Annotated in this window: 26 protein-coding genes; 12 read left to right on the top strand and 14 right to left on the bottom strand. The window is 45.8% G+C overall.

What is annotated here, in order from left to right; all coding sequences use genetic code 11:
- Nucleotides 1–480: 480 nt before the first annotated feature.
- Nucleotides 481–1323, bottom strand: coding sequence for a CPBP family intramembrane glutamic endopeptidase (locus QT992_RS24620; protein ID WP_333342338.1), 843 nt, complete (start codon nt 1321–1323; stop codon nt 481–483).
- Between the two features lie 528 nt (nt 1324–1851).
- Here QT992_RS24620 and QT992_RS24615 point away from each other — a divergent pair.
- The 3 genes from QT992_RS24615 to QT992_RS24605 all read left to right on the top strand — a co-directional run bounded on the left by QT992_RS24615 (nt 1852) and on the right by QT992_RS24605 (nt 7610).
- The gene (locus tag QT992_RS24615; protein ID WP_333342336.1) at nt 1852–3303 is read left to right on the top strand and encodes a GTP-binding protein; all 1452 of its coding nucleotides are present in this window, start codon (nt 1852–1854) and stop codon (nt 3301–3303) included.
- A 173-nt stretch (nt 3304–3476) separates the two neighbouring features.
- Nucleotides 3477–4955: a 3' terminal RNA ribose 2'-O-methyltransferase Hen1 gene (locus QT992_RS24610; protein ID WP_333342334.1), complete on the top strand. Its 1479-nt coding sequence runs from the start codon at nt 3477–3479 to the stop codon at nt 4953–4955.
- Between the two features lie 12 nt (nt 4956–4967).
- Complete coding sequence (locus QT992_RS24605) at nt 4968–7610, top strand: polynucleotide kinase-phosphatase (RefSeq protein ID WP_333377900.1); 2643 nt, start codon at nt 4968–4970, stop codon at nt 7608–7610.
- A 378-nt stretch (nt 7611–7988) separates the two neighbouring features.
- Here QT992_RS24605 and QT992_RS24600 read toward each other — a convergent pair whose 3' ends face one another.
- Complete coding sequence (locus tag QT992_RS24600) at nt 7989–9197, bottom strand: argininosuccinate synthase (protein WP_333320677.1); 1209 nt, start codon at nt 9195–9197, stop codon at nt 7989–7991.
- 308 nt (nt 9198–9505) lie between these two features.
- Here QT992_RS24600 and QT992_RS24595 point away from each other — a divergent pair, with 308 nt between their 5' ends.
- From QT992_RS24595 to argZ, 3 genes are all read left to right on the top strand, one after another.
- Nucleotides 9506–10444 carry a glycosyltransferase gene (locus QT992_RS24595; RefSeq protein WP_333320676.1) on the top strand — a complete coding sequence of 313 codons (939 nt, stop codon included), beginning with the start codon at nt 9506–9508 and terminating at the stop codon, nt 10442–10444.
- A gap of 766 nt (nt 10445–11210) precedes the next feature.
- Nucleotides 11211–14363: a PAS domain-containing protein gene (locus tag QT992_RS24590; protein WP_333342326.1), complete on the top strand. Its 3153-nt coding sequence runs from the start codon at nt 11211–11213 to the stop codon at nt 14361–14363.
- A gap of 505 nt (nt 14364–14868) precedes the next feature.
- A complete protein-coding gene (argZ, locus tag QT992_RS24585) occupies nt 14869–16983 on the top strand; it encodes a bifunctional arginine dihydrolase/ornithine cyclodeaminase (protein ID WP_333320672.1) in 2115 nt (704 codons plus the stop codon).
- Between the two features lie 121 nt (nt 16984–17104).
- On the opposite strand, the gene QT992_RS24580 is transcribed toward argZ, so the two are convergent.
- The 8 genes from QT992_RS24580 to QT992_RS24545 form a co-directional block, all read right to left on the bottom strand.
- Complete coding sequence (locus tag QT992_RS24580; protein WP_333320670.1) at nt 17105–18277, bottom strand: hypothetical protein; 1173 nt, start codon at nt 18275–18277, stop codon at nt 17105–17107.
- Nucleotides 18267–21776: a sacsin N-terminal ATP-binding-like domain-containing protein gene (locus QT992_RS24575; protein ID WP_333340842.1), complete on the bottom strand. Its 3510-nt coding sequence runs from the start codon at nt 21774–21776 to the stop codon at nt 18267–18269. The genes QT992_RS24580 and QT992_RS24575 overlap by 11 nt, the downstream gene beginning before the upstream one ends.
- Before the next feature lie 376 nt (nt 21777–22152).
- Entirely contained in the window at nt 22153–23298 is a 1146-nt protein-coding gene (locus tag QT992_RS24570) for a citrate synthase (protein WP_333340839.1), read from the bottom strand.
- Nucleotides 23299–23531: 233 nt separating this feature from the next.
- Nucleotides 23532–24026: a phosphohistidine phosphatase SixA gene (gene sixA, locus QT992_RS24565; RefSeq protein ID WP_333320687.1), complete on the bottom strand. Its 495-nt coding sequence runs from the start codon at nt 24024–24026 to the stop codon at nt 23532–23534.
- A gap of 70 nt (nt 24027–24096) precedes the next feature.
- Complete coding sequence (locus QT992_RS24560) at nt 24097–27738, bottom strand: diguanylate cyclase domain-containing protein (RefSeq protein ID WP_333340836.1); 3642 nt, start codon at nt 27736–27738, stop codon at nt 24097–24099.
- A 1077-nt stretch (nt 27739–28815) separates the two neighbouring features.
- Nucleotides 28816–30066 carry a transposase gene (locus tag QT992_RS24555; protein ID WP_333144932.1) on the bottom strand — a complete coding sequence of 417 codons (1251 nt, stop codon included), beginning with the start codon at nt 30064–30066 and terminating at the stop codon, nt 28816–28818.
- A gap of 437 nt (nt 30067–30503) precedes the next feature.
- On the bottom strand, nt 30504–31778 hold the full coding sequence (locus QT992_RS24550; protein WP_333340833.1) for a bifunctional oligoribonuclease/PAP phosphatase NrnA: 1275 nt from the start codon (nt 31776–31778) through the stop codon (nt 30504–30506).
- A gap of 238 nt (nt 31779–32016) precedes the next feature.
- Nucleotides 32017–32514: an HNH endonuclease gene (locus tag QT992_RS24545; RefSeq protein WP_190659271.1), complete on the bottom strand. Its 498-nt coding sequence runs from the start codon at nt 32512–32514 to the stop codon at nt 32017–32019.
- 345 nt (nt 32515–32859) lie between these two features.
- Between QT992_RS24545 and QT992_RS24540 the strand changes: the two genes are divergently transcribed.
- Nucleotides 32860–33324, top strand: coding sequence for a COP23 domain-containing protein (locus tag QT992_RS24540; RefSeq protein ID WP_333322015.1), 465 nt, complete (start codon nt 32860–32862; stop codon nt 33322–33324).
- Between the two features lie 265 nt (nt 33325–33589).
- Here the strand turns inward: QT992_RS24540 and QT992_RS24535 are convergent, their stop codons facing one another.
- Entirely contained in the window at nt 33590–36340 is a 2751-nt protein-coding gene (locus tag QT992_RS24535) for an AAA-like domain-containing protein (RefSeq protein WP_333340830.1), read from the bottom strand.
- A 213-nt stretch (nt 36341–36553) separates the two neighbouring features.
- Between QT992_RS24535 and QT992_RS24530 the strand changes: the two genes are divergently transcribed.
- Both QT992_RS24530 and QT992_RS24525 read left to right on the top strand, forming a co-directional pair.
- Nucleotides 36554–37300: a 5-formyltetrahydrofolate cyclo-ligase gene (locus QT992_RS24530; protein ID WP_333340827.1), complete on the top strand. Its 747-nt coding sequence runs from the start codon at nt 36554–36556 to the stop codon at nt 37298–37300.
- A gap of 48 nt (nt 37301–37348) precedes the next feature.
- Nucleotides 37349–37867 (top strand): O-acetyl-ADP-ribose deacetylase, encoded by a 519-nt coding sequence (locus tag QT992_RS24525; protein ID WP_333340824.1) that lies wholly within the window; start codon nt 37349–37351, stop codon nt 37865–37867.
- A 550-nt stretch (nt 37868–38417) separates the two neighbouring features.
- Here QT992_RS24525 and QT992_RS24520 read toward each other — a convergent pair.
- Nucleotides 38418–39368 (bottom strand): phytanoyl-CoA dioxygenase family protein, encoded by a 951-nt coding sequence (locus QT992_RS24520; protein ID WP_333340821.1) that lies wholly within the window; start codon nt 39366–39368, stop codon nt 38418–38420.
- Between the two features lie 121 nt (nt 39369–39489).
- Nucleotides 39490–41355, bottom strand: a complete 1866-nt coding sequence (locus tag QT992_RS24515; RefSeq protein WP_333377896.1) for an AAA-like domain-containing protein — start codon at nt 41353–41355, stop codon at nt 39490–39492.
- 276 nt (nt 41356–41631) lie between these two features.
- On the opposite strand from QT992_RS24515, the gene QT992_RS24510 reads away from it, so the two are divergent.
- The 3 genes from QT992_RS24510 (at nt 41632) to QT992_RS24500 (ending at nt 43801) form a co-directional block, all read left to right on the top strand.
- Complete coding sequence (locus tag QT992_RS24510; RefSeq protein ID WP_333141939.1) at nt 41632–41805, top strand: hypothetical protein; 174 nt, start codon at nt 41632–41634, stop codon at nt 41803–41805.
- Nucleotides 41806–41845: 40 nt separating this feature from the next.
- Nucleotides 41846–42178 carry a hypothetical protein gene (locus tag QT992_RS24505; protein ID WP_006633666.1) on the top strand — a complete coding sequence of 111 codons (333 nt, stop codon included), beginning with the start codon at nt 41846–41848 and terminating at the stop codon, nt 42176–42178.
- Nucleotides 42179–42421: 243 nt separating this feature from the next.
- On the top strand, nt 42422–43801 hold the full coding sequence (locus QT992_RS24500; RefSeq protein WP_333322005.1) for a serine hydrolase: 1380 nt from the start codon (nt 42422–42424) through the stop codon (nt 43799–43801).
- Between the two features lie 210 nt (nt 43802–44011).
- Here the strand turns inward: QT992_RS24500 and QT992_RS24495 are convergent, their stop codons facing one another.
- Complete coding sequence (locus tag QT992_RS24495) at nt 44012–44200, bottom strand: DUF4342 domain-containing protein (protein WP_333322019.1); 189 nt, start codon at nt 44198–44200, stop codon at nt 44012–44014.
- Between the last annotated feature and the right edge of the window lie 78 nt (nt 44201–44278).

Genomic DNA, 44278 nt, shown 5'->3' with positions numbered 1-44278 from the left:
GCCCGTCCAAAAAGGACGGGCGGGACGCCCATCCCACAATAATAATTAAAATTGTAAGTTATTTAATTCGCGATCCTAAGTAAGGCAATGTACTTAAGGCACCCAGTAGCGGAGCGATTTCAGTAAACGTAAATCTGACTTTATCAACCATAATTTACTGCTTTTTCATCTAATCAAGCCTTTGCTAAAACAGCAGCAGCTTCAAAACAGTTGTAGGAGTTTGTGCTAGATAGTTTGCTTTAATTTTCTAGGAAAATTATGTCTGATTATTGGAGTAATTTCGATTGGATAAAATGCAGTAGTAAAAGTTTGTCAGCGTGAGGCAAATGCTTCAGGTGTGGTAGAAGTTCAGCAAGCTGCATAAAAATTTCCCAAGGTTGGTTGTAGAGTAGAGGAATCGGCGGTTGAAACCGCGTCTAGACAAACGATGTCCCTCTCTAAGAGACTAAAGAATAAAGGGTAAAAATTTGGGAAGAAGGACTAAAGTCCTGACTGCGAACCTTTTGAACGTTCGGACATCTGCCGCATTCCCAAAGCCAAGACACTCAAAAACAACAGCCCGATCGCCCCAGCTAGCGGATTGCCGTTAACTCCTGTCACCCAGTCGGGTACAGAACCCGAATATCGCACTAACTGCCCGATGTTAATCATGTAATATCCCCAGACTAAACCTGCATGAAGCCCGATCGACAAACCGAGGCGATTTTGGCGCGATCTTTTTCCCCAAACCAGAATCAAACCCAGCAACAACAACCCCGGAAACTGCGGCCAACTCTGCAGCATGGCCGCGACAGGTTTGATAAAATGAGATAGGGCAAACACCAGGCTATTCGCCCACAGAGATATTTTATAATTGTAATCCCGCTGCAACTCCTCCAGCAACCAACCACGGAATACCAACTCCTCCGCAAAACCGACTCCAAGGGCGCTTAACAGCCCTTCGGCGATGATTCTCGGCAAATTATCAGAATTTTGCCACGCGACTAAGCCGAACAGTCCTTGCACCGCAAATAAGCTGAAAGTGAGCAAAAGCCCGATCGCCAATCCGATTAAAAGCTCAAAACCGTTTTTTCGCGTATTGATTAAACCGTAACTTTTGAGTAATTGGGTTTGTCCGTAAACCTGTTTTCCCCAGCGCGGCACTAGGAACAGAAACTCAGTAAACAACAATCCCATTGTCAGAATAGTTGCTAGGTTACTATCTTTAACCAAGAGATAAATTGGTGCTGCTAGCGGCAGCCAAATTGCTAGCAAGATTAATAGGAAAATTATCACACGTAAAGGAAATGGATAACTGGCTATTATTTGGAGGCGGTTAATCATTGTTGTAAATGAGTGGAAATTGGGTAAATCGGCTTATTGGTCGGTCGCACTGTCCGACAGGGGTTAAAAACCCCTGTCTCATAGCGAAAGTCCTCTCAAAGAGGACTGAAATTTATCACAATCTAATTTAGGTTGGCAGTCGGTTTTAACTCACATCTTGCACCATTCTCAATTACTTGTTTAGGAACAGGCAAGATGCCTGTTCCACAAAGAATAGATTTTCTTGTGGAACGGGCATCTTGCCCGTTCTTGACAATGGTGCAAGATATCAGTTTTAACCGACTTTTGCTATAAGACGGGGATTTAAATCCCCGGCGGACTTGCGGGTGAATGCGAGAACTTTTGGCTGAGTCAGGCTTGAGTAAATCCGAGAGTTAGAATTTGGTAAATCCGAGAGTCAGGCTTGAGTAAATCCGAGAGTTAGAGTTGGATAAATCCGAGAGAATGTACAAAGCAGACAGAGAAAGCTAGAATAGCATTGTATTGGCTGAAACTTTAAACAAAACAGAACTATAAAATAAGGGAACAATGACTGAAGCCTCGGATTTTTCAAATGTCGATCGCGAATTAGATGACACAATTTTAAGCTTCGCAGACATTCAGGCAGAACTCAACCTGCGCCACGCTAAAGATGCTCTGCGAGATATAGTAGAAAATCTCGACTTGACAGTTCAAGAGCGAACTGGACTGGAACCGGAAATTGGCGGGTTGGAGAAAATGCTCGACAAGCTAGAGCGCGCTTGCGTGCAAATAGCTGTGTTTGGGATGGTGGGAAGGGGAAAATCTTCGGTTTTGAACGCGCTGCTAGGTCAAAATGTCTTTGAAACTGGCCCGACTCACGGGGTGACTCGCACCACGACTATTGGCCAGTGGGATGTCGGAGAGGGAATTGATGAGAATTTGCCCGATAGACTTTCCCCAGTTATTTACCGTTTGTCGCAAGTTGAATTAATCGACACTCCGGGAATAGATGAAGTTGACGGCGAAACTCGCGAACTTTTAGCCCGCCGCGTTGCTCAACAAGCAGATTTGATTTTGTTTGTGGTGGCTGGCGACATTACAAAGGTGGAATACGCAGCACTTTCGCAGTTGCGGGAAGCCGGAAAACCGATGTTATTAGTGTTTAATAAAATTGACCAGTATCCTGATGCAGACAGGCTGGCAATTTATCATAAAATTCGAGACGAGCGCGTCAGAGAATTGTTGTCTCCCGATGAAATTGTGATGGCGGCGGCTTCGCCTTTGACGGCGAGGGCGGTGCGCCGTCCCGACGGCAGTATGGGCGTGCAAATGACTCGCAGTTTGCCACAAGTGCAAGATTTAAAATTAAAGATTTTGGAGATTTTAGACCGGGAAGGCAAATCTTTGGTCGCGCTGAATACGATGCTCTGTGCGGGGGATATTAACGAGCAGTTGGTGCAGCGAAAAATGGAGATTCGAGATGACGCGGCTAATCGAATTATCTGGAACGGGGTAATGACTAAAGCTGTGGCGATCGCACTTAATCCAATTACTGTAGTTGATATTCTTAGCGGTGCGGTAATTGATGTGGTGATGATATTAACTTTATCTAAAGTTTACGGCATTGCGATGACGGAAGCGGGCGCGGTGGAATTGCTGCAAAAGATTGCGATTAGTATGGGGGGAATTACGGCGGGCGAATTGTTGGCTAATTTTGGTTTGAGTTCTTTGAAAGGATTGTTGGGTTTGGCGACGCCGGCGACGGGGGGTTTGGCTTTAGGGCCTTATTTGTCTGTGGCGGTGACGCAAGCTGCGATCGCGGGGGTTTCTTCCTACGGTATCGGTCAAGTTACTAAGGCTTATTTGGCTAATGGTGCTTCTTGGGGAGATGATGGGCCAAAGGCTGTGGTGAGCAAGATTTTGTCTTCTTTGGATGAGGATTCTATTTTAAATCGGATTAAGGAGGAGCTGCGGGCTAAGTTGGATTTGGCAAGTGTGGAAAAACAGAAAATTCAGTGATAAGAAGGAAGGCACGACACGGATTTTGACACGGATACACGGATTAATTATCGACAGTGAGTAGTTATTTGTTATTTGTGAGGAACTACCAATAACCAATGCCCGATGTCCAATGCCCGATGCCCAATGCCCGATGTCCAATGCCCGATGTCCAATGCCCAATTTCTAATATTATGTTATTAACCATCTCTACAACTCGCGTACCTGCTACAGATTTAGGTTATTTGCTGCACAAACATCCCGATCGCCATCAATCCTTTCCGATGACTTTCGGGCAAGCCAGCGTGTTTTATCCAGAGGCAAATGCAGAAAGGTGCACGGCAGCTTTACTCTTAGATGTCGATCCGGTTGCTTTGGTGCGGGGCAAGTCGAAATCGGGCGATCGCCCTCTCGAACAATACGTGAACGATCGCCCCTACGTTGCCTCTTCGTTTCTGTCTGTCGCCCTCGCCAAAGTCTTTAGTACAGCTCTATCCGGTCGCTGCAAAGACCGCCCAGAACTCGCAGAAACAGCTATTCCTTTGACAGTTAATCTGGCGGTTTTGCCCTGTCGCGGTGGCGAGAAATTCCTGCGGCAAATGTTTGAGCCGCTGGGCTATCAAGTCGCAGCAAAACCCCTGATTCTTGACGAGCAATTTCCCGACTGGGGCGCGAGTCCTTACTTTTCTGTGGAACTGCAAAATACAGTTCGTTTGGCGGATTTGTTAAGCCATCTTTACGTGCTAATTCCCGTCTTGGATGACGACAAACATTATTGGGTGGGCGATGATGAAATCGAGAAGTTATTGCATCACGGCGAAGGTTGGTTGAACGCGCATCCCGCCCGCGAACAAATTGCCAACCGCTATCTGAAACGCCAGCGCCGTCTGACGCGAATTGCTGTGGCACAGTTAGCAGAAGAAGATAATATTGACCCTGAGTATCTCGAAGTTTCTCATCAGCAAGAAGAGGAAGTTTTAGAACAGCGAATTAGCTTGAATCAAGAGCGTTTGGAAGCTGTGACGGAGGTTTTAAAGCAAAGTGGTGCTAAGCGAGTGGTAGATTTGGGCTGCGGTGAGGGAAAACTGCTGAAATTGCTTTTGAAAGAAAGCTCGATCGAACAAATTACAGGCGTCGATGTGTCCTTTCGGGCTTTGGAAATTGCCAGGGAACGTTTGCAAATCGATCGATTGTCTCTCGCACAGCAATCTCGCATTCAACTAATTCAAAGTTCGCTGATTTATCGGGACAGCCGCTTGAGTGGTTTTGATGCGGCGGCGGTAATTGAAGTGATCGAACATCTGGATTTAGAACGGTTAGCTGCTTTTGAGCGGGTTTTGTTTGAATTTATCCGACCCAAAAGTGCGATCGTCACAACTCCAAATATTGAATATAATGTTAGGTTTGAAAACTTGCCTGCGGGCAAATTTCGCCACCGGGATCACCGCTTTGAATGGACAAGGGCCGAATTTCAAACTTGGGCGAATGGGGTTGCGGAACGGTTCGGCTGTGGGGTAGAGTTTCGTTGTGTGGGAACCGAAGATTTAGAAGTAGGTTCGCCTACGCAAATGGCAATATTTACCATTCCTGCAGCCCTAAAACCGCGTGCCGGCTGGGAGGAAGCGTTTGCAAAAATGGCAGAGCAAAATGATGATGTCCTGCTTGATGAATAATATTATTAAACTATGAAAATCACGATTCCAGAACTATCCCTAGTCGTTCTCATCGGTGCATCCGGTTCCGGCAAATCCACCTTTGCGCGGCAGCATTTCCTACCTACAGAAATCATTTCATCGGATTACTGCCGCGGTCTGGTTTCCGACGACGAAAACAATCAAGCGGCCACCGCTGATGCTTTTGAAGTATTGCATTTAATCGCTGCTAAACGTCTGGCCGCAGGTAAGCTAACTGTGATTGATGCCACCAACCTTCAGCCGGAAAGCCGCAAACCTTTGTTGGAATTAGCCCAAAAATATCATTGCTTTTTGGTTGCTATTGTGCTAGATTTACCAGAAAAATTGTGTGGCGATCGCAACCAACAGCGTCCCGATCGCAATTTCGGAAATCATGTAATTCGCCGCCACATTCAGAATTTAAAGCGATCGCTCAAATCTCTAGATAGGGAAGGATTTCGGTACGTTTACGTCCTCCGTTCCCCAGAGGAAATAGAGGCGGTGGAAGTCGAGAGACAACCTTTGTGGAACAATCGCAAAGGCGACTGCGGCCCTTTTGACATCATCGGCGACGTTCACGGATGCTGCGACGAATTGGAACAATTGCTGCAACAGTTGGGCTATCAAATTATCGAAAAATCCAGCGAATCCGATTTGGGGAATTTTCCCACCTACGCGCACCCGGAGGGCCGTAAAGCCGTGTTTTTGGGCGATTTGGTCGATCGGGGCCCGCGCATTCTCGACACCCTCAAACTTGTGCGAAACATGGTACTCGCAGAAACAGCTTTGTGCGTACCTGGAAATCACGACATCAAACTGCTGCGAAAACTCAACGGCAAAAATGTCAAAATTAACCACGGACTAGAACAAACCTTAGCAGAAATTGCCGCTTTACCGGATGAATTGCGCGAATCAGCAGTACGAGAAATTCGCCAATTTTTAGATAGTTTGATTGGGCATTACGTCCTCGATGGCGGAAAATTAGTCGTCGCCCACGCGGGGATGAAAGCTGAATTTCAGGGACGCGCATCGCGCCGCATTCGAGATTTCGCCTTGTACGGAGAAACAACTGGCGAAATCGATGAATTCGGCTTGCCCGTCCGCTACAATTGGGCCGCCGAATATCGAGGTCAGGCAGCGGTTGTTTACGGACACACCCCCGTTCCCGAAACAGAATGGTTCAACAATACTGTTGATATTGACACCGGCTGCGTTTTCGGTGGCAAACTAACAGCTTTGCGGTATCCCGAAAGAGAATTTGTCAGGGTTTCTGCTGCTAGAATTTACTGCGAACCTGCCAAACCCATCCTCTTTCAAGACAGCCCAACTCCACTTAACAATAGAGACATTAATTCACCCGTTATCAATACCGCTTTGGCAGCAGTGAATATCACCGCCCAACAGCAGTTTGATGACGTACTGGACATTAGCGACGTACTCGGAAAACGCATTATTTCAACTCGCCTGCAAAGTAACATTACGATTAAAGAAGAAAATGCGATCGCAGCCCTAGAAGTAATGAGTCGGTTTGCCGCCAATCCCAAATGGCTGATTTATTTGCCGCCCACAATGTCTCCCGCTGCTACCTCCAAAGAACCAGGACTTTTAGAACATCCAGCCGAAGCATTTAGCTACTACCAACAGCAGGGCATATCGACAGTTGTGTGCGAAGAAAAGCACATGGGTTCCCGTGCAGTTGTTATTGTTTGCCGCGACGCACCGGCAGCTTTACGCCGCTTTGGCATTCTCAGCGAGAGTATTGGCATTTGCTACACCCGCACGGGACGGCATTTTTTCGATAATTCTACCTTAGAAAGAGAATTTTTAGCGCGGGTAGATGTCGCTCTCACTGCGAGCAATTTTTGGGAGAAATTTCAAACCGATTGGGTGTGTTTGGACTGCGAATTAATGCCTTGGTCAGCCAAAGCTCAAGGTTTATTGAAAGAGCAATACGCCGCCGTGGGAACAGCATCTCGTCACGGGTTTGCGGAGGCGATTAAGAACTTAGAACAGGCAAAGCAGCGGGGAGTTGAAATTAATTCTTTGCTAACCAGCTACCAAGAGCGAGCCGAACTAGCCGATCGCTATGTTAATGCCTATCAGCGCTACTGCTGGCCAGTTAAATCGCTCTCAGACCTCAAATTAGCACCTTTCCACATCTTGGCAACCGAGGGAACTGTTCACACTGACAAAAATCACTGTTGGCACATGGAACAGATTTCACAAATTTGTAAATCTGACCCGGAATTCCTGTTAGCTACTGAATACAAAATAGTTGAAATTGCCGATTTTGACAGCAGATATGCAGGGATTCAATGGTGGGAAAAACTGACGGCGGCGGGAGGCGAAGGAATGGTTGTTAAACCAATGGATTTTATTGTTAAAAATAGCAAAGGACTCGTACAGCCTGCGGTGAAATGTCGCGGTAAAGAGTATTTGCGAATTATTTACGGTCTGGAATATTCTTTGCCGGAACATTTAGAAAAATTGCGATCGCGCGGACTTTCCGGCAAGCGTTCTTTGGCGTTGCGAGAGTTTGCTCTCGGTGTAGAAGCATTGGAGAGATTTGTTGCGGGTGCTCCTTTGAGACAAGTTCACGAGTGCGTTTTCGGAGTTTTAGCGATGGAGAGCGAACCTGTCGATCCCAGGCTGTAATCGGAAGGTAGAAATCAGGCAAAAATCTCGATTTGACAGTAATATGGCAGGGGTTTAAACCCCTGCCTCAAAGCTAAGTTTGCCTGAAGATAGTTTAACAAATTATTAGGAAAACAACCAATTACCAATTACCAATTATTACTGTAAGCTAATACGCATTTAAATTGCATGGGAAAATAAATTTTCCTTCTTGTGGGGTGGGCCGAAGAGCCCGCCCTCAACATACAATTTAAATGCACAACAGCTTATCTTACTAACTCATAACTTAGGTAATTGGCACAGGTTGGGCGACTGCGGCAAATAAGGTGTGCCATGTACACCCTACTTTAATTCCACGAATCGGCGGCTGAACATCAGGTTTTTAACCCTAATTGCTTCCTATTTGTAACCTCTATTTTTTTCCGACCAAATGCGGGTTGGTAGTCCCCAAACATAGACAAATCCTTCGGCAGCTTTGTGATCGAATTCGTCCTCTGCGCCGTAGGTTGCTAAGTCGAAACTGTACAGAGAATTGTCGGATTTGCGGCCGACAATAGTCGCATTTCCTTTGAACAGTTTGAGCCGCACGGTTCCAGTTACTCGCTTTTGCGTGTCCTGAATAAATGCGTCTAAAGCGGTTTTCAAAGGATTGTACCAAAGACCGTTGTAAATCATTTGGCTGTAGGTTTCTTCGATGCCTCGCTTGTACCGCGTTACATCTGCTGTCAGCGTCAAACTTTCTAAGTCTCGGTGCGCGTGCATCAAAACTAAAATCGCTGGTGTTTCGTAAATTTCCCGCGATTTAATCCCGACGAGGCGGTTTTCAATCATGTCAATCCGGCCGACTCCGTGGTTTCCAACTATTTCGTTGAGTTGGGTAATTAAGGCGACTGGTGATAAATTTGTGCCGTTTAAACTGACAGGATTTCCGCAATCGAAACCGATTTCTAGGTATTCGGGTGTGTCGGGAGTTTGTTCGATCGCCTTTGTCATCAAATAAACTTCCTCTGGCGGTTCCGCCCAAGGATCTTCGAGGATTCCGGCTTCTATTGCCATTCCTAATAAGTTGCGATCGATACTGTAAGGCGAAGACTTTTTCACTGGCGACGGAATACCGCATCTTTCGCCGTATGCGATCGTTTCCTCGCGGCTCATTTTCCACTCCCGCGCTGGTGCTAAGATTTTAATCTTGGGGTTGAGGGCGCCGATCGACACATCGAACCGCACCTGATCGTTTCCTTTACCGGTGCAACCGTGGGCGATCGCATCTGCACCGTATTTTTCCGCCGCTTCTACTAACAATTTAGCAATCAGCGGGCGAGCGAGGGCAGTCGAAAGGGGATAACGGTTTTCGTAAAGTGCGTTAGCTTGAATCGCTGGAAACGCATAGTCTTTGACAAATTCTTCGGTAGCATCAATAACTAAAGATTCCGAAGCACCGGATGCTAAAGCTTTTTTGCGGATCGGTTCTAATTCGTCTCCCTGTCCCAAATCCGCGGCCAGAGTAATTACTTCTTCAACACCCCACTCGTTTTTGAGGTAAGGAATGCAGACGGAGGTATCGACTCCGCCGGAATATGCTAGGACAACTTTTTTAGCGCGACTCATTGCTCTTTACATCCTGAATTTAACTGACATCTTGCACCCTTGTCACTAAGCTTTTCAGGGCGGGCAAGATGCCCACCCCACAAAAAAATATCATTTTTGTGGAACAGGCATCTTGCCTGTTCTGGAGAATGGTGCAAGAGGTGATATTTAACCGACTTTTCATTATGCACCTAATTGAGATCGATTCTTGTCAGAAATAGTACAGATTTATATATTCTTTTTTTGCTAAACTTTGCTATTTACCGGGGGAGTTGCTGCGGAAAATCTGCTACCGTGGGATACGGTAACTGTGGCGATGGGGAAAAGCCGTGTTTTTTAGTGTTGTGATTCCGACGTATAATCGTAAACCGATTTTGGCAAAATGTCTACTGGCTTTGGAAAATCAGCACTTCGGTGAGATTGTCAGAGAGTATGAAGTAATTGTCGTGGACGACGGATCGACGGACGGGACGCTGGAGTGGTTGGCCGCAAATGCTGACTTGTTGCCTCATGTGCGATCGATCTGTCAATCTCACCAGGGCCCGGCGGCGGCCCGGAATTTGGGTGTTGAAGATGCTAAGGGCGATACGATTATTTTTATTGACAGCGATTTGGTGGTAACAGAGCATTTTTTGCAAGCACACGCCGATGCTTTACTACAGGGTTACAAAGATACTGATGCTGTTTTTACTTACGGCAGCGTGATTAATACTTGCAATTTCGACAATCCTACCTCAGAACCTTACAAAATCACCGATTTTTCGGCGGCTTATTTTGCTACGGGAAATGTGGCGATCGCCCGCCACTGGCTGCTGGCTGCTGGACTTTTTGACAATCGCTTTCAACTGTACGGATGGGAAGATTTAGAGTTGGGAGTTAGGTTGAAAAAATTAGGTTTGAAACTGATCAAATGTCCGGCTGCTGTCGGCTATCACTGGCATCCACCTTTTAGTTTAGAGCAAATTCCGGGCATGATTGACCGCGAAATTCAGCGCGGGAGAATGGGAGTTTTGTTTTATCAAAAGCACCCAAGTTGGGAAGTAAGGATGATGATTCAAATGACTTTTTTGCACCAAATACTGTGGGGAGTTTTATCATTAGGTGGGATGCTAAACGAGAGAACGATGACTCCTTTTTTGCAGTGGTTGATTGACCAAGGCAAGCCCCAGCTAGCTTTAGAAATTGCTCGGATTTTTCTGAATTGGTATAACGTGAAAGCCGTGTACGCCGCTTGCGGGGAATTGCAGGCAGAGACAAAGATACCATAAATCAGCCGGACAGCGCAAATAAAGTATAAGATATTGTAGGAGTTTTTCAGGGCCCATTGGTGTCAACTTAAGCTCCTAATTAGTAACGGTATACTGTTTGACAATTATGCCTACACTGCCCTAGCGCTGCTTAAGAAGGAGGATTTAGGGAACAGGGCTGTTTCGGGGCAACCACGGGGAGTAGGGGTCGGATTGCCCCTACGAAAAACCAGGCTTTTGTAGGGGTGATGCCAAGAATGCCCGCCCCCACCCAGAGATGATTTCATGGGCTTTTCAGGCATCGGGGCTCTTCACGAGGGTTTGCCCCTACAAGAAAATGAAACCGCCCTGGATTTAGGGAATTCAAGACTTGGATACAAACCAGAAAAATAAAGAATTTTAGTCTTAAGTTGACACCCATGTTCAAGCCTGTTTTAATTAACCTTTGGAGTGTGGATATCTACTGACAAAACACAATACACAGCCACCCGCTAAAGGGAGGCAAAACCGGGTTATAAAAATTGTAAAACTTTTAGTTTTACCTTTAGTCAAAATTGCTTGCTTAGCCTGTGATTTGAGCAATATAGGCGGTTTTCTCACTCGGCTCCGATAATTTGAGCTACCAACATTTTCCAACGAGCATTACTTTTGATATAATGACCAATAATTGAGGAGTGTGCTAGAGAACCAAGAGTTGTGCTGGTTTACCTGAGAGTGTTAGCTACAAGCGGTTAAGGACTTTAAAAATATTCCCACATATACAACTTGAATAGTTTGAGGGTTTGCTGTGAATACAACTGACGATAAAAATCCAAGACTAGAAACAGTTAGACTTCAAAACACTGTCTTACAAGAAAATATTTTAATGGTGGACGACCATCCAGAAAGCTTGCGACTTTTATCCCGGATTTTGTCTAAGCGGGGATATAAAGTGCGACCGACACGAGATGGCAAATTGGCTCTTAAATTTGCTCTGTCGAGTCCACCAGATTTGATTTTGCTGGACATTATGATGCCCGGTATGGATGGCTATCAAGTCTGCGAACAGCTAAAAGCTTGTCCGCAAACCAAACACATTCCTGTGATTTTTATTAGCTCTTTAAATGAAGTTTTTGATAAAGTCAAAGCTTTTTCGGTGGGGGGGGCAGACTACATTAGTAAACCATTTCAAACAGAAGAAGTGGTGAGCCGTGTCGAAAATCAACTGCTTCTGAACCGTCTTTATAAACAAATTTTAGCACAAAATGCGCTGCTGCAAGCAGAAATAGAAGAACGCAAGCGGATCGAAGCAGAACTCCGAGACAGCCAACGCTGGCTGTCGGCCGTAATTCAAACACATCCTAATCTTTTGTACGTTTCCGATTTGATTGAACAGCGAACTCTGTATATCAACCGCGAAATCTATAGCGATATTGGCTACACCCTGGAAGAAATCCAGCAGATGGCAGGAGGATTTCTTCCTAACTTAATACATCCTGACGATTTCCCAGGATTCTCAGAACACAGGAGGAGGATTGAGGCCGCCAAAGACGGTGAAAGCTTTGAGTTTGAGTACCGAATTCAGCACAAAAATGGTGAATATCGCTGGTTTGTTAGCGTGGATACAGTGTTTGCCAGAACACCCGACGACAAACCGTGGAAAATTTTGGGAACGGCTACTGAAATTAGCGATCGCAAACAAGCAGAACTCGAACTTAAAACAGCTTTATCTGCTTTGGAACGGCAAATCAAGCAAAGATTTCTTCTAGAAACGATTACTCTCGAAATCCGATACAGCTTAAATCCCGATCAAGTTTTTCAAACAGCGGCAGCCCAAATTGGTCGCATTTTTAATGCGGATTGCTGCTTGGTTCACACCTACACAGAAAACCCTATTCCCAGAATTTCTAATGTCGCTGAGTACAGAAAATCCGCATCCAAATCCATTTTAGATTTAGAAATTCCCATAGATGGCAATCCTCACGTTCAGTTTTTATTGTCCCAAGATCAAGCTGTAGTTTCTGACGATGTTTTTTCCGAACCGCTGCTAGAAAACGTCCGAGATTTGTGCAGTCAAATAGGTTTGAAGTCGATGATATCCATCCGCACTTCCTACCAGGGAAAAGCGAACGGAATGATATGCTTGCACCAGTACGATCGCCCGCGCCACTGGACACCAGATGAGATCGGATTATTGAGCGCTGTGGCGGCACAGATGGGAATTGCGATCGCTCAAGCCAACCTTCTCGAACAAGATAAACAACAGCGACTTAAACTTCAACAAAGCGAAGCTAGTCTAGCAGCAGCCCAGAAAATTGCCCATATCGGCAGTTGGGAATTTGATTTAGTCACAAATAAAATTACTTGGTCAGAAGAAGTATTCCGCATTTTTGGTCTTGACTCAAGTGCAACTGAACCGACATCTGCCAAACTTTTAAAGATGTGTCATCCCGACGACAGAGAATTATTTCAACAAACAGTCAGCCTGACTATCTCACAAGGAATTTCCTACAAAAGAGAGTTCCGATTTTTGCATCCTAGCGGTCAAATTATCTACGTGGAAGGAAGGGGAGAAGCTGTTTTTAGCGAAACTGGGGAAGTAATCAAACTGTTGGGAACAGTGATGGATATTAGCGATCGCAAACAAGCCGAAGCAGCTTTGCAAATTAGCGAAGAACGTTTTTATCTGGCATTTGAAGGCAGTGCGATGGGATTGTGGGATTGGAATCTGGCCACGGGAGAAGTCTATTTTAATCCACGGTGGAAAATGATGCTGGGATATGAAGTAGAGGAGGTAGAAAATAGTTTTGCATCCTGGGAGCAACTGGTACATCCAGAGGATTTGTCTCCGGCTAAAGCAGCGCTAACTGCTCACCTGGAAGGCAAAAATCCTACTTACGAAGTGGAATTTAGGATGCTGACAAAATCCGGCGAGTGGAAGTGGATTTTAGCTCAAGCGAAGGTGATGGAACACGACGCTTCGGGAAATCCTTTGCGGATGACGGGCACGCATATTGATATTAGCGATCGCAAACAAGCCGAAGTAGAGTTGCAATTTAGCGAACAGCGAGAACGAGAAAAAGCGCAACAGTTAGAACAAACTCTGGCAGACTTAAAAAAGGCTCAATCTCAGCTTATTCAAGCCGAAAAAATGTCAAGTATCGGGCAAATGGTAGCGGGAGTAGCCCATGAAATTAATAACCCCATCAGCTTCATCTACGGCAATATTATTCCCGCCGCACAGTACGCTCGCGATTTGGTAAAATTGATCGATCTCTACCAGCAATACTATCCCGAACCAGTTCCAGAAATAGCCCAAGAATTGGCAGAAGTTGAGGTGGATTTTATGGCTGGCGATTTCCCGAAAATCCTGGATTCAATGCAAGAAGGTGCTAACCGAATTAAGCAGATAGTGCTGTCTTTGAGAAACTTTTCGAGACTTGACGAAACCGATCGCAAAGTAATAGATATTCATGAAGGGATTGAGAGCACTTTGGTGATTTTGCAGCACCGATTCCAGTCACAGCCAAAACGTCGGGAGATTCAAGTTATTAAAAATTACGGGAATCTGCCCAAAGTCGAGTGTTATCCGGCTCAATTAAACCAGGTATTTATGAATTTGCTGGTGAATGCGATCGACGCTGTGGAAGAGTCATCAGCAAACTGTACTGGCAAAGTTAACCAGATTCGCATTACTACGGAAGTCAGCAGAGAAAATCAAGTGTGTGTGCGGATTTCTGACAGCGGGCCCGGTATCTGTCCCGAAGTTCAGTCAAGGATGTTTGACCCGTTTTTTACTACAAAACCTGTGGGAAGGGGCACTGGTTTGGGGTTGTCGATTAGTTACCAAATTGTGAAAGATACCCACGGCGGTAAGTTGGAGTGTCATTCAGAAGTTGGCCGGGGAACAGAATTTGCGATCGAACTGCCGATTTCGCAAAAGTTAAAAGTTAAAAGTTAGGATAAGCTGTTAAATCACGTGCGGTAAATTAACCATAATTTTTGTAGGGGCCGGTTCACCACAAATCTATAATATTACTCACAGATGAGCGTAAACCCCCTCGACCGTCAGATGGGGGGCAATTGCAACGGATATCATATTAATTGTGTATCAGAACCTATTTTAGGGTGCGTGATAACCTGACATTTTCTCCCGTATTTCCTGCGAACGGTCTGTCATTTAGGATCGCGAATTAAATAACTTACAATTTTAATTGTTATTGTGGGATGGGCGTCCCGCCCGTCCTTTTTGGACGGGCGGGACGCCCATCCCACTTTCAAGAGTGGAAGTTATTTAATTCTCATTCCTTAGTGTAATCTCATCTTAAACATGATATAATAAAAAGTTAGCCTTTTGAGGCTCCAGACGTGGCGCTGCTAAAATTAGTAGTCAATATTACAGTTGCTTTTATACAAACTCTGTCAACATACGTCTGCTGTAGCGTCTACCACATTTTAACTGAATTATGACTGACTCAATTCGCTTCCTCATGTGTGCTCCCGACCACTACGATGTAGATTACGTGATTAATCCGTGGATGGAGGGAAATGTCCACAAATCATCGCGCGATCGCGCCGTCGAACAGTGGGAAAAACTTTACCACGTCCTCAAAGACAACGCCGTTGTAGACCTCGTACCGCCCGAAAAAGGCTGGCCGGATATGGTTTTCACCGCCAACGCAGGCTTACTTTTAGGCAATACCTTCGTCCTCAGCCGTTTCTATCACAAAGAACGCCAAGGCGAAGAACCCTATTTCAAAGCATGGTTTGAAAGCAAAGGTTTCACCGTGCACGAACTCCCGAAAGACTTGCCGTTTGAGGGCGCTGGCGATGCTTTACTCGATCGCGAAGGACGCTGGTTGTGGGCAGGATACGGCTTCCGTTCCGAACTTGACTCGCACCCGTTACTAGCAAAATGGCTCAACATAGAAGTGCTTTCGCTGCGTTTAGTTGACGAACGTTTCTATCACCTAGACACCTGTTTTTGTCCTCTGACAGGCGGCTATTTGCTCTACTATCCAGCAGCATTTGATTCCTACTCAAACCGCTTAATTGAAATGCGGGTCCCACCAGAAAAACGCATTGCTATTGAAGAAGCAGATGCCGCAAACTTTGCCTGCAATGCGGTAAATATTGACAAAGTTGTGGTAATGAACAAGGTTAGCGAAGCCTTGAAATCGCGCATCACTGAGGCGGGTTTTCAAGTAATCGAAACGCCGATGAGCGAATTTCTGAAAGCGGGCGGCGCCTGTAAGTGTTTGACGCTGCGGGTAACGGAACCGGTGCAAGAAGATCGATCGGCAAACGTGATGGTAGAAAGCCGCACAATTCGCATGGAAGGTCACTTGCTCGATGCAGGTTTAATCAGCCGCGCTTTAGACTTAATTGTCGATCTCGGTGGCAGTTTCCAAGTGCTCAATTTCAATCTGGGAGAGCAGCGGCAAAGCACATCATCTGCAGACGTTAAAGTTTCGGCTCCTTCCCACGATGTGATGGAAGAAATGATGGGAATGCTGATTGACTTGGGTGCAGTGCCGCCACCACAAGAGATTTGCGACGCTATTTTAGAACCGGTAGTGCAAGATGGCGTTGGCCCAGACGACTTTTATGTGAGTACAATTTATCCCACAGAAGTGCGGGTAAATGGTCAGTGGGTGAAAGCGCAAAATCAGCGGATGGATGGTGCTGTTGCTATTACTGAAACCGCTGATGGCCCAGTGGCTAAATGCAAATTATTGCGCGATTTAAAAGTAGGAGAAAAAGTAGTTGTTGATGTGGTCGGCATCCGCACCATCCGCAAAACAGAATCGCGGGAACAGCGCAATTCTCAAGAATTCAGCTTTATGTCGGGCAGCGTTTCTAGCGAACGCCGCGTAGAATTGGTCGTGGAACAAGTAGCGTGGGAATTGCGCCAAATTCGCGATCGCGGTGGCAAAGTTGTAGTTACGGCGGGGCCTGTTGTTATCCACACTGGCGGTGGCGAACATTTAGCGCACTTAATTCGTGAAGGTTACGTGCAAGCGCTGTTAGGTGGAAATGCGATCGCGGTTCACGACATGGAACAATCGAATATGGGAACCTCTTTAGGGGTTGACATGAAACGCGGTGTTGCTGTGCGCGGCGGACACCGGCACCACTTGAAAATAATTAACACTGTGCGGCGTTACGGGAGTATTGCAAAAGCTGTTGAAGCAGGGTTGGTTACTAACGGTGTGATGTACGAGTGTGTCAAGAACAATATACCGTTTTCTCTTGCCGGTTCGATCCGCGATGACGGGCCACTTCCCGACACGCAAATGGATTTAGTTAAGGCTCAAGAAGAATATACTGAGCTGTTACGCGGTGCGGATATGGTGTTAATGCTGTCGTCTATGCTGCACTCAATTGGTGTGGGAAATATGACGCCGGCTGGTGTGAAGATGGTCTGTGTGGACATTAATCCGGCGGTGGTGACGAAATTGAGCGATCGGGGTTCGATCGAATCTACTGGAGTTGTTACCGATGTGGGACTGTTCCTCAGTTTGTTGGTGAATCAATTGGATAAGTTGACCAGTCGCCATCATGTAGCTCAATCTGTTTAGATTCGGCGGTTGAAACCGCGTCTATACAAACGAAGTCCGCCTGCGCGGACTGAAGAATAGAGGCTGGTAGGGTGCACAATGTGCACCTTACAGAGCCGATAATAATGCTCATTATAATCGCTCAAAATGCGCCCCAATAAATTGAGCGATCGCCCTGTCGAGCGCCGTTTTCTCCTGCAGAGGATGTAATTTCTAAATTAGGGGCGGTGACTGGAGACAAATCCCCCGGTAAAGACCTAATTCGCAACTCATTTAGCAAAGCATTAATATTGCTCGGCTCAGCATCCAGAATGCTCGCTAGCGGCAGCAGATTTTGCACTGCATATTCGCCGAGTCGAGCATTAATACTCTCTGCTAAATAGCAGAGCATAATGTATCTGCTACTGCTACTGATAATATGAAATATTTTATTCAACTCATCAAAGTATTGAGTCCCCGGTATAGATGCCGCGATTTGGGTTTCACCCTTCCAGAATAAATCTACATGAATTTGACTAGCTGGCGAAACTTTAGCCTTTGCAATCCAGATGATATCGAGGATTGGTTCAGAGTCGCGCTCGTGGAAAATCAGCCGCTTTAAACCCGATATAAATTCTGGGGAATTTAGCGTATTTTGCCATTCTCGACACCAATCATTACTTTTAGAATTTAGGGCATTTTTGACCGTCGTCGGACGTTCAATCACATCTTTTAATAAAGAAAGACTTCCCGCAGCTTTGGCAAAGTTTGGGGAGATTTGCTGGTGCAGTATCTGGTTGGGATCAATGTAATCTTTGCGCCAAGGTGCGTCCGGGATGAGAACTTCAGAGGCGGGAGCAAGTGTGATGTTAGCAGTAAGTATTGGTGGGTTTTTAACTGTGCAGCCTTCTAATGACTGTTGAGATTCTAGACGGCCGATGACCTCGATCGCAGAGTTTTTATCTGCTGCGTTTAAAGGTGTGTTGCTGTACTCTGCTGCTAATTCTTCGAGAAAATCTAGGTAATCTTGTACAACAGGCGATCGCCCTTGTCCCAAAAGCTGATAGACTTCGGAAAATGGATGAGAAACCGCTATAGTTGTGCGGCGGTTGCCGAAAAAAGGCACGTCATCCAAAAAAGCGTATTTTGGCCGCCAAAACTTACCCCTAGACTCATCCCACAGACATTGACGCCCAGCAAAGCGCTTTTGAATTTGCTGGCGTTGTTCGCTGGAAATACTGCCTTTGATGAAAGTATCATCGAGATACTTGTAAATTGCCTTTACTGATTGTAAATGTGCGTTTAGAGCGTCGGATGTCGTGATTTCAACTGTCATTTTCCCAAATTTTGATTAGTGTATCAAAGTGGTCGATAACTGTAGTGGTATCTACAGGCTGAAAACCAAGTGCAGTTCTGATTTCGGGCTTCAGCAAGTCGCGCTGAGGGCGTGCAAATAAAAATTTTTGGCTAGCAACTAAGCGAACATCTTGAATGAAACAGACATCTTTAGCGCGATACAGCCTCGGTTCAGGTATCGCCGCGCCGGGATATTGGCTTAACTTTTGAGGATTTTGCTCGACAGGAAGCCAAGGTTTATCTGCGAGTGTTTCAGCCAGTGTTTTGTTGGTATTCCCAATTTTGGTATATTTTAGTGCCTCCCAATTATCAACTATGTAGTTAAAAACGGCAATACAAGCATCGGTTACTGTGCCTGCACCTGAACGATTGGCGGTTTGAATTAGATTGTCAACACAAACTGAAATGTCATCTGCACTCAAGGTTTTTCGCATACCCAAAGTATCGAAAAAATCGAGCCATAGTGCATAATCCTGCGAGTAAAATTCCATGTCTGGAATAGCTGCTAAATTTCCGAGAATGTGGCGGATTACTTGACTTTCGGGATTGTAAATTAGTTCGACAGAGCGTAATCTGCGATCGCTACAGCGTACCAAACGCGCCTTTTTCAGCTCTTCCTGGAATGAAAAAGCATTCTCTCCTGCTTTTTCTAGTTCTTTGCAAGCATCATTCAGATGCTCTCGAATCCACGCCAGCGCGATTAGTTGTTCTTCAGGAGCAAATGAGGCATACTCAGGTAACAAACACTCGCGAATTAGTCTAGCGCGATTCAGTACCGGAACTTGCAAAAATTGGAACAGCCGCAGCCATTGCCTATTTTTTTCTATGCGTAAAAGCCTCAACGTACCTGCAATTTCCGGCGGTTCGTATCCACCGCCCGGAAGGTAGACATTTTCATCGTTGAGGGAAACAATTTCGTGGGAAGTTGTGGGGTAAATTGGTAGTTGACGCAGCTTGTTGAGGCTATCTTGGTCGTAATTTGTTGGTTCTGAAGCTGCCAGGAAATTGAGAAGAGAGGTATAATGCTGTTGGTGGTAGGGCGGCAAACCTCGATCGCACCGCGAAGATACTGTGTCTAGGACATCTGGGCCTGTCAGAAAATAGACTAACAGATTTTTGTGTCTTTGAGCAAATTGGGCGATCGCACTTTCAAGTTTAGCCGGTGCTTTGACAAGCGTCACCCCAAAATACTGTACAGCCTCGATCGTTTCCGCTGCAATATTATCAGCGCACAACAAAGGAGTTTCCGCAGTTCCTCCTTTGTGAAGCTTACCATCATTTCCCGGAACCAGTGGAACTTTCTTTAATTCCTCGACTGTTTCTGGCGACAGATATCTGGGGGAGATATTAAAAAAATAATTGTATACGAGAGTCAACCACTCTGCATTTGGTGGATTTAGTGCATCAGATTGCCAATCGCATTGTGACTGCGTTGAACTAATGACATAAACCAATTTTCTCGCTACTTCTGTAGCCTTCATTTCTGACACGCCAATCATGTTATGTGTAGGCACTACCTGGCTTAAATCTTGATGCAAAAACCATTCTAGATGATCGGCAAATATCTGCCTTGATGTCTCTTCGGAAAAGTAAATAGTGCCTATCGGGTTGTAACCAAATACTTGCAGAGTATTATTAGCGAGAAAAGCTAGCGGTAAACCGCGCAAATCCCGGTGATTGTCGCTGATGCAATAGCGCAGCATATTCGCAATCCACTGTCTATTTTGCAAGCTGGGTTTCGGTGCATCTTGCAAGGGGACGCCTAGTTGTTTGTTTTCGGTTAAGTGTTGTCGCAAGTTAGCTGCCGTGAATGTTTGCAACAGCAAACCTGCATCTTTAAAAGCTGCCAAAATTGACTCCGGTAATGGCGGTTCGGGAATGTCGATATTGTCGGCGCGCATTGCTGCTAATAATTCGTCCCACAACTTTTTAGAAGGTAGATTTTTGACTGTCGGAGGCGTCACCCATCTTGTTTTTGACACCACTGCCCCGCTGAATAGATGTTGAGTTACAGCGTGTTCTACAGCCGATCGCACAACTGCTCTCGGATACAATAACTGTATGACAAAACGGTGCAGTTCTTCGAGAGCTTTGCTGACAGTAATTTTGCTAACAGGCCAAAGTTTGTAAAATTCCTCTGGCTGATACCTGCCAATATCTTGCACTAAATCAACAATTAAGTTAGCATAAGCGTGGGACAAAACGTGCTGTGCGAGTAGCTGGTTCCAAATAGCTCTCGGTCGGTCTTTTCCAGTTTGTCCGCTGTCGCTGCTGAGGTTATCCCGCGAACTATTTAAGTTAAAAAAACCGTTGATGTGAACGGGTAGCCCAGTTTCCAGGGGAAGTGGCAAAAAACAGTATACTTTCCCGCCCACAGGTTGAGGATTTCCCTCGGTACTAACAGCATTAATCCTAGCAGCAGCGCCCGCCCAAGGCAATACTTTTTCTTGGCTTTCGTACATTGCTTTTATGACTTTTGCCAACTCGTCGCCTTCATCTGTGCGAATTAAACTTACTGTTCTCCAAGTTGATTTGGTATTCCGATTCCCGCTAATCGTTTCTATCTCGTGGCGGTAAGAAACTGATATTAAACCGGCTGGATTATTGTGGCACAATTCCAGCAATTTGTCTGGTGTCTGGGGAATTGCATCGAGGAGTTGTTGCCGCGATTCTCGTACTTCTTGCTGGTTCTGGGTAACAATCGCCAGAATCTCTTGCCTAGTTTCTTGACTGTTGGCGGGGATTTCGTAAACTCTAATTTCCTGAACCGATTTCAGGAATAGCAGCAGTTCTTCACCTGAATTAATCAGTGCGTCTAGTAGTTCATTGACGTTGGATTCGGTAAAAGCTTGTTTGCGAATTTCGCTATTTTTAGCGTGTTCTGCGGTTCTCAAGGGCAAGCGAAACAAAGTGCCTTGAAAATTTGTATCTCCTAATGGCAATCCTCCCGCTGCGTAGACTTGCATAAAATCGGGATATTTTTCGTACCATTTAGCGTCTGCCAAATTCCATTCGCGTCCCGGTTCTTGTCGGGAAGTGCCGGGAATCGCCGCGCCGTGAGGGTCAAAAAAGATGATGCGATCGCGCGATACGAAACTAGGATAATCTGTAACATGATATATTGCATTAAACCCGACGCCAAATCTACCCGTTTTCTGCAAATCTCGCGCTTTTTCGCTTTGTCCCAGGCTGCGAATGCTCTCAAAATCTTTATCTGCAAACACGCGATCGTTGTAGACCAACATCGCCGGCCCCATGAGCTGTATCATGCGATCGTCAGGCAATTGTTTGACCGGATGGTGGCGCCAATCAAGAGTAATTTCTACGCGCGTTGCTTTAGCATCGTCAGCATTTTGGATCAACTCTTTGATAATGCCGACGCCTTCGGGATAATCTCGGATAATCCCTCTCAAGCGGGCGATCAAGGGTTCGGATTGGTAGAAAGACTTGCCCTCAATTTCGCTATTGCTGTAAGCCATAGATGTTCTGACGACTAAAAGCGGGAGGAATTTAAATGCGATCGCGCATCTTCACTTTGTATCTAATACTATACAAGCGAAGCGTAAATACAAGTAGGGTGCGCGCGCAGCAACCTACCGAAAGCTATTCGTAATATTGCAATAAAAAACCTCAGACCCGCAAGTCTGAGGACCGGAGTTCCTGAAAATCGTCACTTCTTACTATTGTCGCCAACCAACACCACAACATACAAGAGGGGTGCAACCCAGCACGGCAGTTTTTGGCAGACAGAGATTGCTTCCTGACTCGGAAGGCGAAAGCAATTTTTAATTCCACACTTCAGGAAAGCAAAACAATTATTCTCGCCATTTACATATCTGGGTTGATAATTTAGCTTTAGGATGGGAGTCTGTCCTCGATCGCAATATAAGGATCACCGTGAGTCCCCGTATATATTTGAGTAGGGCGGTAAATGCGGTTTGCCTCTAGCTGTTCCTTCCAGTGGGCCAACCAGCCCGCAACGCGGGCGATCGCAAAAACTGGTGTAAATAAGTCCAGCGGAATTCCCATTTTGCGGTAAACCAAACCAGAATAGAAATCTACATTTGCATAAATTCCCTTGTGAGCTAGTTTTTCCTCAACCACTTCTTCTAACTTGATAGCAATGTCGTAATAATCGTCGTGACCGAAGTTCTCAAACAACTGTTCCGCTAACCTCTGAAGAATAGTTGCTCTCGGATCTTTCACCTTGTAAACTCGGTGACCGAAACCCATGATTTTGTCCTTATTTGCAACGCTCTTCTCGACAAAAGCCCGCACGTTTTCTACCGAACCAATTTGCTCCAACATATCAATCACTTCTTCATTAGCTCCCCCGTGCAGCGGTCCCGCCAAAGTGCCAACTGCTGAAGCAATCACTCCGTAAGGGTCTGTCAGTGTCGAAGCTGTTACCATTGCCGAAAATGTAGAGGCATTAATGGTATGTTCAGCGTGGAGAGTCAGACAAGTGTCAAAAATGCTAGCTAACAGCGGATCGGGTTCTTGCTCGTTGAGCATATAAAGAAAGTTAGCCGAGTAGTCCAAGTCATCCCTCGGCCGCACCGGGTCATTTCCCCGTCGCATTTGCTGGAACGCTGCTACCATTGTGGGAATCTTAGCTAGCAGCCGCACTACAGCTTCTCGAATGTATGCTGGGTTAGCCAGAGCTCTGCGGGAGTAGAACAAGCCCAGGGCGGCCGCTGAAGCTTGCAGGGCATCCATTGGATGTCCTCTTTCAGGAAAGCATTTCATCATGTCCCGGATGCGATATTTGATCCGGCGGTGATAGCGAATTTCATGCTCGAAAGCTTCTAGTTCTTCCTTTGTCGGAAGTACCCCCCAGATTAATAAATATGAAGTTTCGAGAAAGGAACTTTTCAGTGCCAGTTCCTCGATGCTAATCCCGCGATATTCCAGCAACCCTTTTTGTCCATCGACGTAGCTAATGCTGGACAAGGTGGCGGGAACACCTTCTAAACCTGGTTTGAATTCGCCGACGACCATTGCGATACCGTTTTATGTGAGTTCAATCTACTAAAAGTACATTACCAGAAACGAAGATAGTGTCGCAGTCTTGACAGATAATCATTTAATTCGGGTTCAGAAATCGGGTTTTTCAACAGACAGCCCGATCGCACCGCTGCGTATTGTCGCCCCTTTTTCCCGGTTTCGCCGTCCCAGAATGCCGTTTTAAGAGGGCTGGCGCGTCCTGTTAATGTCGGGGCGGTTCGCTGTTTCTAGTGCAGCAAAAACTTGGGCGCAGTTAGCCAAAACATTTGGCTGCGGCCCACAGGGGAGCCTGTTTCCGGGAGGATTAAGCCGATGATACCTGCTTTTTTGAGAATCAGGGCATCTTGCGATCGAGCCCAAAGCAAAGTTTCTGCCCAGTGGCCTAAGTCTGGTTGGTGGCCCACCAGGGCCAAGCTGCGACTACCTATTTCCTGCCACTGTTTGTACCACTCCAGCCAGTTTCCGATGTCTCCTGAAGGTGCGAGGGCGGCGGATTCTTCTATTTGGGAACTCAAACCGACTGTTTGCAGGATTTGGGCGGTTTGCTGGGCCCGCAGTAGGGGACTGGTGAGAATCAAGTCAAACTGAATTTCGAGTTCGTACAGCCGTTGGGCAATTTTCCTGGTTTTACGATCGCCCTCTTTAGTCAGCGGGCGTTCTGAGTCTGTATCATATTCTTCGGGCTCGGCTGCGATACCGTGGCGGATCAGATATAAATGCACTGTCGCTGTCCTTTTGATAGCTGTGCGCTCGAACTTATGGGTGCAGTTTGGCGCGATCGACATATTTTGCCTATTCTACAACTGCATTGAAATCTGGCGCCGTCATCTGGTTGGCGCTTCTGTAGCCATCGCGCCCTTGTCGTTTCGCATCATACAATGCTCGATCGGCGAGGGCAACGAGTTCATCCGGTGATGTTTCCGCAGTGGGAATCACAGTTGCAATTCCCATGCTAACGGTCACGATCGCGCTCACATTAGATTGCTCGTGAGGGATTCCCAAATCTCGGATTGCCTCTCGGATCGACTCAGCAACCGCGATCGCGCCATCCGCATCCGTATTCGGTAGGATAGCAGCGAATTCTTCGCCCCCGTAACGTGCCAACAGATCCGATGAACGTTTAACCGCAAGTGCCGCCGATGAAGCCACTTTTACTAAACAAATATCTCCAGCTTGATGTCCGTAGCAATCGTTATATCGCTTGAAATAATCTACATCCAACATAATCAACGAAAGCTGTTGTTTCCCCTGCATCAGTCGGTGCCATTCCGACTCCAATCGCTCATCAAAACAGCGGCGGTTTGCTACTTGTGTTAACCCATCTGTCGTAGCAATTAATCTTTCTTGTTCCGCCCGGTGTCTGAGCATCTCCTCGGCCCGCTTGCGTTCTGTAATATCAGCAAAAGTCGTTACTACTGCATAGGGTTGAGACTGATTCATTTGGAACAGCGGTTGCGAATTAATCGAAATCCAAGTCAGCGTTTTATCCGATTTGTGAATGCCCATCACCACATTTGATACGGGTTTTCCCGTCCGTAGGGTAATCGTTGCCGGATGCTGTTGGCAGGGGAAGGGAGAGCCATCTTCCTGAACGGTTCGCCAGTCTAAATCTATGGATGTACGCCCCATCAGTTGTTCGGGGCTCAGTCCGAGAATCCTTCCGGCACTAGCATTACAGGTAGTAATTTGTCCGTCTGCTAGCTGAAGTACGACGCCTTCAGTCATGCTTGTAATCACAGAACGATACCGTTCCTCGCTCTCCTGTAATTGACTCAGGAGAATGTTTTTAGCATCAAACTCTGAAGCCAGATGCAGGCTACCCGCCAAAAACCCCGCCATCAGTTGTAAGGTATGAATATCTGACTCTGTAAAGGCACAGGGTGTACCGGAAACAACTTTTAAGACGCCAACCCGATCGTCCTGATAGAACAAAGGAACAACCACCAGTGACCGGATACCAATGCGCTGACAGGCAGACTGATCCACCCGTCCATCGGTTTGTGAATCATCGCAAAGCATGATTTGGCCGGTGGCAATACATTTTCCCGATAAACTTGTCGCTACTTTGATCCGTAATCCAACATAGGCGCTGGCGATACCGCTGGCTGCCCGATACACCAACTCATCCCCTTCCAGCATTTCAATCACGGCCCCATCGGCACCGAGCGATTTTTGAGTTCGCTCGCTAATCACCGCCATGACTGCATCGAGATTGGGATTGCGGATGGCGATTTCCTGTTGGGTGGCAATCACCACAGCCAGACGCTGGAACTCTTGTTGTAATGCCGCTTCTGCTTGCTTGCGAGCGGTGATATCCTTCATAAAGCAGTGATGCCCGATCGATCGCTCCTGCGAGTCGTAGGCTGCCAACATCACCCATTGCTGGTAAAAAATCGAACCATCTTTCCTGATACCACGGCCCTCAACCTCCACTCGGCCCTCGGCTAGCATTTTTTGATAAGCCGCCATCATCCTGTCGCAGTCGTCGGGATGAACTGTTTTCTGCCAATTCATACCAACCATTTCTTCAGGTTGATAACCCACTATATTGCCGTAGGCTTGATTAACGCTGATATATCGTCCGAAAACATCCACCCGCGAGATGCCTTCGACGGCATTAGCAAGGGCTGTACTCATTTCTCTGAGTTCTGTTTCCGCCTGGACACGATCCGTAATGTCTTGGGATGTACCAAACAACCGAATAACTTGTCCCTCTGCATTGAGTTGGACCTGTCCTCTGGCTTCGGTATGGCGAATAGAACCATTCGGGTGCAGGACTTTGAGCCGCAATAGATAAGGCTCTCCGTGAGTGAGCGCTCGTTGAACTACCCGGTGTAGCTGTCTGGCACTTTCGGGATGGTAAATCCGCAGGTTTTCTTCATAGGTAGGTTCGCCTAGGGCGCTGGATCGTCCCAAAATCTTGAAGAGTTCGGGAGACCAGGTAATTTTACCCGTAATCACGTCCCATTCCCAGTTACCGATGTGGGCAACCCGCTGGGCTTCTGACAACCGGGTTTCACTCTTTTGGAGGGCTGTTTCTGTCTGCTGGCGGTCGGTAATGTCTTTTTCGTTCACGAGCAACATCGGGTTGCCTGTTACCGGGTCGTCGGTACACCGCACGTCTATCCCATGCCAGCGAATTCCCGCCAGAGTAATCACTTGAGCCTCCGTGCTAAATACCTCACCGGACTTAAGAACTGCCATTGCTCGCTCTCCTACCTGAGAGTCAACAAAGCGACTCACAAAAGCATTATCTGTCGCAGAGTGAGGTGGCTGCATATCCCCATAACAGCGCAAGGCCGCCGGGTTTTGCAGCAGCGGCACACCTTCGAGGGTGTAGAGCGAAACCATCAGCGTGGTGTGTCGGATTGCCTCGATCGATCGCAGGGTTTCCGGTTCGATTTGAGGAGCGGTTTCGACCTTACCCTCGACCAGGATTGCCAAACGCCCGCTATTAATCCTGATGCCAGAGCACCGACAGCCTACAGAAACAGGCTCACCGCCCGGATAAAACGTCCACCGCTCGGACAAGGTTTGGCCTTGCTCAAACTGCTGCTGATAGCCCTGCAAGCGAATCCGAGTACACTCTGACAACATATCGCTAAAGTTGTGGCTCGCGAGTTGCTGCCGCGTCGAAACATTCCACAGGTACAAGGAGGCTTGGTTGGCCCAGCGGATTTGCCAATCCTCAATATCAAATATCCAGATCGGGTTTTGCAACAAGTCAAAGGCTTTGAGGTGGACAATATCGCCGCTGAGGGAACAGGCAAACTCTGGCTGTAGACAATTTTGATGATTGACTCTTGGCGCGCTTTCTGTATTGGGATCGGTTTGATTCGGTTCTGTTTTGAGTTCCGGCGGTTGATGGAAAGGCGGCACCGGGTGGTGAGATTCCAGGTGCCGCATCCTCAACCCGATCTGCGCTGCAACGTGTTGCACGATCTGAATATCCAGAGGTTCCCACTGACGCGGACTTCGGCATTGATGACCAATCAACAGTCCCCAAAGCTTCGGAGATTGCTGCTGTTTGCCATCTAGCAAGATTGGCACAACTAAATTTGCCTGAACCTGGATGCGATCGAGCAATTCGACATCACAAGCTTGAAGATGACCGCTGTGAATATCAGAAATGCTGCTCGTTTGTCCCTGGCTGTAACGCTCTACCCAGGTAGCTTCAAAGCAAGGATCGTAAATCTGTTTTCCTAGGATTTGCGGCCACTGGGCATCAACCGATTCAGCCAATACTACGCCATCTCTATGCGGTAGGAAACGATAAATAATCACGCGATCGGCTTGCAGCAGCACCCTGCTTTCTTCTACCGCACATTGCAAAATTGTCTCCAGCTCCTCTAACTCGTTGAGTTGAAGTGCAATTTCTGAAACTTTTTCTAGGATTTTCTCTAACGAGCAAGAGAAAGTCTGTTTTGTAGACATCTCCATGTTCCTTTTTTTGTTAAGCATTTTTATACTATTCTAACCGGCGACAAATAAATATAAAAATTTGTTTTAACTCGTAGTAATCGCTGGCTGGGCTTAGCAAACAACCAATATTTATGTAGCTAGCCAAACTTTTTGTGACTGCTACAATTCCTTTTTTTTTGTCATTTAGCCAAGGGTTTAGGTTGTTTGGTATCTATTTTGCTTCTTCTCAAGCGTTTTTTTGCTAATTATTATCGAAAATCTCCTGCACCAACTATAACAATCCTCGCATCATTTGTGTAATTCTTGTAGGGGCCAAACCCACGCCCGGTTGCCCCAATGAGGCCGGGGTAGGCAAAGAAAGGCACTACACATCTTTGTACGACTTCTGCAAGGATTGCTATATAACAAATTGTGATTAATTTAGCGAATAAATAAGAAATTATCAAAAAATCAACGCTGGATCATTATTAAAACTTAATAATTTTTGTGGAGTTTAGTAAACTAGATCACAATAAATTTGCCCCGCTACCTGGTTGTTTTACCAAAATACTTCGTTGTATCCCTTGACAATAGTTAAAAAACCCGGTTTCTTTGATGTGTATTTTTGCGAAAGGGGGAGAAAATTTATTACTGGTAGTCCTGGAGGGATAAACCGGGTTTTTCAACCCCCTTATATCGTTTCAGGTTGCATCGTAATAATAAAATCGAGTTGACTGTTAACACTCAACCATTGAGTTTTTTCACCCCTCCTTCTACAGTCAACAGCCAGTCGATTTTAGATTTTAGATTTTAGATTTTAGATTTTAGAATTGACTCCACAGATGAATCTGGAAGCGGGAAATTAGGTGTAAAATATTGCGCTTGTCAACAGTCAACAGTCAACAGTCAACAGTCAACAGTCAACAGTCAACAGTCAACAGTCAACAGTCAACAGTCAACAATTTTCAATAAGCTTTTTATGCGCGGGTTCTCCTGTCCAACCCCTACTCCCCATAAGAAAATTTAATTTTTGTGGAACAGGCCGGATAGCCTGTTCATGACAGAAGTGCACTGGGCTTGACACTCCCCAGCCTGAAGGCATGGGGATTCTTAAGACCATAATTTAAGTCTTAAAGGCGCTGACAACTCGCCTCTACTGATTCCGCTTAGATCAAGTCCAAGCATCACCGCTACTTTTCTACCAATGTTGCCACAAGCATTGCAATCTGCATTAATTAGCCAGCCTTGCGCCGTTCGGTACAAACCACGTTTAATCCGCGTGCCAATTGGAAGCCACCCTTCGGGTTTTTCGCCGAAAGTAGGTAGCAAATCACGATCGACAAAAGAAGCTTTTGACGAATAAGATTCTTCCGTTTCAACGAACCTCAAGCCATACTGCTCACAGAGTTGAGCAATTCTATCTTTCAGTCTGCCCGTAGGGATTTGCACAAACTTTTGATTAGTTTTGCTTCCCATGTTGGCAGAATTTTTTTGTCCCTTATTCCAACCGAATACAACCGTTCCTATCCGATTTTTCAAGCAGTGCTTAATTACCTTCCTTGCTGCCTTGTTAACGGCGTCTCGCATCTGACGATTCCGTCTTTCGGTCAAGCTGGCAAGCCTTTTAGACCAATAGCCATTAACTTTTCCCTTCATGAGAAATGCAACTCGTCTGTTGTATCCCTGGTTAAGCGACTTTAAAAGCTTGCCATCGACGATAAAACTTGTACCGACATTGCTCACGCAAGTTAACCAGTTATCTACGCCGTGGTCGATCATTAAGCACTTAGCAGGGTCTATATCTGCCTGGACATTGGTCGTTGTGTAGACAAACTCTAGGTAGAAACAGCCGTTCCGGGGAAGTATGCGATATTCCCGAATCGCTTTGAAATCAAGATTAGAAGGCATCGGAAGGAAAAACGCATCTAGACCGAACCACGCTTTAACCTTGCTACCCAAAGGGAATCTCAACATTCCGTCGTTGAGTTTTACCGACCTACCTGTAAATGTCACAAGTGCCATTCCGCCTTGACGATATTTCGGTAGCTTCGGACGTTCCGTAATTACGCCATTTTTAAAAGCCTTTAGTAATCCCATAAATGACTTAAAAGACTCTGCTACGCCCGTCAGAATTTGTTGAGCAGTATCAGAGTAGAACGCTTGATAGTGTCGGTTTCGGTTTTCCGTCCCCAAAACTTTGTGCAACTGAGCACGGTTTGGGATTTTACCAGTTTTAAAGTATAGCTGGCGGGCATAGTAAGTCCCACAATTAGAAAGTTTTGCAGATTCAGAACACAGGTATTCAATAATAGCTTGAATATCTGAATCAACTCGAATTAAATTTTGTTGACAGCCCAACATGAGTCATCCTCTTTGTTGTCATATAATCATACAGCAAAAACTCGAAAAACTTCCTGAATAAACGTTTATTTTTTCGGATTCAGGAATCTGAATTTGCAATTATTGAAGAACATTGCAAAGCTGTAGCTAGAACTAAAACTGATGTACTTAGAGAGAATTAATCAGGAGCCTCAAGGTTAAGGGAAAGCCGTCCTAAAAGGACGGGGCTTCAGCCCTCCGCTACGCTCCACCCAATTTTTTGGTGAGTTCCAACCCTCAATAAGAGTTAAAAACCCGGTTGATGAGAGTAGAAGTGCGGGCAGGACTGATTATCAAGTTGAGATTTTGCCCGGAATAAGAAAAAAACACGGCAAAACCTGGTAGCAACCGGAGGTTGAGCCCCGCATCGCCTTCCCAGGCTGTTGCTGGAATCAATACCGCACCTAGAAACCCTAGAGTTAATGATCGTAAACAGGATTGTCTTTAGGACTAATTAAATGCAGCAACTTTTGCTTGATCTGATCGTCGAATACTTCCCATTTTAGCCTTGCATAATCGCTGTTCTCATTGCCACCAGAAAGAAATCCCACCGGAATTTCAAAACCTCCTGCTTGACTTCGGCCGCCACCAAAAAAGCGTCCTTGAGCATCTTGACCGAAGGCTTCTTTAATGAATTCGTCGGGGTCGAGAGTAAGTTTATTAGTTCGCAGCGAGCCAATTACTACTTCAATTTCTTCGTCCTTGTCGTGAACAATTGCGTAGACCACTGCTGTATGTACGTTCTCCTCTGTTACTAAAAAGTCCGCCGCTTGGGGAATAGAATCCCGATCGTCATAACGGAGGTAGCCGATGCCGGCGATCGAAAAATTGTTCTGAACAGTGCGGTGTTTGAGCGATCGCTCGATCGCATCCATCACCCACTTAGAACGAGACGACTGTAACACGGCATCCAGCAACTGCGGGTCGTAAAACCGGCTCAAATAAGCCGCAGCTAGAAAGTCTTCCTCCTGAGCTTGTCTGAGGGCGATCGTATCCGATCGCAAACCGTGCATCAAAGCTGTAGCGCACTTGATGTGCAGACTGACGCTGGCGTCGAGAGTTAGGAGTCCAGACTGTAAATACTCGGCAAAAATCGTGGCTGTAGCGCGGATTTGAGGCCGCAAATCGGTAAATTCTGCGTTCATTTCCCCCTGCAAATTGTGATGGTCGATGACGGCGGCGATCGGAACTCCAGCCGCTAAAATATACTCGGTTAAGTTACAAGTCGTCCCTTGATTGTCAATGAAAGCGCAGCCCTGAAACACCGACAAATCCTTAGTTTTTACTGTTTCCACCGTCCAGCGCTGCAACGGCAACCCTGTCAATTTAACTAAGGCAATATTTTCTTGGTGGCTGAGGGCGCCGGCGTAGATAATCTCGCATTGGATATCGTATTGTTCGGCGATTAATTTGTAAGTCCAAGCGCTCGAAAGTGCGTCGGGATCTGGAAAATCTTGCAGTAAGATTAACTGGCGAGTGCCTTTGTGCCGATCGAACATTTGGCGCAATTGCTCAACTTTGCGATCGTGCAATTCCTCGCGGAGACGGCCGCGATTGTCTTCGGAAGCAACTTCGGCTTTGCTGCGCCGTTTCCCAGGCGCACTCACTCCCGGTACAACCTCGCTGCTGGCCTCACGTTCACCTTCGCGGTTGCCGGATGTTTCATCGGAATTGTTAGGGGGATGGTCTTTCATCGTTGAAAATTAACAATTTAACTATTTCAGGATTTGCACGACATTCGATCTTAAACCCGGTTTCTTTGTAGATGCCTTTTTGTCAAAGCCCATACTTTTTACGACAAACCTGATTTAAGAGCGTAAATTCTCTCTTTAATTTTTTAATTCATGCAGAGAGTGTGTGTCGCCCAGAACGAAGCAATCTCAGGACTCAGAACTCCCGCAAAAAACCCCCGCGCTTGCGCTGACAGGGGTTTTAAAGGCCTATTACATATTTTTGCCATTCTTTGTGCATACCGCTCTTAACGTGTTTAGTCACTTCAAAATAAAGACCGCTGTGAGGTTTCCTCGGCGGATAGCGCAGCGGCATTCCCGCTTCTTTTGGCGTGCGGCTGCCTTTATTGACATTGCAGCGCACGCAAGCGGTGACGAGGTTTTCCCAAGAGTCGCCTCCTCCGCGCGATCGGGGAATGACATGATCGAGGGTTAAATCGTCCCCCGTATAACTACAGTATTGACAAGAGTGTGCGTCCCGGTGCAAGATGTTCCGGCGGGTTAGCGGAATATCCTTATAGGGAACTCGGACGTAATGCCGCAGCCGGATCACAGTTGGTAGCGGGAAGTTTGGCGCAATAAATTTCCCGTTGTGTTCTACCTGTTCTGCTTTTCCTTTCAGCAACAAAACTACCGCCCTTCGCCAATTGGTGATGTTAAGGGGTTCGTAGGAGGCGTTCAGCACCAGAACATTGCCCATTGTTGATTATTAAAGAGAATATTTTTACCGATGGTAACACAGGTTCCCATTTAGGTGGGGCGGGATCGGGAAGAGCGAGGCGATCGCAAAAAACGGGGAAAAACCACTCCTTTACCCTATACCTTCGCGCCGGGGCCCCCTGTGGCTGCATCTATTTTCTGCCTTTCGTGTTTGTCAGCGAGCTTTTTTCCCGGAATTTTGGCTTAGATGAGGCCAGTGTGTGCCAAGGCAAAAATTTGCCCAATAAATTTTATTTTTTTCTCTAAATGCCTAATCTTCCCGGCAACAAACAGTTTAACTTTTTAGACTATTAGTAACCTTAAATGAAAAAGCTTATTACTGCTCATGAAATTTCGGCTCTTAAAGTCAGCTTTTAGCGCGTCAATTATTGCCCTTGCTGCTCAGATTTTAGCAAACAGTCCAGCCTTGGCCCAAGCGCCTTCATTCTTCTGCGGCGCTGCTGGCGGCCGGCCAGCTACAATTGCTGTCCAACAAGGCAAAAATATTCCCGTTATTTTGTGGCTAGCTGATAACTATTTCAATGAATCAGGAGAAGATGCGATTACTCGGTGCACCAGAGTCTCAGGAATTCTCAACAACTCGCAACCGCAAGGAAGCTGGGAGAATGTTGTCACAGCAGGTGCATCTAGCAACGGTCAACTAATTATTTGTGCAGCTAATCCTCAAGACGGTTCCTGTAGATTATTATATCAAGTACCCAAAGGTCAAAATCCCGAACAAGCCCGACAAGAACTCTTAAAAAGAGTGGCCAATCCTAATGTAAGTGTTTCGCCTGTTAAAGTAAATTGATAATCATTAGTAGGGACACCGCACCGTGCCCATAGGTGTCAACTTAAGGTACAACCAATAGTCCGGCAGGGGTTAAAACCCCTGCCTCAAAGCTAAAGTCCTCGCTTCAGAGGACTAATGAGTTGAGATTCTTCTCTTCAGTCCTCTTTGAGAGGACTTTCGCTATTAGACAGGGGTTTCAACCCCTGGCGGACTTGATGGATGACTAACGAACTTGGCGGGCTGGCAGCTTAACTTGACACGCTTTGGGCACGGTGCGGTGTCCCTACTTGCAGAGAGTTGAAACTCTTGTAAAATACTTCGGTTGAGTAGTGAAAAAATTGCAGCTTTGCTTCAGCAATTCTTCTAACCCTTCAACCTGCCTCAGCCAGACAGTGCCGTTGCTTCCAGCTACAGCAATTTGCTTTCCCTCTCCACTCCAACTGACACTAACAACATTCTCCTCGAACTCAAATTGAGCAACCTGCCGCCCCGCTAAATTCCACAGCCGTACAGTCTTGTCAATTCCCACTGTAGCAAGCCGTTCTCCGTCGGGACTAAAACTAATTGATTTCGCATCAAAATGCAAGGTTTGAAATTCCTTAACTAATTCTTTTTCTGACAGATTCCACAGCCCAACTTTGCCATTCAATGTTACTGTAGCAAAGCGATACTGGTGTTCAGCCGGAGTGAAACTCAGCCCAATGGCCTGAACAGGCAGTGTTTTTTTCAGCTTGCCCGACAAATTCCAAAGTCGCACTGTAGATTTGCCATCTAAAGTCGTTATGAAATCGCCGTTTGGGCTAAAATTTACGCTTCTCACTAAGCCGTTGTGACCTGGGAGTTTCAGGCTAGGCGATACTAATTGTGGCAGTTTAGACAAATCCCAAATTGCAGCATAGCTGTCTATCCCTGCCGCCGCTAATAACTTTCCTTCCGGGCTAAAACTGATGCTGGTAACAGAGCCTTTAATTCCTTTCAAAGTAGAAATATTTTTCCCTGATAAATTCCATATTTTAACTGTGCTGTCCCTTCCGGCGGTCGCTAAAAATTTACCATTGGGGCTAAAGTTTACCATATTAACTGACTGCTGCAAAGCTTTCCATTCAGCAATTTTTTGCCCGGAAAAATTCCAAATCCGAACTCTATCGTCTATTCCTGCGGTTGCTAAAATCTGCCTGTTTGGGCTAAAACTGACGCTGGTAACTGCACCTTTATGAGCTTTCCAGTTTATCTTTGTTGGCGGAACTGATGAGGCTTTTGTCTGCTGTGTTGCGCTAATTTTATCAAGAATTATTTGTAAGGCTAATAGCGGTCTAGTTGCCGGATATTGTTCTAGCTTGTGTTTAGTTTCAACCAATGTTTTTAATTTTTTACCGGAGGCGATCGCCCTCAATAAAGCTTCTGATAAAGCTTCGCTGTTTTCTGTCTTTTGAGATACCGCTAACAATAAAGCATCGCTGCCATTTTGTTCGATTTCAATACTTGCTTGGGCCAGTTTAAACCGCTGGTAAGCGAGAGTTGAAAAGCCGATCGCCCCCAGTAACGATGCTGCCAGTACCGCAGAACCGATGCCGATCCACTGTTTGGCTTTTTGTTTGGCAGAGTCAGCTTCAATCAACGCTTTTTCGGCATCACCTACAGCTTTTTTGGTTTCTAGTGTAGCTAAATGCAGCAGTTGATTTTGGTCGCTCAAAATAACTTTCTGGCTGGCAGTCAAAAACTGAAAATCTTCGTTTCTCAAACTTTTTCCTGCCGCCCAAACTAATGCTGACTGCAAATCATCCCCTCGCAACAGTTGGGAATCATCTTCACAGCTAGAATTTAGCCAGACTTTGATTGCTTCCGAGTAAGGCGAGAGTTTTTGTAATTTTTCTTCAATTAGTCCTTGGTTAAATACAGCTTGATAAATAGGATTAGAAATTGTTAGTTTTTCCCCCCGCTTAACGATTAATCCGCTTAAGCGCAACTCCATTTGTTCGGCACTACCATCGGGCACACTTTCAGTTTGTTCTAAAATTTGCTGATACAATCCTAGTCTCCTGACAATCCGCTGGTTTTCTTTGAAAAGCCGATCGCGAATTGTGGACAAATGTTCTGGAATATCCTGAGATTCCCAATTCTCCACGATTTTCAAGCGTACTACCTTTTCAACCCATTCTTGAGGATTTTGGATGGTATCTTTCCCCCCGAATGTAGGGGCGGTGCCCCCGTGCCCGCCCTGGGGTAAATCCGGGATTAAATCTGCATTTTCCAGCAAGAGTTTGCACAGCTTTTGAGTCAAAAAAGGTTGCCCGCCAGTCCAATACAATACTTCTCTCAAAACTTCCTGAGAGCTGTCTGTAAGCTCTGCCAATCCCGCTGCTAGCGGTTGCGCTTCTGTTTCGTCAAAACCAGTTAATTCGATCGCCTTGCCAATATTAAAAGGGGTATTGCTGGTGGCATTTTTCTCGCGGCACAAATCCGTCGGCGATGCTACGCCTAAGAGGGCCCAAGTTAGGCGATCGAACTCTGAATTGTTGGCGCGCTTGTTGTAGCACGATCGAATTAACGCTAAAAAATCGTCGGCGGGAAAATCTAGGGCGAGAATGCTGTCGATTTCGTCAATAAAAATGACAATATTGCTGGAAATGTTGGGTAACAGTACGGTTTCGATGAATTCGCTCAATCTTTGAACCGGAGTTAAAAAATTGCGATCGCGCCACCAAGTCCGCACGTTGACAATATCCGACAGGTTAAAGTTATTTTCCAGAATGCGTAGCAAACCAGCATACCACTGTTCGGGAGTGACGCCGCGGTTGCCAATTTCCGAAATGTCGATCGCAGCACAAGCAATTCCTTCATTTCTCAGCCGCTGAATTGTCCGCACCTGCAAGCTAGATTTGCCCATTTGCCGGGAATTCAAAACATAGCAAAATTCCCCGGCTTTCAATCCGTTATAAAGGTCGTCGTCGGCTTGCCGCTTCACATAATTGGGAGCGTTATTTGTCAAACTCCCACCGACTTGATAGTAACTGGGTTTTGTGGTATAATCCATAGGATAAAATGGTACAATAAAAAGATCACATTTTAGTCATTCGGCGGTTTAAACCGCTACTACATCATTTAAAATATCTCTTTACATCTACCGAAACGGGCACAATTAGTAAGGTGCGTCAGATCCGAAATCCTGAATAATTGCCCTATAACGAAAGTCGGACGCACCATACAATTTTAGCGCAGTTTCCCGCCACCAATAAGGCCTAATAACATGAAAAATGATTGGACTGGATATAACGACGACAAAGACAAGTTAAGAGCTGAAATTTGGTCTTCGCTGAAGCAGCAAGCCGCATCTGTTGGCGATCCGTTTGGTCATATTCCCAACTTTGTTGGGACCCAGTTGGCGGCGGAAAAATTGGCAAATTTACCAATTTGGCAACAAGCAAAAACGATTAAGTGCAATCCAGATGCGGCGCAAAATCCGGTGCGGATGCGAGCTTTGCAAGATGGAAAACGCCTGTATATGGCAGTACCGCGCTTGACAGACGATCGCTGTTTTGTTGAGTTAACCGCTGAGGATTTGCAGAGGCAAAATATATCAATTGCCGAAAGTGCGATCGCCCGTCAAGCACTCGCTTGCGGAAAATTGGTAAGTTTTGCAGAAATGGAGCCAATTGATTTAGTAATAGTCGGCTGCGTAGCAGCAGGGCCGGGCGGTGGAAGAACCGGGAAAGGTGCAGGTTTTGCCGATTTGGAATTGGCGATGTTGCAGGAATTCGGGTTAGTACAAATCGATACGCCAATTGTAACAACAGTGCATCCTTTGCAAATAGTCGAAGATTTGCGTTTACCAATGCAAGCTCACGATTGGGCACTGAATTCGATTGTTACTGCCCAGGAGGTAATTGAAACTAATACAATTTATCCGCGTCCAATTGGGTTAAACTGGGATAGTATACGGCCGGAACAGTTGGAACAAATTCCAATTTTGCGAAAGTTGAGAGAGCAAGACTAGATAACGAGTTTCTGTGCTATACTTGTCTAAAGTTTACTATTGTAGAATATGAAAGTTATTTTGGGCGACATCACAAAGCTCGAAGTTGATGCGATCGTGAATGCTGCAAATAGCAGCTTACTTGGTGGTGGTGGAGTAGATGGAGCAATACACAGAGCAGCAGGATCGGAACTTTTTGAAGAATGTCGATTACTTGGAGGATGTAAGACTGGAGATGCTAAACTAACTAAGGGATATAAATTGCCTGCACGCTTCGTCATCCACGCAGTAGGGCCAGTATGGCGGAAGGGTGTTGATGGAGAACCGGAACTCTTAGCGGAGTGTTACCGCAAGTGTATGCAAATTGCCGCAGAACGAGAGTTTGAGAGTTTGGCATTTCCTTGCATTAGCACCGGCATTTACAGCTTTCCTAAAGCTCTAGCAGGTGAGATTGCAGTGAAGGTATGCTCGGAATATATACAAAATAATGGTAGTTCTCCAAAAGTAATTTTTTGCTGTTTCGATCGAGAGAATTATGAGATTTATGAGAGAATTATATCTAAATACAACCCTACAAAACCTCTCTAAACCTTCATCTAACGCACCCTACAAGATAGTAGGGTGCGTCAGTACAGAAGTGTTTCCCAAGTCCTGTAAGTGTTCTAACTGACGCACCCTACAAGCCTCGTTAGTGGTTTAAATGCGTAACAGCTTATCGCAACAGGCACAATTAGTAAGGTGCGTCAGATCCTAAACTTTGAATCATCGCCTTAAAACTTCGTCTGACGCACCCTACAAGTTAAACGAACCGCGAAGGCGCGAAGGACGCGAAGTAATAAAGAAGAAGAAGAGGAAGAAGATAATTTCATGATATATCTACTTTGTGGTGAACACGCGCCATGCAATGAAAGCAGTAAAACCTAGATAACCAAACACAGTAATCCAGTCTAGCCAATTGTCGGAAGTTATCAAAAAAATATCGTTCACGGGCATTGTTCGCCTGATTATTAATTACAGAAATCATACCAAATCCAGGTTACTTATCCCCATCTCTCTGTTCTCTTCCTCTGCGTCAATAGCGGTTAAATCATTCCGATGCAACCGAAATTGAGATGACTGGCTTTTTGGGAAAATTATATTAACTTTTGTTCAGAGTTTCCCTATGCTTATTCAAGAAATCTAACAATGCTTCCGCCTGTGGGGATGGCTGTAAACTGGCGTAAGAATAGCGATACAAACCTCTGCAAATCAAAGATAACCGCGTTGGAAAATCAAGCACAGATGGGATATCGACGATCGCATCATCAACTGGTGGAATATCCCCTCGCTGACAATATACAGCATAGCTAATTCGAGGCGATTTAGCCCGACTGCTGCTGCGGCTTCCCCAGTGAAAAACGTATTGATCCCAGCACGATAGAGTACCAGCTTGTGTCGGTAAAGCCCGGATATCTTCCAAGGCAAATTTAGTAGCTTTTGTCTTGAGATTTTTGATAGCTTCAGCATACTCTGGATCGCGGTTTGCCGGAATCATGTACATACATGAATTGAGGGGATTTGCCTCAGTAATTGTCACCCAGATAGTAAGCACTGTCGGCATACCGTTGGAGTCTATAGTATTTTCGTACTCGGCGTCGCGGTGAGGCTCAAATCCTTTGCCGCTGTCAGAAGTTTCTATGTAATAAACCCAAAAATTTGGAACTAGCTTGTAGCCGTTTCCCAAAATTCCTGTCAAGGTTGAGTTAAAGTAACCAAATGCTTGATAGAAGACATCGTAGACGAGGGCAAACATTGTCGGAAACCCTGCTTTTCTGACATTTTCTATACAGTCGCGCATCTGGTGAATAGTAGCAGCAGGTATTACGCTAGGTGTTTGGAAATAGCCTTCTTCTCGTAGTTGCAGCCTGTACTCGTGAAATTCTGCTTTTTGGCTTCCCGAAAATTCTGAAAAGCCATCAAATGGTCGATCGGAAATAGTTGAATTGGGGTTAATCTTGCGCCAGTAGTTAATATCTTCTGCTTGTGGCAGAAGTGGAATTAATTTATCTAAGTCAAGAGACTTTCTCAGAGTGACGGTTTCTTCAGTCATCGATCCTATTTTACGTTGATACTGCACAGGGGAAAGCCGGGGCGATCGCTCTTTTGCGATATTTGTGCTGCTCTTTCCCCATACTGCTAATTCTACGTCATTAACGAGCTAAAATATCCAATTAATTAACTCCTAAATGTGTTGTAAAATATTGTCGATACAGTTCGCACCTCGGCACGCACTCGTTCCCCTGCAATTTCACCAACCCCAAACTGTCTAATTTAAACGCCTGCATTGCCTTTAATTGCACCGGAGAGTCCGCCACTACAATCTCTCTCATCCCCTGCGCCAACTCTGGATATTCTTCTAAATTCCACAATTGGCGGCGCAAATGGTCGCTGTAAATTCCCGCATCACTTGCAGCACTTTCTTTTAATTCATCTAGTGTCAAATCCGAACGCGAAATGTGATATAATGCAACTCGCACTAAATACGGATGACCGCCGACAATTGCCATCAAGTTTTCAACTTCTGCATCCGACCAATTCAAATTATGGCGCGCTGCTAAATCTTGTATTTGCTGAGAGTTGAATTCGGGCAAATCTACGGGCAGTCCGACGTTAAAAGGCGATTGATTGATGTTCATCGGGATGTAAACTTCGGTGGAGTGAACTACAATTAACCGCAGTTTTTTCCAGATGTCGCGTCGCTTCGATTCTTCGTGCCACGCCCGCAGCAGCCCTAAAAAGTCTTCGGCAATGTCGGGATATTGGAAAACGCGATCGATCTCGTCTAATCCTAAAATTAAAGGACTGTCGATTTGCGGCAAAATGTATTTTTCAAAGTAATCTTTGCAGTTGACTTTGCTGCCAAAAATCTCGTCCCAATAATCGTCTAATTGATTTGGTAAGTGCAACTCGCGGCCGACGTAAGCGCAAAACCACTTTAAGAATTTATCTAAGTTGGCAAATACGGCTTTATCTACTAACTGAAAAGTTAGCGACACGGTGCAATAGCCTTGACGGGCTCCGTGATGCAAAATTCTTGCCATCAAGGAAGTTTTGCCCATTTGTCTCGGTGCTTTAATTCTAATTAACGCGCTGGGCTGCACAATAGTTTGATAGCAGCGTTCTTCGATGGGCGGGCGTTCTACATAAAATTGAGAAGCGACATCGACTTGTCCTCCCGGTAATTCTGGTTCGGCGGCGGGTAGAGGTATTTCGTCGCTGCTAATTTCTAATAGCTGTTTTTGTGTTAAATCTTCCGTTTGTTCTGTGACGGATGCGGGTTTTTCTGCTAGCAAATTCAGAACTTCTTCGATAATAATTGGAGTGTCGGCGGTGGTTTTCCATTCCCTCTGTTTGATGCGGTACAGATAGCCCCGCAAGTCGTGATTTAGAGGCGCGTTCAGCGGAAAACCGACGCGGATGGGGAGAATTATTGGTTTTCTGTCAGGGCGGGAGTCTTGTAGTTCTTTTGCTTGCTGAACTTGATATGTTAGTAGTTCGCTTTGGTTTCCCGTTGGCGGCAGCAGCAACAACAAATAATCGCATTCTTGGAGGAAGAAATTAATGCGATCGAACCAATTATCTCCTAATCTAATGTTATTTTCTGCTGTGAAAACTGTATGACCGATCGCGCTTAAGGCCGTTTCTAACTGTTTTCCCAACTCGCGATCCGGTTCGGCGCTGCGATAACTCACAAATACTTTAACAATTCTGCGGCTGCTGGCTGTTTCCCCCGCTGGTGGCAAATTGTCCAGCTCGTCTAAATTTTCCGGTTCCTCAAGTTTAGCCGATCGATGATCGCTAGCAGCCAGAGTCATTTCAAAAGCCGCGAACAACTGTCGAATTTTACTCAAATCCGCACCTTCTCTACCCTGTTTAATTTTGCTGACTGTATCGGCACCGACGCCAGATTCAGCCTCGATTTCCGTCAGAGTACCTCTAATGTTATTTCGGTCAGACCATTCTTGGAGCGCCTCGTTAAGTTTCTTTAAGCCAGAGGCAGTGAGAATGCGACCGCGATCGCGTTTTGACTTGAGCACTTCGCTTGCACTGAAAGGGGAACGAATCTAGAAATTTTAACGCCTTAAGTCCCTATTTTAGGCGATTTTAAGGAAGATAGTCAGCCAGCCGGAATTTAAGGGATTTTACTTGGAGATGTTTTTAGGGCGATCGACTCCTCAAACTCTGTCCTGATAACGGATTCAACAGTTGAATATATTTGAGGAGAAAAAGTTTTTCTTAACTCCCCAATCTCCGCCGCTAATGACGATTTAACTTTTTAGAGTAGATACACGAAGCAAAAAAGGAGCACCCAAATGAACAAAATCTTACACAGACTGGCAATGGCCGCTTTGGGAACTGCCGCCATTTTCACAATTAATACACTTAATAATTTAACAGAAGCATCAGCCGCTGGTAAATTTGACGAACCAGAAATTTATCAAAACACAGTTTTTCCACTTGGCGTACCGGGTCAGTTCCATAAATAGGCAAATTCATTGATGGATTTAATTTAATTAAGGAGAAATTATGAAGTCTACACTCTGTTCGCCGCAACCTATAGCTACAAAATCTGACTCGGTTGATGCTGAGGCGATCGATGCCTGCACTGCACTTGCGTGGGTGGAATTGGTAGCATTAGATGCCAGCGCTCTCACGGGGGATGATTGGCTGGCTTTGTGCGATGATATAGATAGCGGGGAAATCTACCGCTGCTGGTTTTTGTGGCGCGATCGCGAAGTTAGCGGTAATTGGGAAGCTTACGATCCTTTGAGCGATCGCCGATTTGTTGCTAAAGGAAAAGTTTTTCTCAAAGCCGCGATCGACTCCCTTGAAGATGCTAGAAATCGGGAAGTCGCCTAACTTGAATTCATCTCAGGTGAAGAAATTTTGTGTCTACAAAACAAGAATTCTGCCACTAAAATTCGCCCCTGTACAAACTTTCGTCTCCCTCCGCGAGACTCGAAAAAAAAGGGGTAATAGAACCGGATTTGATATGAGTCCCGGAAACGGAATACTCTCAGAGAAAATAAAAAAAATACGGCTGCGGGCAAGAGTTGACTGTATGATGCTAGGTGCTTCGTCTCGAAAGCGGTCGAGAACACTGTGACCGCCGCTTTCTCGTTGCAGCCGTTAAATTCTTTCTCTTCAAACATGACTCCTAAACTGCGATGGCTGTTGCCGGCCGCCCTTAGTCTTTTCTCGATCGCCCTTCCCGCAAAAGCTGATACACTAACATCTTGGCACTTCGATGCCCGCGAAAACCAACTCAATTTAACCACAGATTCAGGAGTTCAGCCGGAAGTTAAACTAATTGCTAATCCCACCCGCTTAGTAATTGATTTACCGGGAATAGTTTTGGAATATCCCGAAACTCCTCAAAGCTACAACTCAGCTATTCAACAAATTAGAGTCGGGCAATTTGACACCGGAACTACCAGGTTAGTGATACAATTAACTCCAGGTTATAAGTTAGACCCGCAAAAAGTCCGAGTCATTAGAGAATCTGCCACGCGCTGGTCATTTCAGTTGCCAAATCCCGAGCAAATAGCGGGAAACGAGTCTTTTATACCCACAGCTATTACCCGCATAGAACAAGCAGCAGGTCAAGTTACGCCCACTGTTTCGCCGGGAAATCAGAGAAACTATTCCACTGATTTGGGGATGTCAACAGGTTCGGAAATGAGCGCAATCAAGCCTCAAATCGAAAGTGCGATCGCACAGTATAGATCCCTCAGCGCCGGAATGTTTTTTCTGGATTTAGATACAGGAAACTATTTGGATATCAAGGGCGATCGAGTATTTCCGGCCGCCAGTACCATCAAATTACCCATTCTGATTGCTTTTTATCAAGATGTAGACGCAGGCAAAGTTAGCCTAGACGAAACATTAGTTATGAAGTCCGACTTAGTTGCCAGCGGTTCTGGAACTATGCAAGACAGACCAAATGGCACTCGGTTTAGCATCAGAGAAACCGTAGATAAAATGATTACCATCAGCGACAATACAGCCACCAACATGATTATTGAACGTTTGGGGGGAATTGCTAAACTCAACGAGCGTTTTCGCAGTTGGGGATTAACTGATACCAGAATTCGCAATTGGCTCGGCGATTTTCAAGGAACAAATACCACAAGTTCTGTGGATATGGTAAAGTTGCTGGCGATGCTGTCTCGCGATAAATTAGTTTCTGAACAGAGTCGGGAACAAGCTTTAGAATTATTGCGGAATACTACAACTAGAACGCTGTTGCCCTCCGGTTTGGGGCCCGGTGCAGTTATTGCGGACAAAACCGGAGATATCGGCTTTGTAGTTGGCGATGCAGGAATTATAGATATGCCCAACGGTAAGCGTTATTTAGCGGCAATCTTTGTCAAACGTCCTTACAATGACCCGATTGTGAGAGATTTTGTGCGTCGAATTTCGCGGATTGTTTACAATTATTTAGACCAACCTGCGGCGAGAGTACCGGATAATTTACGTTAATCTGAGATGTTGCACCATTGTCAATCAGCCTTTTGAACGGACTCTGGGGCCCCTTCCACAAGAAAATCTACTCTTTGTGGAACAGGCATCTTGCCTGTTCTTGAGAAGCAATATCTCACGTTGATCAGACAATTCGGCGATTGAAATCGCTACTAAACAAACAAAGTCCGCGTTCGCGGACTTGAAGAGAAGATTTTTAATTACTAAGGACTATTCTTTGCGCTCAATTGCTACAGTCAAATGAGCCGCAACTGCCCCCACTGTAGCAAGTACAGCAGCAATTGGAAAGACTACTGAGCCGGCAACGCCGCCTACCAATCCAGCCATCAGCGGAATGTCTGCCAAAGTCCGCCCTTGCGAGTTTTTGATGACGAGGCGGCGGAGTTTTCCTTGCTGAATTACTGTAGTTTAGACTAAAAAATGAGTGCAGCTAAAAGTAGCCACCTTTTAACAGAAGGCAAGATGTTGCTCAAAAAC

This window comes from Microcoleus sp. T3_D1, assembly GCF_036700405.1.
Lineage (GTDB): Bacteria > Cyanobacteriota > Cyanobacteriia > Cyanobacteriales > Microcoleaceae > Microcoleus.
The sequence above is the reverse complement of the archived record's forward strand: the minus strand, read 5'-3'. Positions and strand labels throughout refer to the sequence as shown.

Excerpts from the sequence above, each read along its gene's own strand:
- QT992_RS24620 (WP_333342338.1), bottom strand. The coding sequence starts at position 1,323 with ATGATTAACCGCCTCCAAATAATAGCCAGTTATCCATTTCCTTTACGT.
- QT992_RS24615 (WP_333342336.1), top strand. The coding sequence starts at position 1,852 with ATGACTGAAGCCTCGGATTTTTCAAATGTCGATCGCGAATTAGATGAC.
- QT992_RS24610 (WP_333342334.1), top strand. The coding sequence starts at position 3,477 with ATGTTATTAACCATCTCTACAACTCGCGTACCTGCTACAGATTTAGGT.
- QT992_RS24605 (WP_333377900.1), top strand. The coding sequence starts at position 4,968 with ATGAAAATCACGATTCCAGAACTATCCCTAGTCGTTCTCATCGGTGCA.
- QT992_RS24600 (WP_333320677.1), bottom strand. The coding sequence starts at position 9,197 with ATGAGTCGCGCTAAAAAAGTTGTCCTAGCATATTCCGGCGGAGTCGAT.
- argZ (WP_333320672.1), top strand. The coding sequence starts at position 14,869 with ATGACTGACTCAATTCGCTTCCTCATGTGTGCTCCCGACCACTACGAT.
- QT992_RS24580 (WP_333320670.1), bottom strand. The coding sequence starts at position 18,277 with ATGACAGTTGAAATCACGACATCCGACGCTCTAAACGCACATTTACAA.
- QT992_RS24575 (WP_333340842.1), bottom strand. The coding sequence starts at position 21,776 with ATGGCTTACAGCAATAGCGAAATTGAGGGCAAGTCTTTCTACCAATCC.
- QT992_RS24570 (WP_333340839.1), bottom strand. The coding sequence starts at position 23,298 with ATGGTCGTCGGCGAATTCAAACCAGGTTTAGAAGGTGTTCCCGCCACC.
- QT992_RS24560 (WP_333340836.1), bottom strand. The coding sequence starts at position 27,738 with ATGTCTACAAAACAGACTTTCTCTTGCTCGTTAGAGAAAATCCTAGAA.
- QT992_RS24555 (WP_333144932.1), bottom strand. The coding sequence starts at position 30,066 with ATGTTGGGCTGTCAACAAAATTTAATTCGAGTTGATTCAGATATTCAA.
- QT992_RS24550 (WP_333340833.1), bottom strand. The coding sequence starts at position 31,778 with ATGAAAGACCATCCCCCTAACAATTCCGATGAAACATCCGGCAACCGC.
- QT992_RS24545 (WP_190659271.1), bottom strand. The coding sequence starts at position 32,514 with ATGGGCAATGTTCTGGTGCTGAACGCCTCCTACGAACCCCTTAACATC.
- QT992_RS24540 (WP_333322015.1), top strand. The coding sequence starts at position 32,860 with ATGAAATTTCGGCTCTTAAAGTCAGCTTTTAGCGCGTCAATTATTGCC.
- QT992_RS24535 (WP_333340830.1), bottom strand. The coding sequence starts at position 36,340 with ATGGATTATACCACAAAACCCAGTTACTATCAAGTCGGTGGGAGTTTG.
- QT992_RS24530 (WP_333340827.1), top strand. The coding sequence starts at position 36,554 with ATGAAAAATGATTGGACTGGATATAACGACGACAAAGACAAGTTAAGA.
- QT992_RS24525 (WP_333340824.1), top strand. The coding sequence starts at position 37,349 with ATGAAAGTTATTTTGGGCGACATCACAAAGCTCGAAGTTGATGCGATC.
- QT992_RS24520 (WP_333340821.1), bottom strand. The coding sequence starts at position 39,368 with ATGACTGAAGAAACCGTCACTCTGAGAAAGTCTCTTGACTTAGATAAA.
- QT992_RS24510 (WP_333141939.1), top strand. The coding sequence starts at position 41,632 with ATGAACAAAATCTTACACAGACTGGCAATGGCCGCTTTGGGAACTGCC.
- QT992_RS24505 (WP_006633666.1), top strand. The coding sequence starts at position 41,846 with ATGAAGTCTACACTCTGTTCGCCGCAACCTATAGCTACAAAATCTGAC.